A 55,219-nucleotide genomic window follows, 5' to 3' on the forward strand; every position below is an offset into this window, starting at 1 on the left:
CTTCGCCTTCCGCGACGCTTGCCGGGACCTGGGTATCAAGCACATCCGCACCAAGCCATATACGCCGAGAACAAATGGCAAGGCCGAGCGCTTCATTCAGACAGCGCTTCGGGAATGGGCCTATGCCCGAGCCTATCCGACCTCAGATCGGCGCGCCCAGGAGCTGCCAATCTGGCTGCATCAATACAACTGGCACCGACCCCATGGGGGTATAAAATCTCAAACACCAATCAGCCGACTCGGTCTAACCGAGGACAACCTCTTGAGGCTCCACAACTAGTGCGGGATGACTTTTGGTTGAATTGGTGTGAGCCCAAGGCGCTGATCACCTCACCCCGCCGGGGAGAGGTGACCCCGGCAGCCGACTGCATTTAATCTCATCGCGCTTCAGCCACCGACGCGGGCCAGACCGCTGCGCGCGGCATCGTCGCGTGGACGTAGCGCGACCGCCTTGGTGTAGGACGCCGCCGCCTTGGCCTTGTCGCCGAGGCGCTCATAGGCGAGCCCCCGCGTGGTCCAGACTTGCGCATTATGCGGATCGGCCTCGGAGGCCTCGTCGAGGTCGGCTGCGGCTTCCTTGACCTTGCCCACCGCGAGATAGCTGATGGCGCGGCCGAGCAGCGGCTCCGGCTTCTGCGGATTGAGCCCGCTCGCTGCGCTGAAATCCGCGATCGCGAACTCGTGCTCGTTGCTCGCCTGATAGATCAGGGCGCGGCCATAGAGCGCGTGCGCATTGTAGGGATCGAGCGCGACCGCGCGGTTGAACTCCTCGAGCGCCGCCGCCGTCTCTCCCGATTTCGCAAGCGCCTGGCCCTTTGCCGTATGGCTCTGGGCCTCAGCGACATTGCCGGCGCTGACCGCGCTTTCGGCGGGCGCAGCAGCAGGCGCGGTAGCAGATTTGGGCGCGTCCTGGGGCTTATCCTTCTCCGGCATCAGCGATCCCAGGTCGAACGAGCAGCCGGACAGTGCGAGCGCGATCAGTGAAAGTGTGACGGAGCGCCGCCACGGTCGGCACGACCGTGCCGGGCTGTGCTCGGGGAGAGGGGAGTCCATCTACGGGTTCGCTCGCGCTGGTGCCGCATCGGTAGTGCCCCGTCCCAGAAAAGGCACCGCTCACAAAACAATAACGCGGGCCCGGGGCCCGCGTCATCGAAAACTCAGTCTTGCAAGAACAGCAAAATCAGCGCGGTCCGCGCGGACCTGCGCCCGGGCCGCCACGGCCGCCAGCGCCACGCTCGCCACCGGGGCCAGCGCCGAACACCGGCTTCGGCTTCATCGGCAGCAGCCCTTCACGCTGCAGCTTCTTGCGGGCCAGCTTGCGCGCGCGGCGCACGGCTTCGGCCTTTTCGCGAGCCTTCTTCTCGGAGGGCTTTTCGTAGTGACCGCGGAGCTTCATCTCGCGGAAAATACCCTCGCGCTGCATCTTCTTCTTCAGCGCCTTGAGGGCTTGATCGACATTGTTATCGCGAACGAGAACCTGCACGCGGCATCCTCTTCAGTGGATCGGATTTGAATTCTGGTAAGTCAAAGGGGATGGCAGAAAGCACAAGCCCTTAACCTTGAGCGCGCGGATGTATCAGACAAAACCTGAGATGTCCATCGTCCAAGCGGCCTTTCGGGCCAAGATAAGCCATTAAATAGGGCAAAAATGCCCCCGTGCGGCCCTGATTTGGGTGATTTGGCGCCAATGACGGGGCCGTTCCCGGAGCTTTGATCCGGAGAACTCGGAAATCAGGGGAGACGTCCATGGAAATGAAGAAATATGCGGCCGAGGCCATCGGTACCTTTTGGCTCACATTCGCAGGGTGCGGGAGCGCGGTGATCGCAGCCGGCTTTCCGCAGGTCGGCATCGGCCTGGTCGGCGTGTCCCTGGCGTTCGGCCTGAGCGTCGTCACCATGGCCTACGCGATCGGCCATATCTCGGGCTGCCACCTCAACCCGGCCGTCACGGTCGGTCTTGCCGCGGGCGGCCGGTTCCCGACCGGACAGATCCTGCCCTATATCGTCGCGCAGGTCATCGGCGCGATTGTCGCGGCAACGCTGCTCTATGTGATTGCCAGCGGCGCCCCGGGCTTCGACGTCACCAAGGGCTTTGCGTCGAACGGCTATGGTGCGCATTCGCCCGGCCAGTACGGCATGGTGGTGTGCTTCATCACAGAAGTGGTGATGACCATGATGTTCCTGTTCATCATCATGGGTGCCACGCATGGAAGGGCGCCTGCGGGCTTCGCGCCACTCGCGATCGGGCTTGCGCTGGTGATGATCCATCTCGTCAGCATTCCCGTCACCAACACGTCGGTGAACCCGGCGCGCAGCACCGGGCCCGCCTTGTTCGTCGGCGGCTGGGCGCTGGCGCAACTGTGGCTGTTCTGGCTTGCGCCGCTGATCGGCGGCGCACTCGGCGGCGTGATCTATCGCTGGCTCAGCGAAGAGCCGGCCGGCGTCGTCGCCGGTGTGAAGACCGCGTGATCGTCGGAGCATGATCCGGACCCGGAGGGCCGCGTTAGCGCAAAGTGTGAAGCGGTTTTTCCTCGCGACAAACGCGGAACGCGTTTGCGCGGAGATCATGCTCAAATAAAAATCTAAAGTGCGACGATGATCGCGCTTTAGGGGGATCGCGCAGCGCCGCGGTCCCCTTACTTGCCGCGGGCGGGCGCGACCTCGGTGACGTGGCCCATCTTGCGGCCCGGCTTGGGTGTGCCCTTCCCGTAGAGGTGTACGGTGGCTCCGGGGACCGTGAGCCACTCTGTGTAGCGGTTGATCTCGTCGCCGATCAGGTTGGTCATGGTGACGACCTCGCCGTGCCGCACGGGCTTGCCGAGCGGCCAGCCGGCGATGGCGCGGATATGCTGCTCGAACTGCGAGACGGACGCGCCGTCGAGCGTCCAGTGCCCGGAATTATGCACGCGCGGCGCAATCTCATTCACCAGCACCTTCGGTCCCGTGCCGTTGGCGAGCACGAACATCTCGACTGCCAGCACGCCGACATAATCGAGCGCGTCGGCGATCTTGCCGGCGACGTTGCGCGCCTCCTCGGCAAGAGCATCCGGAATCGCGGCCGGCGCGCGCGAGATCTTGAGGATGTGATCGCGGTGCTCGTTCTCGGTGACGTCGAAACACTCGACCTGGCCTTCGGCCGAGCGCGCGGCGATCACGGAAATCTCGCGCTCGAACGGCACGAAGGCTTCGAGGATCGCCGACTTGGTGCCGAGGCCGGTCCACACTTTCGCGATGTCGTCGCCCTCGCGGATGATGGCCTGGCCCTTGCCGTCATAGCCGAAGCGGCGCGTCTTCAGCACGGCCGGAAGCCCGATCCTGACGATTGCCTCGCGCAACGATGCGACCGAGGTGACGTCGGCATAGGCAGCGGTGCCGATCCCGAGCCGGGTGATGAAATCCTTCTCGGCCAGCCGGTCCTGGGTGGTCTCGAGGATCTTTCGGTTGGGCAGCACGGGGCGGCGCGCGTCCAGCACCAGCGCGGCCGCGGCCGGCACGTTCTCGAACTCGTAGGTGATGACGTCGACGTCGTTCGCGAACAGCTCGAGCGCCTCGACGTCGGCATATTCCGCGCAGGTCGCGTTGAGCACGACGTCGAAGGCCGGTGAGTCCGGGTCGGGCGAAAACACCTGGCAGCGCAAGCCGAGCCGCGCCGCGGCCATCGCAAGCATCCGTCCCAATTGTCCGCCGCCGAGGATTCCGATGGTGTCGCCGGGCTTCAGCTTCACCCGTTTGGTGCCAGTCACGCCTTGTCCTCCGGGCGCTCGCCCACGGCGTCGGTCTGCGCTTTGCGCCAGGCGACAAGGCGGTCTGAGAGGGCCGGATCGGAAAGGGCCAGCACGGCCGCGGCCAGCAGCGCAGCGTTGATCGCGCCCGCCTTGCCGATGGCGAGCGTGCCGACCGGGATGCCGGCGGGCATCTGCACGATCGAGTGGAGCGAATCGACGCCCCTCAGCGCCTTGGATTCGACGGGGACGCCGAACACCGGCAGTTCCGTCAGCGCCGCCGTCATGCCGGGCAGATGCGCAGCACCGCCGGCGCCGGCGATGATGACCTTGAAGCCTTCGGCCTTGGCGCCCTTGGCAAAGGTGAACAGCCGGTCCGGGGTGCGGTGGGCCGAGACGATGCGGCTTTCGCAGGCGACGCCGAGCGCTGTGAGCGTATCGGCGGCATGCCGCATCGTGTCCCAATCCGACTGGCTTCCCATGATGATGGCGATCGGCGCGGTCATGACGTCAATTGTGCTCGGGAATACAGAAACATAGGCCAGATTATCGGTTCCGGCCGGCGGCTCGCAAGGCGGTGGCAAGGAGAAGGGAATGCACTATCCTGTCTTGGTGAATCCCCGCAAGCCTTCATTGAGCAGGACGCCCATGAAGAAACCAAAAAGGGCGATCGCTGCGAAGGCAAAAAAGGGCCGGAAAAGCAGCGGGAGCCGAGCCAAACCCGCGGCCAGGCGCGCGGCCCGGTCGGCGGGCCAGCCCGCTGTGACCACCGGAGAGGCCAAGAACGCCAAGGCGATCATCCGCAACCTGCGCACCAGGCTCGCCCAGGCCCGGCGGCGCATCGACGAGCTGGAGGCTGCCGCCGACACGGACTTCCTGCTCGGCATCCCGAACCGGCGCGGCTTCGAGCGTGAGCTGCACCGTGCGATTGCCTACATGACGCGCTACGCCGCCCGTGGCGCGCTGATCGTGCTCGACGTCGACCGCCTGAAGCCCATCAACGACTCCTTCGGTCACGCTGCCGGCGACGAGGTGCTCAAGGCGATCGCCGGCACGCTGACGCGGCAGGTCCGCGCCTCCGACGTGGTCGGCCGCCTCGGCGGCGACGAGTTTGCGCTGCTGTTGTGGAACCTCAGCGAGACCGATGCCAGGGCGAAGGCCGCAGCTTTCGAGCAGGCGATCGACGATTTGTCCTTTGTCTTTCGCGACCAGCGCGTGAATGCGGGTGCCTCCGCCGGCGTCGCGCTGCTAGGATCTCACGCCGAGGCAGGCCGCGCCCTGGAGGAAGCCGATGCGGCCATGTATGTGCGCAAGGCCCAGCGGCGGCATGAGCCGCGGATCAGATTGATCAGTAGTTAGGGGTTGAATCGATTGGGCCGCAGGCTCGCTCAACTCTCCCGCTTGCGGGGGAGGTCGAGCGAAGCGCCGGGTGGGGGCTCTCTCTACGTTGGGAGTATCGATTGCGGAGACACCCCCACCCCAGCCCTCCCCCGCAAGCGGGAGAGGGAGCGCACCTTTTGTGTGGCAGCGATCGAACGTAAAGCGATTGCGCTTCAAAGCGCGCTGAGGTCTTCCGGCACGTTGCCGAACTTGCGCAGCAGCTTGGCGTCGCCGAACTCGCCAGTCATGGGATCGCCGCTGCGGCTGAACGCGATCGCGCCGATATGGCCGGCGCCGTGCGCCAGGATCTCGGCGCGCCGCAGCGCGGCGGCCGAGGTCTGACATTCCTCCGCGGCGCCCGCGACCGGCGATCCATCTTTGTCGGTGAGGAAAGGCAGTGCGACATAGTAGGTGACATCGGACATGGTCGGCTCCGAGTGCTCGTTGGCTACGCGGCGCTGGAGGTGCTCCGCATCTTGTTGCGCGACGTCTCGGGAATGCAGCCGGCCGAAATTGCCGCCTGCAATTCCTCGAGCTCCGCTTCCAGATATTCGTTGGCCATGATCAGCGCCTTGATGGTGCTGCGCAGATTGCCGTCACACATCGCGATCGCCTGATTGCAGGCTTGTTCATAATGGCTGTTGTCGAAGGCGGCTGCGGACATGGCATTTCCCCGGAAGCTGGTTGAGGCTCGAATGTTCTTCTTTTGTTCTTTTTGAGTCAAGTGGAATCCGATGCGCGGAAAACGCATCGGGCGCACCGGCTGGGATCAGGCGATGATGTCGGGCGTGATCTGGTCTTCGATGAAGGCGATACGGTCGCGCAACAACAGCTTGCGTTTCTTCAGACGCTGTAACCGCAACAGGTCGGGGGCGGGCGATTGATGCAATGCATCGATCGCCGCATCGAGATCTCGGTGTTCCTGCTGCAACCGGGCGAGCTCGGCTTCGAGTTCGCGCTCGTGTTCATTGGTCATGATGTGCGGTAGCCGGAAAACCCGATGAGGTTGCGAAAGCCTGTGGAAGGCCTGTGGAAAGTATCGTCCTTGCGCGACGTGATCGCAAGCGATCTGGGTCCCCTATCAACGGTGTCTCGCAAAGATATTTCAGTGGATCGCGCCGCCAGCGCGCAGGCGCATTGAAATCATGGATGATTCCTGCGGTGGTTCCTTACTCACTGTTCATTACATATGAATTTTCAAAAATGACAGTGGGACTACGGATACTTATCGACAGAACGAATCGGTGATGTACACTTCTTCGTCCGGATCGAATCCTGAGGTTCAACCCTACCGAGGAGGTTTCGAATGACAATTCAGGCACATCTTGTTGAATTGGAGCGGAAGCACAAACTTCTCGAAAACGAATTGCACGAAGCTCTCGTGCACCTTTCAACAGACGACCTGCAAATTGTTGAGTTGAAGCGCCGGAAGTTGATGGTCAAGGACCAGATCGAGCGGTTGAGGCACGGCGCCGACGACACGCTCCACTAGCAACCCCCGTACACAAGTAGGCCTGGTCTCGCCCCCCTTCACGCAGGGATGAGAGCTGTTGCGCTCATCCCTGCGTCGAGGTGCGAAGCCTCGTGCGATTGGTTTCGTGCGATGCTTAAAGCGCGATGAGATGAATCGTCATCGCGCTTCAGGTTGTTGTTTGAGCATGATCTCCGCGCAAACGCGTTCCGCGTTTGTCGCGAGGGAAGACCGCTTCGCACTTTGCGCTAACGCGGCCCACCGGGTCCGGATCATGCTCTAGATGTTTGCGAGCTCGGCGACGTGGTCGGCGATCGCGAGCGATGACGTCAGGCCGGGCGACTCGATCCCGAAGAGATTGATCACGCCATCCACGCCGTGATCGCGCGGGCCCTGCATCAGGAAATCCTGCATGGCCACCGCCGGCGGGACGATCTTCGGCCGTATGCCCGAATAGCTCGGCATCAACGCGCCATCAGGCAGGTCCGGCCAGTATTTGCGGATTGCCGGATAGAATCGCTCCGCGCGTGCGGGGTCGACGGCATAGTCGATCGTTTCGATCCACTCCACGTCGGGACCGAAGCGCGCCTGGCCTGCCATGTCCAGCGTCAGGTGCACGCCGAGTCCGCCGGGCTCGGGCACGGGATAGATCAGCCGTGAGAACGGCGCCTTGGTGCTGCAGCTGAAATAGTTGCCCTTGGCGAGATAGATCGGCGGAATCCGGTCGAGCGGCATGCCATCAATGTTGCGCGCCACCGTCGTCGCTGAAAGACCTGCCGCGTTGACCAGCAGGCTGCATTGCAGCGTCATCGGCGCCTCGCCGCCGGCATCGATTTCGACGACGCCGCCTGACGCCTTGGCGCGGATCAGCGGCGTGTGAAACGCGAACGCGGCTCCCGCCGCTTCGGCCTCGCCGCGCAGCGAGAGCATGTAGGCGTGGCTGTCGATGATGCCGGTCGAGGGCGAGAGCAACGCGGCATCGCAGGCGAGCGCCGGCTCCAGCGCGCGCGCGGCGTCGCCTGCGAGCATCTGCATATCGAGCACGCCATTGGCCTCGGCATGTGCCTTGATCGATTGCAGCTTCTCGGTCTCTTTCGGATTGGTCGCGACGATCAGCTTGCCGCAATTTTTGTGCGGAATGTTGCGCTCGGCGCAGTAGCGGTAGAGCGCATGCTTGCCGCTGACGCACAGCCGCGCCATCCAGCTCCCGGCCCGGTAGTAGATCCCGGCATGGATCACCTCGCTGTTGCGCGAGGAGGTGACGGTGCCGATGGCCTCCGCCGCTTCGAGCACGATCACCTCGCGCCCGGCCTGGGCGAGCTTTCGGGCGACCGCGAGCCCGACCACGCCCGCTCCGATGACGACGCAGTCAACTCTATCCATGGTGGGACGGCAGGTCCGTGAGTGGCGGGGCCAAGGAGTTCAACAAGGGGCTCAACGAGAGGCTTAAGAAACCGCACCCAAGGCGGCTCTCCATTAAGGAAGAATTTATCATGTCAGGGCAATTGCCGTATCTGGCGCCACATTTTTCTGTCGTGCTGACAGGCGTTTACCCGATCCCAACCCGTGAGGCCAGACAATCCCGAGTTGAAATCGCGGGTGGCTGATGGCTGACAAGAACTGGCACGCGAGCGGCGCGTTTCTGACGCCTGTGCAGGCCCTGGCATGCCTGGCCTGCACGGTTGCGCCCGCGCGCGCCTTTGCGCTGTCCGACAATTTCGCCCCGCAGAGCTACCTGGGCAGGCTCGATCCCAATTCGGTCTGGGAGGCGCTGCTTGGCGGCATCGCGGTGTGCTCGTTCCTGGCGGCCATCGTGCTGTGGATCCACTCGGCGTTGCGACGGGTAAGGCGCACGCAGCTCAGGCGCAATGCCTTCGTCTCGTCCGCGCTGAACAATCTGAACCAGGGCGTCGTAATGACCGACGCGCAAGCGCGGATCATCTTCTGCAACGACCGCTATCTCGAGATCTATGGGCTGGCGCGGGCGGATCTCTGGACCGACATGACCAGGGCCGACATCCTCAGGCTGCGTCGTGAGCGCGGCGTGCTCGGCGTGACCGACGACGAGTACTACGAGAAGGCCGCCAGCTCGAACGGCCTGATCACCGAGCTGCCCGACGGGCGCGCCATTCTGGCGAAATATTTCGTGCTGCCGAATGGCGGCTCGGTTGCGACGCATCTCGACGTCAGCGAGCAGCGCACCCTGTCGCGGCAGCTTGCGTCCACCAAGCAGTTTCTGGAAACGGTGCTGAACAACGTGCCAGCCTGCGTGGCCGCCAAGACCATCGAGGACGGCCGCTATATCTTCGCGAACAGCGCCTATGAGCGGTTCTGGGGTTTCTCGCGGGACCATGTCGTCGGCAAGAACGCGCGAGAGCTGTTTGCACCTGCCTCGGCTGCCAGCATCGAGGCGGCCGATCGGGCGGCGCTCGATGCGCCCGACGGGCAGTTCCGCAACCAGTTCGAGGTCGAGCGCGGCTCGGGGGGGCGCATGGTTGCCTCGATCCGGATCGTGGTTCGAAACGAGAAGAATCAGCCGGAATTTCTGCTGCTGGTGTTCGAAGACGTTACCGATCGACGCTCGTTGTCGCGGGAGCTGGAGAGCACCAAGAAATTCCTCGAACTCGTGGTCGACAATATCCCGGTGGCGCTGATCGTGGAGCAGGTCAACGATGGCCGTTATCTGCTCGCCAATCGCAGCGCCGAAACCATCCTCAACCGCAAGCGCGAGGAAGCCACGGGACTGACCGCCGCCGATATCTTCAATGCCAAAGAGGCCAAGCTGATCATCGCGCGCGACGAGGCCGCGATCAGGAAGCGGGGAATGATCACCGAAGAGCATCCTATCTCGACCAAGGATGGCTTGCGGCTGTTCCTCACCCGCCGCGCCACCGTGCTCAACGATGCTGGCGAGCCGGAATATCTGATCAAGACCCACGAGGACGTCACCGACCGCCGCCAGACCGAGTCGCGCATGGCGCACATGGCCTATCACGACGGCCTGACCGACCTGCCCAATCGCGCCGCCTTCCTCCAGGCGCTGACGCAGATGATCGAAGCCTGCGAGGGCACCAGTGAGGAGTTCGCCGTGCTCTGCGTCGACCTCGACGGGCTGAAGGAGGTCAACGACGTCTTCGGCCATGCGCTCGGCGACAAGCTCCTCGTCGAGGTCGCCCAGCGGCTCCAGGACGCCGCCCGTGGCGGCGTGGTCGCGCGCCTGTCCGGCGACGAATTCGGCCTCATCATCGATGGCAAGCAGCCCGACACGGGTCTGGCGCTGGCCCGCCAGCTTGGTGAAGCCCTGTCCCAGGAATTCCAGATCGACGGCCGCGCGGTGCGCGCCGGGGTCACCACCGGCATATCGGTCTTCCCGCACAACGGCGCGGACGCCGCCTCGCTGCTCGCCAATGCCGGGGCAGCGCTGTTCCGCGCCAAGCAGAAGTCGCGCGGCACGATCAGCCTCTACCAGCCCGAGATGGACCAGCAGATCCGCGACCGCCGCGTGCTGCACCAGGACCTGTCGAAGGCGATCAAGAACGGCGAGCTCTCGCTCGCGTTCCAGCCGCAGGGCGTCGCCGGCCACACCGTCGCCGAGAGCGAGATCATCGGCTTCGAGGCGCTGGCGCGCTGGCAGCACCCGGTCCGCGGCCAGGTCTCGCCGGCCGAGTTCATTCCGATCGCGGAGGAGAGCGGTCTGATCGTCGAGATGGGCGAATGGATCCTGCGCCAGGCCTGCCGCGAGGCGGCCTCCTGGGCCAAGCCGCTCCAGGTCGCGGTCAACCTCTCGCCGGCGCAGTTTGCCCATGGCGACGTGGTCGGCCTCGTTCACTCGATCTTGCTGGAGACCGGGCTTTCACCCGGCCGGCTCGAGCTCGAAATCACCGAGGGCGTGCTGATCGAGGATTTCGATCGCGGCCTCGCGTTGCTGCGCCGCCTGAAGGCGCTGGGTGTGCGCATCTCGATGGACGATTTCGGCAGCGGCTATTCCTCGCTGAGCTATCTCCAGGCGTTCCCGTTCGACAAGATCAAGATCGACCGCGCCTTCGTGATCAATCTCGGCCGTAATCCGCAATCGGCAGCGATCGTGCGTGCCGTGATCGATCTCGGTCATGGCCTGGAAATGTCGATCATCGCCGAAGGCGTCGAGACGATCGAGCAGCTCGCCTTCCTCGCCAAGGAGGGCTGCGACGGCGTGCAGGGCTATCTGCTCGGCAAGCCCTTGCCGATCGGGCAATATGGCCGCCTCATCGGCCGCGCCGAGACGATGGAGCTTGTGCTCAAGACCGGCTAGTGCGCGGGTCGCGCTCTGGCCATCCGTTTGTGCATGATTTCCGCGCAAACGCGTTCCGCGTTTGTCGCGAGGAAAAACCGCTACACACTTTTCCGGATCATGCGCTAGTGATAGCGAAGTCCTCGCTTCGTTCGTTCACGACGGATTCATGGCGGATTACGACCTCGCGATCATCGGCGGTGGCCTGAACGGCGTCAGCATCGCGCGCGACGCCGCCGGGCGCGGCCTTCGCGTCATTCTGTTGGAGCAGGGCGATCTCGGTGGCGCGGCCTCGTCGGCGACGCCGCATTTGATCCACGGCGATCTCTCGGTGCTGGAGCGTCGCGGCTTCCGTCGCGTGCGCCGGGCGCTGGCCGAGCGCAAGGTGTGGCTCGCGATCGCCCCGCATCTGGTTCGTCCGATGCGCTTCGTCATCCCTGCGCATTCCGAGGAACGTCCACCCTGGTTGCTGCGCACCGGTCTCCTGCTCTACGACCGCCTTGCAGGGCGCGGCGGCTTGCCGCCGTCCTCGACCATCGACATCACGCATCATCCGGTTGGCAACGCGTTGAGGCGGCCGTTCGGCACCGCCTTTGAATATTCGGATTGCGTCGTCGATGATTCCAGGCTCGTTGTCTTGACCGCGCTGGACGCGGCGGAGCGCGGCGCAGTGATCCGCACCGGCGCGCGCTGCGTGCGGGCCGATCGCGCCGATACCTGGCGGCTCGCCGTCGTCGATCGCGGCCACCGCAGGGTCATCACGACCCGCGCGCTCGCGAACACCAGCGGCGGATGGAGCGTGAGCGTCGCCGAGACCGTGCTCCGACAGCCGCCACCGCGCGCGGGCGCAGTCGTGCAGATCAGCCAGATCGTCGTGCCGCGGCTGTTCGAACCCGACAATGTCTACGTCTTCCAGAACAGCGATGGCCGCCTGATCTTCGCAAGCCCGTTCGAGCGTGATTTCACCCTGATCGGCACCGTGACGCATGACTTCAGGGGCGATCCGGCGATCGTCGCCATGCCGGCCGCTGATGTGAGCTATCTCTGCGAGGCCGCCAGTCGCTATTTCCGCGAGCCTGTCGTGCCGGTCGATGTGGTGCGGACGATGTCGGGCGTCAATCTGGCGCCTGCCGCCGGGCGCCGGCGTGATGGTGCGCTCGCATTCGATGCGCGGCGGCGCAAGGCGCCGCTGATCACGATGTTCGGCGGCGACGTCACGACGGCGCGGTGGCGCGCCGAGCGGGCGGTGACCAGGCTGACGCCGTTCTATCCGATGTCGCGGCCCTGGACGGCGGCGGTGTCGCTTCCGGGCGGGGACTTTCCCTGGCAGAGCTTCGAGGCGGAAGTCGACGCCGCGCGCGACCGCTGGCGCTTTCTCTCCGAGGCGCAGGCGCAACGCCTGGTGGGTGCCTATGGCTCGCGGCTGTCGGCCGTGCTGGGGGAGGCGACGAGTCGCGCCGAACTGGGGCCGGCTTTCGGTCCCGAACTGACGGGAGCCGAGGTGCGCTACCTCATGCAAACCGAATGGGCCCGCTTCCCCGACGACGTCCTGCGGCGCCGCTCCAAGCTCGGACTGACCATGCCGCCCGCCGATCACGACGCACTGGCTGCGTTCATGGCGAATGCGGTGTGAATGATCAGCATCGAACCGGTTGAGCCGACGGCGTTCCACCGCTAGCGTGCGGCTGCATTGGGGCCGGCAGGGAACATGGCTGACGAACTCGAGGGGATCAAGGCGGCCGACGCGGCCAGGCCGGGCGCGCATCCGGCGACGGGTCGGCCGCTGCTGCGCATTGACGGCGTGGTGAAGAATTTCGGCGCGTTCCGCGCGGTCGACGGCGTGTCGCTCGACATCGGGGCGGGCGAGTTCTTTGCGCTGCTCGGTCCCTCCGGCTGCGGCAAGACCACGCTATTGCGCATGCTGGCCGGTTTCGAGGCGCCGGACGCGGGGCGCATCCTGCTTGGCGGCAGCGACATCGCGCAGGCGCTGCCGCACGAGCGGCCCGTCAACATGATGTTCCAGAGCTACGCGCTGTTTCCGCATCTTTCGGTGCGCGACAACATCGCTTTCGGCCTGAAGCGCGCCGGCATGGCGCGCGCCGATATCGCCACGCGCGTGGCCGAGATGGTTGCGCTGGTGAAGCTGGACGGGATGGAGAAGCGCAAGCCGGACCAGCTCTCCGGCGGTCAGCGGCAGCGCGTCGCGCTGGCGCGTGCGTTGGCGCGCCGCCCGCAACTGCTGCTGCTCGACGAGCCGCTGGCGGCGCTCGACAAGAAACTGCGTGAAAGTACGCAAGGAGAGCTGATGGAGCTGCAGCGCCGGCTCGGCATGACCTTCATCATCGTCACCCACGATCAGGAGGAGGCGATGACGATGGCGACGAGAATCGGCGTGATGGACGCCGGCAAGCTCGTGCAGGTCGCATCGCCGCGCGAGCTCTATGAGGCGCCGCGCTCGCGATGGATCGCGCAGTTCGTTGGCGACATCAACCTGTTCGAGGGCGAGCTGCAATCGCGTGAAGCCCATCGCGTGACCATTGCCACCCGCGATGCCGGAACGCTCGTCGTGGCCGAGCCGCGCGCGCCGGTCGGCAAGACGACAGTGTCGGTGGCGATCCGCCCCGAGAAGGTCAAGCTTTCGCGCCGTGCGCTCGATGGTGATGCGGACCAGGGGCCTGCGATCAATCGGCTAGAAGGCACCGTCAGCGACGTCTGCTATCTTGGCGGCAGCACCGCCTACAAGGTGAAGCTCGATGCAGGTGGCACGGTGCGGTCCGCGATCGCGAATACCGCGCGCCGCGACAGCGATGCGTACAGCGTGAACCAACGCGTGGTGGTTTGGTTCACGTCAAATGATTGCGTGGTGCTGGAGCAATGAGCGCGCGCCGCATCTTTGCCAGGCCCGCGCGCTTTGCCGCGATCGCGCCTTACCTCTGGATGGCGCTGTTCTTCCTGGTGCCGTTCGGCTTCGTGCTGAAGATCAGCCTGTCGCAGACGGCGATCGCGCAGCCGCCTTACGAGCCGGTGTTCGACTTCACCGCGGGATGGGCGGCGATCAAGGCCGCGTTCGGCGCGCTGTCGATCGAGAACTTCAAGCTGCTCGTCTCCGACGACCTGTACGTGTTTGCCTATGTCAGAAGCCTCACCGTCGCGATCACGGCCACCGCGATCCTGCTCCTGATCGGCTATCCCATCGCCTATGGCATGGCGCGGCTGCCGGCGCGCTGGCAGGCGGTGGCGATGGTGCTGGTCATCGTGCCGTTCTGGACCTCGTTCCTGATCCGCATCTACGCCTGGATCAACATCCTGCAGCATGACGGCCTGCTCAACCAGATCCTGCTCGCCTTGCATCTCGTCAGCCAGCCGGTGGTGTGGCTCTCCACCGACAGCGCGATGTATCTCGGCATCGTCTATTCCTACCTGCCGTTCATGATCCTGCCGCTCTATGCGACGCTCGCCAAGATGGAGCCGGCGCTGGAGGAGGCCGCCGCCGATCTCGGCGCGCCGCCGGGGGCGGTGTTCTGGCTGGTCACCTTTCCGCTGTCGCTGCCCGGCGTCGGCGCCGGCGTGTTGCTCTGCTTCATTCCGATCGTCGGCGAGTTCGTGATCCCGGATCTGCTTGCTGGCTCCAACTCGCTGATGATTGGCCAGACGCTGTGGCTGGAATTCTTCACCAACAAGGACTGGCCAGTCGCATCCGCAGCAGCCATCATTCTGCTGATCGTGCTGCTCGCACCGCTGCTGCTCTACGAACGGGTCCAGCGGCGGCAATTGGAGGAGCGGTGAGATGGGCAAGGTCTCCCGCCTCTCCCGCTTCAACGTCGCCTCGCTCGCGCTGGGGCTGGCGTTCCTTTATCTGCCGATCCTCATCCTCGTCATCTATTCCTTCAATGCCTCGCGGCTGGTGACGGTGTGGGGCGGCTGGTCGCTGCGCTGGTATCGCGAGTTCTTCAACGACCGCGCCATGATCGAGGCGGCCTGGATGAGCCTGCGCGTCGCGGTCGCTTCGGCCAGCATGGCGACCGTGCTCGGAACGCTGGCCGCGATGGCGCTGTCGCGCGGCGAGGGATTTCGCGGCCGCACGCTGTTCTCGGGGATGCTCTATGCGCCGCTGGTGATGCCGGAGGTGATCACCGGCCTGTCGCTCTTGCTGCTGTTCGTCGCCTTGAACGCCGAGCGCGGCTTCTGGACGGTGACGATCGCGCACACCACGCTGACGATGTGCTTCGTCGCCGTCGTGGTGCAGTCGCGCCTCGGCTCGCTCGACCGCTCGCTCGAGGAGGCCGCCATGGATCTCGGCTGCGCCCCCGTCCGTGCCTTCCTTTTGGTCACGCTGCCGCTGATCGCGCCGGCGATCGTGGCCGGCTGGATGCTGGCCTTCACGCTGTCGCTCGACGATCTCGTGATCGCGAGCTTCACCACCGGCCCCGGCTCGGCGACGCTGCCGATCCGGATCTATTCCGAGGTGCGGCTCGGGGTGAAGCCCGAGATCAACGCCATCTGCACGCTGGTGATCGGCCTGATTGCCATCGTCATCGTCATTGCCTCGCTCGCCTCGAAACTGTCGAGCTCGCAGGGCGAGAGCGCGGCGCCGCTTTGAGCAGGGAGCAATCATGACCTTTGCCTATCAGATCCTGATCCACACCCCGGTCTGGGTGTTCGCGCTGCTCGCCTTTCTGGTGTGGCAGGGCATCAAGGCCATGCAGCCGCGCACGACGCCGATCTGGCGCGCTCTGATCGTGCCGGTCGTGTTCATCGTCTGGGGCGTCTCGCGGATCGGCTTCGGCCATCAGGATAGCGCGTGGCCGTTCGTTGCCTGGATCGCGGCGGCTCTGGCGCTGCTGCCGCTCGGTATCCTGACGCCGCGCCCGTTCGAGATGGATCACAAGAGCGGCGAGATCATCCGTCCCGGCAGCGCGTTTCCGCTGATCCGCAACCTCATCGTGTTCGGCCTGCAATATAGCGTGGGCGTGATCTCGGCGATCGATGCGAGCGACCGCGCGCTCGCGATCATCGTCGGCCGCGCCGTCTCGGGCGCGACCGCCGGCTATTTCATCGGCTCGACCATCGCGCTGCTGGTCGCCTATCGCAGGAAGCGCGTCGTGGAGTGATCGGCTCGACCGCGGCGCCCGTTTGAGGCTTCCCTGCCCGTAGAATGCGACCGAGTCGCGAAAAGCCGCGGTCGATGGCAGCAGGTCGATGCGAACCTATCTCGACCGAGACCGATCCTTGGGCCCGCTTGGTATCTAGGTTAACCGTTCGTATAGCTTGTCTGGTTATCGTCGCGTCGCTTGGGGAAGGGTGGGCGATGAAGCAGCTCCATATTGGCGTGGTCAGCGCAGCTCTGGCCTTATTCTGTCTCGCTGTTCGGCCGTCGGCCGGCGCGACGCAGATGGTGTCGCTACTGTACAATGGCTCGCCGCAGTCGCCGCAGCAGATTGGCTCGGACGAATTTCGCCGCAAGCTCGTCGAGATCGCGCAAGGCCGTATCATCCTCGACGAACGTGGTGGCATCACGTTGGGCAGCGAGACCGCGATCCTTGCCGCAATGCGCAGTGGTGTGGTCGATATGGCGACCCTGTCTGGCTCCGTCGTCAGTTCCGCCGTCCCTGAATTCGGCGTATTCGACGTGCCGTTCCTGTTCCGCGATGCTGCGCAAGCCAAGGCGGTCGCGGAGGGGCCGGTCGGCGCTCTATTCGCCAAGCATTTCGTCGACAAGGGATTGGTGCTGCTCGCGATCGGCAAGCAGGGCTTTCGCAACGTCACCAATTCGAAGCGGCCGATTCATTCTCCCGCAGACCTCCAAGGGCTGAAGATTCGCGTTCTGCCGAACGAGGTCTATCAGATGACCTTCAAAGCGCTGGGCGCCGAGGTCGTGCCGATGGAGTTCACGCAGGTGTACTCCGCATTGAAGGACGGCCGCATCGATGGGCAGGAGAACCCGGTCATGACGATTGCGACCAGCCATCTCGAGGAAGTGCAAAAATATGCCAGCCTGACAGGGCATTTCTTCGCGCCCATCGCCTTCGTCGCCAATCGCGATGTGTTCCAGGCCCTGAAGCCGGCCGACCAGGCCGCGATCATTGCCGCTGCCAAGGCCGGTGCGGAGGCGACCTGGCAGAGCGGCGTCGCGGAGGAGACGAAGAAGCTCGAGGAGCTGCGCAAAGCTGGCATGGAGATCATCGAAAAGGTCGATCGCCAGCCGTTCATCGATGCCGTGAAGCCCCTGGAGCCCGAATTCGAGAAGCGCTTCGGCAAGGATCTGCTCGCCCGGATCCGGGCTACGCCGTAATTCCCCGGGAAATGTTATGAAACTTTCATTGCTCCTGTCGCGCATCGGCATCCGCCCACGCATCTTCGGCGGCTTCGCACTGGTGCTGGGTTTCCTCTGCGTGTTGGCGCTGCTCGCCGTCTTGCGGCTGTCCGAGATCGGCGGCACTGTCGGAGATCTCGTCACCAGCGCTGATGGTGATGCCGGCATGGCGAGGGTGCATGCCGCGCTGCTCTCGGCGAACGTCACCGTCGAGAAATTCATCCGTACGCGCAATATCGGCGACCGCGATAGCGCCATGAAGGCGATCGACGGCTTTGGCCAGACGTTTGATCAGGTCGACCAGCAATTCGCTCGCCTGCCGGCGATTGCCGCGGGCCGAAGCGCGTTGGTGGGTGCGCTTGGCGCTTATCGAAATTCCTTCACGGCGGTAGCTGGCGCCGTCGATCGTCTGCGCAACGCGAGCACCAGGGGCGAGGCGCTCGGCGCCTCAGCAGGCCTCGACGTCAGCGCGATCAATGTGACGCTCGCCAACCAGCCCGACCGTCTGCTCCAGCCGCTGCGTCTGGCCGGCACGGTGGATGCGATGCGCGTGGCAGTGCTGCGTTTCACCATCACCCAGGCTCAGGTCGACGCCGATGATGCTTCGCTGACGATCGGCTATGCACTGACCGCGGTTGCCGATAGCGAGGCAGAAATCGCCGATATCGAGGCGCCACGACTGAAGAGCCTGATCGCAGCTCTGAAGAAGGCTCTTGCCGATCAATCGGCGACACTGACCGAGCTTTCTGCCGCGATAGGCGAGCTGCGCAAGGCGCAAGCCGATCTCGTCAAATCCAGCAGCACGATCGACGCCAAGACAGCCGAGATCAACCGGGCCCTCGGCGCTACGCGCACCGAGCAGAGCCGGCTGACGGCAGAGTCGGTCGATCATACGCGCAATCTCGTGTTCACGGTCGCCGCGTCCGCGCTCGTCTTGGGTGCACTGCTGGCCTGGCTGATCGGACGCAGCGTGTCGCGTCCAATCGGCCAGATGACCTTGCGCATGCAGAGCCTTGCAGCGGGCGAGCTCGATGAGGCGATCCCGGGTGGCGGGCGCGGCGACGAGATTGGTCATATGGCTGGAGCGGTCGAAGTGTTCCGCCAGAATGCGCAGACCGTCCGGCGCATGGAGCAGGAGGCCGCAGCGCAGCGTGCCGCAGCCGAGACAGAACGTGCGTCGATGATGGCTCAGCTTGCCGATCGCTTCGATAGCGGCATGGAGGGCGTCATTGGCGGCGTCTCAAGCCGCGCCGAGGAGATGGGACAGAGCGCCGAAAGTCTCGCCCGCGTCGCCGAGCGCGGTCGCTCGCTCGCCGAGCAGGTCGCCGCGACGTCGGCCCAAGCTTCCTCGAATGTGCAGACCGTTGCGGCCGCAACGCATCAACTTGCCGCCTCGATCAAGGAGATCTCGAGCCAGGTCGCACGCTCCGTATCGGTGTCGGACCAGGCCAAGGTTGAGGCGTCCCGTACCGAGGCGCTGATGCGCGCGCTGTCGGATTCCGCCGAGCGGATTGGTACGGTGGTCCAACTCATCCAGGCGATCGCGAGCCAGACCAATCTCCTGGCCCTCAATGCCACGATTGAGTCGGCGCGAGCCGGTGATGCAGGCAAGGGCTTTGCCGTGGTCGCAAACGAAGTGAAGAGCCTTGCAACTCAGACCGCGCGCGCCACCGGGGAGATCGCAGGGCTCGTCGCGGAGATCCAGGGCTCGACCGGACAGTCCGTCGCCGCGATCGGCCAGATCGGCAAAACCATCGCTGAGATGACGGAGATCGCGACTACGATTGCCTCCGCCGTCGAGGAGCAGGGTGCGGCAACCAGCGAGATCGCCCGCAATGTCGAGCAGGCCGCAAACGGCACGGCGGCCGTGACCGACCAGGTCGGCGCAGTCCGCACCGTGGCTGGAGAGACCGACGCCGGCGCCGAAGCTGCACTCACGGCGGCTTCGGCATTGCAAGATCAAGCACGGGCGCTCAAGAAAGACGTCGCAGAATTCTTACAGACTGTGCGCAAGGCGGGGTGAGGGCATCTGCGCGGCGCCGTCCTTCTTCGGCGTATCGTGGCGACCTGGCTGGCCGCGCCATCTCGGGCGCGACCGCGGGTCATTTCATCGGCACGACCATCGCGCTGCTGGTCGCCTATCGCAGGAAGCGCACTGCTGATAGTTAGGACTTCACCGCACCCGCGGTGAGGCCGCCCACCATGTAGCGGCGGAAGGCGTAGTAGATCGCGGCCGGCGGCAGCGCGTAGATGAAGCCGGTCGTCATCAACAGCTCCCACGGCGAGTCGTCGGCGGCGAGGAAGTTGCCGAGCGCGACGGGGAGGGTGATCTCGCGGTCGTTCGACAGCAGCAGGAACGCGTAGAGATATTCGTTCCAGGCCAGCAGCACCGCATAGGTGCCGATCGCGACCAGCGAGGGCATCATCAGGGGCAGATAGACCAGGCGGAAGATCTGCAGCGTGGTGGCGCCGTCCATCACCGCGGCTTCATCGAGCTCGACCGGCAGCTTGTCGGAGGCCTGCTTCAACACCCAGATCGCGTAGGGCGAGGCGATCGTCACCATCGCAAGGATCAGCGACCAGTGATTGTTGAGGAGGCCGTAATTGCCCATGGTCCGGTACATCGGCACGGCGAGGAACGCCGCCGGAATGAAATAAGTGAAGAGCGCGAGATTCATCACCACGCGCCCGCCGGGCACGCGCAGCCGCGAGATCGAGAACGCCGCCGCGGTCGCGATGAACAGCGTCAGCGCGCCGACGGACGCCGCGATCACCACGGAATTCCAGAACTGGACGTAGAAGTCGCGCAGGAAATAGTGCTGCTGGTTGAACACGATCGAGAAGTTGTGCAGCGTCGGATGGTCCGGCCACAGTTTTCCGGAGAACGCGTCTTCCTTCGGGGAGATCGCGAACAGGAACATGTGATAGATCGGCACCATCGTCCAGATGAATACCGGGATTCCGATCAGCAGCAACTTCGCTTCGGTCGCGACTTCGCGCAGGGTGGGGAGCTTCATCGCGACAACCGTTTCATCATGAAATACACGAGCGGCAGGACGAACGGCATCGCGCAGACGATGGAGGCCATCGCGAGCGAGAGCTGGTCGAGCCGGAGATAGCGGATGCCGAGCGTCGACAGCACATGCGTGAGGTCGGCCGGGCCGCCGCCGGTCAGGAGGTAGACGCTGTTGAAGTCGCCGAGCGTCCAGATCATCGAGAGCAGCGTGCAGGTCACGTAGAGCGTCTGCATCGACGGCCAGGTGATGTAGCGGAATTTCTGCCACCAGCTCGCGCCGTCGACCTCGGCGGCCTCGAACAGATCGTGCGAGATCGCAAGGCGTCCGGTGATCAGGATCAGCGTCCAGAATGGCAGCGATTTCCAGATGTGCACGCCGATCGCCATGGTCAGCGCGACAGTCGGATCGTTCAGCCAGTTCGGGCCGTCATCGCCGGTGAGGCTGAAGATGAAGTGGTTGACCATGCCCCATTCGGGATTGAGCATGAAGCGCACCGACAGGATGGTCGGGATCGACGGCACCGCCCAGGGCAGGATGAAGATCACCGAAAGCCATTTGATCCAGGTGCGCTGCTGCGCGAAGAAGCCGGACAGGAACAGCGCGATCAGCATCTTGATGTTGATGCCGATGACCAGGAAGATCAGGGTGTTGACCGCGGCGCGCGCGAAGATCGGGTCGTTGTAGAGGGCGACATAGCTCTCGGGATGGCGCGCCAGCCACAAGCCGTAACAGACGGGGTAGACGACGAAGGCCAGGAAGACCAGGAAATAGGGTGCAAGCAACACGATGCCCCAGACCTGCGCCGGGGTCAGCCGCGCCGACAGGGGCGGCGATGCTACCGCTTGATCGCCAGAGAGCGTGATCGCCATTCTTTTCGAACTCTCTTTTCGAACTCTTCAAACGAGCTGCCGGCCGCAAAATGCGGCCGGTGTTGTTTTACACCTCTCCCCGCAAAGCGGGGAGAGGCAGGATGACTTAACCCACGACCTGCTTGATGCGGGCGATGAGCTCGTCGACGGCCTTGTCGACCGGGACCTTCTCGCTCACCACCCGGTTCATCGCCTTGGCCCAGACGTTCTCGTTGTTCAGGATGGTGAACTTCCAGTTCTTGGTGAAGTCGAACGGCGCGGTGCCGCCGGTGAACTGGTTGTAGACCGCCTTGCGATGCCGGTCAGCCTGCCAGAACGGGCTCGCCTGGCTTTCCTTCGTCACCGGGAACCAGCGGCCGAGCGCGCCCTCGATGTAAGGACGGACGTTCTCTTCCTGGAGCAGGAAGCTGATGAACTGCTTGGCCTCGGCCTTGTTCTTGGCCGCGGTGAAGATCAGCCCGGTCTTGACGTCGGAACGGTAGCGGATGGTCGAACCATCGGGCGCCTTCGGGAAGGACGCGGTGATGATATCCTGCTCATAGGCCTTCTTGCCGGCTTCGCGCTGCTCCGGCGTCAGGTTCTGGTTGGTGGAGTCCTCGAACCACTTCGCCGCGATCGAGATCGTGAAGTTGTGGGTCATCACGATGGTCTTGTTGTGGAAGGCGACGTTGTTGTCCGGATCCTTCCAGGTCGTTGAGGAGGGCGGCGTGCAGCCCTTGATGTAGGTGTCGGTGTAGTCCTTCATCGCCTTGATCAGACCGTCGCGGACCTTGGGGTCGTCGACCAGGAGCTTGCCGTCGTCGTCGACGAGCTTGACGTGGTAGGCGTCCATGAAGGTGTAGAACGACTGGAAGCTATCGGTGGATTCCACGCCCATCGGCTGGCCCACGGCATAGATGCGCTGGCCGGTCGCCTTGCGGATCGCCGGCTGCACCTTGTCGCACCAGAACGACCAGTAGCCTACCCAGTCGTTCGGGATGTCGCTCTGCTTGAAGCCGGCCTTCTCCAGCATGTCGCCCCAGATCTGGACGTGCATGCTCTGCTGCTTCAGCGGGAAGCCGTAATAAGACCTCTTTTTAGCGACGTCGTTGTAGAGCTTCGAGGCCTCCAGCGTGTTCGGCACGAACCTGTCCTGGATTGGCTCCATGACGTCGGACAGGTCCTCGAGCTTGCCCTCATAGGCCCATTTGCCCTGTGCCTGCACGTTGTAGGTTTCGGCAAAGGCGACGTCGGGCACGGTGCCGGCATCGAGCGCGGCCACCGTCTTCGGAATCATGTCCTGGATCGCGTATTGCGACAATTCGACCTTGATTCCGGTCTTGGCTTCGAACTTCTTGGCAACGTCGATCAGCGCGTCGTCTTCGGCCCTGTAGAAGCCCTTGGCCCACCAAACCGTAATGGTCTTCTGCTGGGCAAACGCGGGTGCAGTGGCGGCGAACAGCCCGACCGCAGCTACCGCGAGTGAAAATGCGCCAATAACCTTAGATTTCACGTTTTTCTCCCTCAAGTCGCCGGTGTTTTAACCGGTCGGGAAAAACACTAGCGCATGGGCGGGAGCCGATCTAGCGGCATCTTGTCAGACCTAGGTCGAGGGGGATTTGGTCGCGAACAGTCTTAACGTCGCGCCATCGATCCAATCGACGCATCAATTCACGGCAATCAATTCGCGCTGCGTTGGTTGCGCGCCGCTAGTCTTGCTGCGTCACAAGACCCTGATGGTGGGGAGCCGGAGCGCGTCTCCGGACGATGCTCCGCATCGCCGGGCGAACCATGATGGCCCGGATCTCACGCGCGGCCATCCTTCGAGACGCGCGTTGCGCGCTCCTCAGGATGAGGAAAGGAATGCTTGTGACGTAGTAGCGCTAGTTGGATTTCGCGCCGTCCTTGACGCTTTCCTTCGCGTTCTCCGCGGTCGGTGCCGCCGCGGCATCGGGGGCGGCGGGCTTGGCGCCGGTGAAGCGCTCGAGCACCGAGCGCACGGCGTCGCGCGTCTTGGGATTGCGCACGGATTCGAGCAACGGCGCGGACGCCGGCGAGCGGCGGATCAGGCTTTCCGGATCGGGGAAGATCAGCGGATCGTCCCAGGGCCCCTGCACGACGAAGGGCAGCTCGAAGCCGGACGCGCCGTTCAGGCTCGCCACGCCCTTCATGTCGTATTCGCGCGTCGGCACCGAGGCGGTGCCGGTCAGCGTGATCTTCGCCGTCGGTCCCTCGATGTGGATGTCGTCGGCGGTGGCGATGCCGTCGGCGAATTTCACCGACAACGTCATGTTGTTGTAGGGCGTCGAGCCGCTGCGGAAATTGCCGCCGCCCGACAGCGGCCGCCGCTCCAGCCGCTTCAGCAGCTGCTCGGCATTGAAGCCGGAGATCGCGCCGTCGTGCCCGGTCACCGAGGCAGTACCGTCGAGCGATTGCACGAGGCCGAACGGGCTCGAGCCGGAAGCGACCAGGGACACGTTGATGTTGCCGCGGCCGGACAGCTTGTTGATGCCGAACAGCTCGGAGGTGCAGGCCTGCAGATCGACGTCGGTGAACTGGAATTGCGCCTTGACGTCGGCGACCGTGTCGGAGCGCGCGATCCCGAACGAGCCCCTGGCGATGCCGCCATAGACCTGCGCCTCGCCAACCGAGAGCGCCAGCGTGCCGTTGCGCAAATTCGCGCCGATCGCGGTGCGGCCGAGTTTCGACGGTCCGACCGTCAGCCGCGCCGCCGACAGGCGCATGTCGAGATCTGTGGTCGACAGGCCGTTGAGGTCGAACAGCTGCCTGTTCCAGTCGCGCGCGCCGCTTGCCAGCAGGCGGAAGGTGGAGATGTAGGGCGTGAAGTCGAGCGCGTCGGCTGCGAGCGTTGCCTGGAGCGTCTGCCGGCCGTTGTTGGCGTAGGTCATGACGCCCTCGGCGACGTTGCCGTCGAGCTCGACATTGACGTTGGTGAGCGCGATCGAGGCGCCCACCACGTTGGCGCGCGCCTTGAGCGCGAAGCGGCCGAAGCCGCCGCTGCCCGGCTGCGGCTGGCCGGTCCAGCGTAGCGCGTTGCGCAGGGACGGACTGTCGATGGTGAGCGTGCCTTCCATCATCGCGCTGGTGCGGTTGGCGACGCTGCCGTCGAAGGCGAGCTTGAGCGGCGGGCTGGTGATCCGCGCCTTCAGGCCCGAGCGGTCGCCGGAGAGCGCTGCGACGAAATCGGAGAAGCTGATCGAGCCGTCGACGCGCTCGCCGCGCCAGTCGAACTGCCCGGTCGCGGCAAAGGAGCGCGAGATCGAGGGCCAGGCCAGCGAAAGGTCGATGTCCTCGAGCTTTTCGGTGCTGTGGCCGGCGACGTCCTCGTAGTCGAGCACGCCGTCCTGGACCCGGATCTCGGAGAACGACACCTGATTGTCGGCGCCCGGCGTCATGGTGCGCGCGATGGTCTGGATGAAGGGGGTCCAGTTGCTGTCGCCATTGGCCTCGAGGCTGACGTGGATCTGCGGCCGCAGCAGCATCAGGTCGGCGATCTCGAAGCGCTGGAGGAGGAGCGGCAGCAGGCGCAAATTCGCGGTGAGCACGTCGACATGCAGAGCCGGATCGCTGTGCCCGCCGGGGCCCTTCAGGCTGACGTCATGGAAGGAGACGTAGCTCGCCGGCAGCACTGAGATGTCGATGGCGCCAGCGACATTGAGCTCGAGCCCGGTGACGGCGCGGATCTGGCCCTCCACCGCCTTGCGCAGCGCGTCGCGGTTGATAAGCCAGGAGGTCGCGACCAGGGCGATCAGCACGATGCCGAGCAGCGCCGCAATCGGCGTCCCCAGGCGCTTCATTCCTTGGGCCATCGTCAATGGCATGTCCTGATCGGGTCGTGTTGTCGGGTGCTCAACTGGCCGAGTCGGGAGCCCAACACGCTCCGCGCGCAAGTCCTTAACGTCAAGTCCCGTAACTTGATGGGTTTTCTTGTCGCTTTCAAGGCCGCGGAGGCGGTTATGCCCACGGCGTGGGCAGCCTCTACCACCGCAGCCGGGCGCGTAAAACCCCGTATCATTGACGGCTCAAGATCATTTCGCCTAATAATCCCGGCCAACAACGGGCTTAACGCCTCACACCCAAGGTTTCCCGGCATGAACAAGGTCTATCCCGACGCCAAGTCGGCTCTCGATGGCATTCTCAAGGACGACATGATGATCATGTCGGGCGGTTTCGGCCTCTGCGGTATCGCCGAGGCGCTCTCGGACGCGATCCGCGACTCCGGCGTCAAGGGCCTGACGGTGGTCTCCAACAATGCCGGCGTCGACGGCATCGGGCTCAGCCGCCTGCTGGAAACCCGGCAGATCAAGAAGATGATCTCGTCCTATGTCGGCGAGAACAAGCTGTTCGCCCAGCAGTACCTCGCGGGCGAGCTGGAACTCGAATTCAACCCGCAAGGCACGCTGGCCGAGCGCATCCGCGCCGGCGGTGCGGGCATCCCGGCCTTCTACACCAAGACCGGCGTCGGCACGCTGATCGCCGAGGGCAAGGAAGTGAAGGAGTTCGACGGCCAGAAGTACCTGATGGAGCGCGGCCTGTTCGCCGACCTCGCCATCGTCCACGCCTGGAAAGGCGACACTGCCGGCAACCTCATCTACCGCAAGACCGCGCGCAACTTTAACCCGATGATGGCGACCGCCGCGAAGATCACGGTGGCCGAGGTCGAGCATCTGGTTCCGGCCGGTGAACTCAATCCCGACCACATCCATACGCCTGGTCTTTTCGTGAAGCGCATCGTCGAGGTCGGCACGGCCAAGAAGCGCATCGAATTCCGCAACACCCGCCCGCGCCCGGCAGCTTGAGCGCATGATCCGGAAAAGTGGAGACCGGTTTTCCGGCAAGATCACGCGCAACTAAGGACTACAGGAGAATAAGATGGCCTGGACCCGTGAACAGATGGCCGCGCGCGCCGCGAAGGAATTGCGTGACGGCTACTACGTCAACCTCGGCATCGGCATCCCGACGCTGGTGTCGAACTACATCCCCGACGGCATGGACGTCAGCCTGCAGAGCGAGAACGGCATGCTCGGCATGGGACCTTTCCCGTATGAGGGCGAGGAAGACGCCGACCTCATCAACGCCGGCAAGCAGACCGTTAGCGAGCTGCCGTCGACCAGCTATTTCTCGAGCGCGGATTCCTTCGGCATGATCCGCGGCGGCCACATGGACCTGTCGATCCTCGGCGCCATGCAGGTGGCCCAGAACGGCGACCTCGCCAACTGGATGATCCCCGGCAAGATGGTCAAGGGCATGGGCGGCGCAATGGACCTCGTCGCCGGCGTCAAGCGTGTCGTGGTGGTGATGGAGCATTCCGCCAAGGACGGCGCGAAGCTCCTGAAGAGCTGCACCCTGCCGCTGACCGGCGAGCGCGTCGTCGACATGGTCGTCACTGATCTCGCTGTCTTCACCATCGACAAGCACGGCGACGGCGGCATGGCCCTGATCGAGCTCGCAGACGGCGTCACGCTCGACGAGGTCAAGTCCAAGACCGAAGCCGAGTTTCGTGTCGCGCTGAAGAACACGTAAGCTGCGAATTTGATCGTTGCCGATGTGGCCGGGCTCGTCCCGGCCATTTTCGTTTGCGGGGTAGTTCCCTCGACGGCGCGTTGTTGACGCCGCGCGCCTTCCGCATTTGACGCTGTCATGCCCCGCGAAGGCGGGGCATCCAGTACGCCGCGGCCTATCGATTCTAGCATGACCGTCTCGGAGTACTGGATCGCCCGATCAAGTCGGGCGATGACACCGAGGGTGGGGCACGCATGCGCTTGCAACAACGGAGTGCCGCTACGACCTCACGGCCCAAACCCTGCCCCACCGCGCCGACACGCTCGCCACCCACGACGTCTCCTCGCGAACCAGGCGGAAGCCGAGATTGGCGGGCGGGACGCCTTGGGCGCAGCCGCCGGCGCGGGCGTCGCGGATGAAGTCGGTGACGTAGGCACGGTGGGCGCCCTCGGCGACGCGTACGCCGCAATTGATGGTCTGACGGCCCGCATTGCCGTTCTCGTCCACCCGGTCGCGCACGAAGCAGGTCGAGGTCCATTCCCAGACATTGCCGGCGAAATCCAAGATCCCATGCTCGTTCGGGCCGAACTTGCCGAACGGATAGGTTGCGGCGTCCGACCGGTCGCGTTCGGATTCGCGCTCGTAGCGGCTGATCCATCGTTTTGAGGGATCGGCGGCGTCGACCGGGGAGCTGTCATCCCTGAACTTGCTGCCGGCAGCGAATGCCCATTCCTCATCGCTCGGCAGGCGCCAGCTCTTGCCGGTCTTGCGCGACAGCCAGCCGGCATAGGCCTGCGCATCGTGCCAGCTCACCTGCACCGCGGGGCGATCGGGTGCGACCACGACGTCGCGGTCGAGCGCGCGGCACGCGCCGTCGTGCACGCAGAGCTGATAATCGGCGGAGGACACCTGCTGCTGCATGATCGCAAGCGGCTTTGCAAAGCGTAACTTGCGCAGCGGCGCTTCCGCCTGTTGGCCCGCACGGGTGAAATCGCCTGCGGCACGATAGGCGAAACTGCCGGCGGCGATCTCGACGATCGCCGGCTCGCTTGCCGCGCCGCGCGTTGTGACATCGGTCATCAAAGGCGCAACGGCAAGCGGCGTTGCAAATCCGGCGACGCAGGCGAGCGCCAGCTTGAGCTTGAATGCGATCAGCATGGGAGTCCCCCGAAAGAAGAAGGGGCCGGTTCATCACCGGCCCCTCGTACGCGCTAGTTGGTCGGGGCCGAAATGTCCGCAGGCGCCTTCACCTGGGTCATCAGATCGTCGTTCCACTTGCCTTCGATCTTGAAGTGCGCGGTGGCACCGAGGTCGGCGGCCTCGATCAAATTATGCGTGACATAGGCGTAGATGCCGGGCTGCAGGAACTTGTACAGCGCTGCGCCCGCCGAGCCGCCACGGATGAACCAGGTCTCGAGCCCGGTCTCCGGCGCGTTACTGAACTTGCCGGTTTCCCAGACATAATCGCCGTGGCCGCCGATCAGATGCGGGCGACTGTCGCGATTGGCCTGCGAGTGCACGATCAGCACGTTCTCGCCGACATTGGCGGTCAGGGCGTTCTTGCCGGTGAGTGCGCCGACCTTGCCGTTGAATACGACGTGGGAGGGAACGAGCTTCTTCATTACCTCCTCGGTGTCGGTGTAGGCCTCGCCCGGCGAGTCATAGGACTTGAAGTTGCCCTTCTCGTCGCGCGGCACATACATGTCCTGCTCGCCGATGTAGTAGACCTTGTCGTATTTCAGCGCGTGGCCCTTGCCGTCGTTCAGCCCGTCACGCGGCAGCACCATCACAGCGCCGTTCATGCCGGAGACGACGTGCCAGGGGATCATCGCGCCGCCCGGCGCGCAGTGATAGACGAACACGCCGGTCTTGGTGGCCTTCCAGCGCAGCACGACCTGCTCGCCGGGATTGATCAGCGTGAGGGCGCCGCCGCCGAGCGCACCGGTCGCGGAGTGGAAGTCGATGTTGTGCGGCATGGTGTTGGTGGCGGGGTTGACCAGCGTCACTTCGACATAGTCGCCTTCATGCACCACCATCAGCGGGCCCGGCATCGAGCCGTTGAAGGTCATCGCCTGGAAGGTGGTGCCCTTCTCGTCGATGACGACCTTCTTCTCCTGGATCGTGAGCGTGAACTCCATGATCTTGGGCGCCTGCTTGGTGGCCTGCTCGTGCGCATGCACGAAGGGCGGTGCGACCAGCTCGACCCTCTGCCGCGGCAATTTGAGATCGTCGGCGGCAAGAGCGGGGGTCGCCAGCATCAGGGCGGTCGCGGCGGCGCTGATCAATGCGGCTCTGCGGGTTAGCATCGGAAGCATCCTTCATCTGAAAAGGTTTTGATGACGGGACCCACTCTGCGCTTCCTGGTGCAAGAGAGTTTGCGCTGCAACAACCTTTCGCCTGATTTGCCTCCCGAGCAGTACTTAGGTCGTTTACCGAAGCAGGATCGGTGAGACGACGTTAACCGCATCCGACGGCGTGATGTGGATGTCGAGGCCGAGCGACCAGCGTCCGGACAGTGGCGCCGACATCGTTACGCGCCATTGATCGTGACCGACGCGTTCTGCATTCGCAGTGACAGGCGCAACGCCATGCTCGATATTGCCGAGTGTGACCGAGACGGAGCTCGCTGCGAGCGGCAACTCATTCGCATCTTCAAGCTGAATCGCGATCTCGACCGGACCGGCGCGACCCGGCGAGACCGTGACGTTGGCCATCGCCTTCTCGGCATGCAGATGGGTGAAGAAGCTTTCGTCCGCTTCGCTGGCGGCTGGCGCGGGCGCAGCCGTTATGGCTTCCGTGCGATTTGCAGACGCCGCCGCTTGCGCGTTGTTTGTCTGCTCCGGCGCTTGCGCGGCGTTTGACTGCTCGGGCGCTTGCGCGCCGATGGCCTGCACGTCGAGCGTCACCTTCACCTCGCCGGCGTGCTCGAATGATAATGTGACCGGCACCTGATCGCCGTGGTGCAGCGGCGCCTTGAGGCCCTCGAACATCAGATGTCCGCCGCCCGGCGCGAGCTGGACGGATTGTCCCGGCGCGATCGCAAGGCCGGAGTGGAGCGGCCGCATGGTCATGACGCCGTTGTTGATCGCCATCTCGTGGATTTCTGTCTTGGCGGCGAGCGTCGTCGATGCCGCCTTCAGCCGCTCCGGCGCAGCTCCCTTGTTCTCGATGGTGAGATAGCCGCCGGCGACCTTGGCGCCGCCGGGCGTTGCGCGGCTCCAGGCTTTGCTGATGACGAGATCGCCATGCCTCGCATCACCGGCCAGCGCCGGTTGCGACCAAAGGCACGACAGCGCGGCCGCGCAGGCGAATGCGCGCTTGGAATGTTTCATGACGGATGTTTCCCTTGGTTCGAGACGCGCAGCTAGCGCCGAAACCGCCGTACGCGCTTTGCGCGAGCGCAAAGTTCCGACGTTCCAATTCCGCGGCACTTTGAGCGAGCGCAAGGTGGAACGGCCAAATCCGGGGTAGCAGAAGCACTTGCGGGGCGCGTCCCATTAAGACCTCAACATCAGGAATGGATCAGGACATGAGAGCGGATCTGGCGGCGAGCTATGGCGACGAACGTCTGCCGCGCTATACGAGCTACCCGACCGCTCCGCATTTCTCGCCCGCGGTCAAGGCCGAGGCCTACGGCCAATGGCTCGCCGAGCTTCCCACCAATGTCAGCGCCTCGCTCTATCTGCACGTGCCGTTCTGCCGCAAGATGTGCTGGTACTGCGGCTGTCATACCCAGATCGCCCGCCGCGACGATCTGATCGCCGCCTATCAGCGGACGCTGCGTCGCGAGGTCGACCTGGTGGCCGACACCATCGGCCGCCGCATCAAGGTCGCACACATCCATTTCGGCGGCGGTACGCCGACGATCATGGCGCCGGAGGCCTTCACCGAATTGATGGCGGCGATCCGGCAGGCGTACTTCGTGCTGCCGTCGGCCGAGATCGCGATCGAGATCGATCCGCGGACGCTGACGCAAGAGATGACCGACGCGCTGGCGCTTGCCGGCGTCAACCGCGCCAGCCTCGGCGTACAGAGCTTCGATCCGCGCGTGCAGCTTGCGATCAACCGCGTGCAGAGCTTCGAGCAGACCGCTGCCGTCACGCAGAACTTGCGACGCGCCGGCATCAAGGGCGTCAATTTCGACCTGATCTACGGGCTGCCGCTTCAGACCATCGCCTCCTGTCTCGAGACCGTGCGGCGCAGCCTCGAGCTTAAGCCCGACCGCTTCTCGGTGTTCGGCTATGCCCATGTGCCGACCTTCAAGAAGCACCAGCGCAAGATCGACGAAGCGGTCCTGCCCGACGGCCCGGCACGCCACGACCAGGCCTGCGCGATCGCCAGCGCGCTGAAGGAGGCCGGCTATGTGCAGATCGGGCTCGACCATTTCGCGCGGCCCGACGACGCCATGGCGCTGGCCTTCGAGAGCAAGACCCTGCGCCGCAATTTCCAGGGCTACACGACCGATGTGAGCGACGTGCTGCTCGGCTTCGGCGCCAGCGCGATCGGCCATTTGCCACAGGGCTATGTCCAGAACGAGGTGTCGATCGTCGCCTATGCGAAGGCCATCGAGGCCGGCCGTCTCGCAACCGTCAAGGGCTACGCGCTGACCGGCGACGACAGGCTGCGCGCCGACATCATCGAGCGCATCATGTGCGACTACGGCGCCGATCTCGGCGCGATCTGCGCCCGGCATGGCGCGAGGGCCGACGCGATGCTGCAATCCACGCCGCGGCTGAAGACGCTGATCTCCGACGGCGTGGTCAGGCTCGACGGCAACCAGCTCGCGGTCGCCAGGGATTCCCGCTTCCTCGTCCGCAGCGTCGCCGCCGCCTTCGACGCGCATCTGGACGCCGCCAAGCAGCTGCACAGCCGGGCGGTGTAGGTTCCCTCCCACTGTCATTCCAGGGCGCGCGACAGCGCGAGCCCGGAATGACGGGCGGAGGAACTGGCGCCAGCTTGCGCTTCAACAAAGAGGTTGCTGGGAGGGCCGCTATCGTCCCATCGGAACGGAGTTGCCCATGCCCTTCCGATCTGACGATCTCGTCGACGACATCATGCGCTCGGCGCCGCACACGATCCGCGTGTTCCTGGAATTCCGGATGGCGTGCGTCGGCTGTCCGATCGCCTGCTTCCACACCGTCGACGACGCCTGCCGCGAGCATGGCATCGATCGCGCAAAGTTCCTGGCAGCGCTCTGCGAGAGCGTGCCGGCGTAGTCAGCGTTCGCCGTTTGCGCTCTGCTCGGCCAGCACGACGATTTTGTGCGGCTCGCGCAGGATGATGCGCTGGCGGCCGCTTTCGACGAGGCCCTGGCTCTCCCAGCCGCTGAGGATGCGGCTCACGGTGTGCAGCGTGGTGCCGGTCATCTGCGCGATGTCCTGGCGGCTGATCGGAAAATCGATCTCGATGCCGTGGTCGAGCTTCTTGCCGGATTGCTTGGCAAGCCGCAGCAGCGCATGCGCGACGCGCTGCTCGACCTGCTGGGTCGACATCTCCAGCACGCGGGTGTGGCTCTCCTGCAAGCGCGTGCCGACGGTCTGCAGCGTGTTGGTCGCGAGCGGAGGGAACCTCTCGACCAGCCGCGGCCAGGCGCCGGTCGGCCAGGCCAGCACGACGCTGTCATCCACCGCGGTCGCGGTTGCCGGATATTGCGTGAGCCCGATCGCCATTGCGAGCCCGAAGGTCTCGCCGGGCGCCACATAGCGCACCACGATCTGCTCGCCGGTCGGCGTGGTCTTGGCGGCGCGGACATGGCCGTGCAGCAACAGGAAGAAGGAATGCGCGTCCTCGCCTTGCGCGAAGACCGCACTGTTCTTCGGATGACGTGACGAGTGCGCCTCGCGCAGGATCTCCTCGAGCTCATCGTTCGTGAAGCCGGCAAACAGCGGCAAATGCGCAACCAGTGACGGGTCGACCTTGGCCATTCTGCCTCCATGGCGCGGGCGTTCAGGACTTTGTGATTGCACGCCATTCGGCCGGCAATTTGCGTTAGCGCAAAACTGGCCGGTCCAGCGCCGGTATTTTTGTGTGCAAAGCCCGATTGAGCCGGAGTTTACCGATATGGCTGGCGCCCGTACCCGCAACCACCAAGGCTGGCCGCTGCTGGCGCACAGCTTTCGCCCGTTCTTCCTGCTTGCCGCGATCCAGGCGGCAGTTTCGATCCTGGTCTGGCTGCCGCTGTTCTACGGCGAGCTGTCGCTGAGTTCCGCGTTCGCGCCGCGCGACTGGCATGTGCACGAGATGCTCTATGGCTTCCTGCCGGCCGTGATCACGGGATTCCTGTTCACGGCGATCCCGAACTGGACCGGGCGGCTGCCGATCCAGGGCACGCCGCTCGCGGCCCTGGTCATCGTATGGCTTGCGGGCCGCATCGCGGTGACGTGCTCGGCCGGGCTCGGCTGGGCCGTTGCGCTCGCGGTCGATGCTGCGTTCCTCGCGCTGGTCGTCGCCGCCGCCCTGCGCGAGATCGCCGCTGGAAAAAACTGGCGCAACTTGCCGGTGGTGCTGCTGGTGGCGTTGCTGCTCGCCGGCAACGTCGCGTTCCATCTGGAGGCGCATATCGCGGGCGCCGCGGACTACAGCATCCGCATCGGCATCAGTGTGGTCGTGCTGCTGTTACAGCTGATCGGCGGCCGCATCATCCCGAGCTTTACGCGGAACTGGCTGGTCAAGATGAATCCGGGCCGCCTGCCGGTGCCGTTCGGCCGCTTCGACGGCGGCGTGATCGCCTTGAGCGCGCTGGCGCTCGTGTGCTGGATCGCGAGCCCGCTGAGTGCGCTCACGGGCGTTGCAATGGCGCTGGCCGGCGTGCTGCACATCGTGCGTCTTGCGCGTTGGGCCGGCGATCGCACCACGGGCGAGCGGCTGCTGCTGGTCCTGCATATCGGCTACGCCTTCGTGCCGCTCGGCTTCCTGCTGCACGCGGCGGCCGCCTTCGGCGCGCTGCCGCCAAGCGCGGGCATTCACGCCTGGATGGCGGGGGCGGCCGGCACCATGACGCTTGCGGTGATGACGCGTGCAACCCTCGGCCATACCGGTCAGGCGCTGACGGCCTCCGTCGCGACGCAAGCGATCTATGCCGCGATCGTCGTGGCGGCGCTGGCGCGGGTCTGCGCGGTGGTCCAGCCTGCGCATAGCGAGGTGCTGCTGCATGTCGCAGCATTCGGCTGGGCCGCGGCGTTCGCGGGCTTTGCGATCGCCTTCGGCCCGCTGCTCGTCGGCAGCAAACGCCGCGCGCTGGCGATTCCGCGCGCCGCGGTGCCCGCGCGCTAAGCCCTCGCCAGCGACGGAGCGAACACCACCTCGATCAACGTGCCGGTATTCGCCGCGCTCTTGATGTTGAACCGGGCGCGGTTGGCTTCGACCAGCGCCCTGATCAGGGACAGGCTGAGGCCGGCGCTTTCCGAGGCATCCAGCGGAGGCGGGGTTCGGAACGGCTCCATCGCGGCGGCGACTTCCTTCTCGGAAAGGCCATGGCCGGTGTCGCGGATGCGAAGTGCGACTTCGCCGCGGTCGGTGAGTGCCGTCGAGACGATGACCTGGCCGCCGGCGCTGGCGAGCCGGATCGAATTGCCGACCAGGTTCATGGTGATCTGCCGCAGCGCGCGGGCATCGGCCGAAACCTGCGGCAGCGCATGCGCGAGCGAGGTGCGGATGATGATGCGCTCGCGGTTGGCCTGCGGCTGCATCACCACGACACAGGCCTCGACGAGATCGTTGAGGTTGAGATTGCCGAAGGTGAGATCGAGCTTGCCGGTCTCGATCCGCGAAAGCTCCGAGAGATCGTCGATGATGGCGATCACGCGCTCGCCGGAGGCGCGGATGTCCTTCATATAGTCGCCGTAGCGCTCGTTGCCGAGCGCGCCGAAACGCTCGGAGATCATCACCTCGGCAAAGCCGATGATCGCGTTGAGCGGCGTGCGGATCTCGTGGCTGATGCGCGCCAGCATGTCGGCCTTGGCGTTCGCCGCGCCGTCGGCGAGGCGCTGCGCCTGCTTCAATTCGCTCTCGCCCTTCTTGCTCTGGGAGAGATCGCGGAACACGGCGAAGAAGTTCGGGCCGTCCGGCTGGGTGCGGCCCATGATCATGGCGAGCGGAATGACGCCGCCCTTGCGCTCGCGTCCCAGCACCTCGCGGCCATGGTCGAGCAGGCTGGCGATGTTGCCGCTCCTGATGCTGTCGAGATAGTCGATGACGAGGCGCTGGCTTTCCGGCGCGAACAGCGTCGTGAGGTTCTGCTGCAGCAGCGTCTCGCCGTCATAGCCGAACAGCGCCTCGGCGCTGCGGTTGCAGGCATGGATGTTGCCTTCGGCATCGAACATGATGATGCCCTCGGCCGTGGTGTCGAGGATCGCGGCGAGATCTTCCGCATTGGCTTGGCCGGGTTCGAGCTCCGGCTCGGGTTCGTACTCGGGCTCCGGCTCGGGCTCTTCCGCAGCAGTGACGGCTTGGGCAACGACGGGCGCGGCTGGCGGCAGCGCGCAGATCAGCGCATGCGCGGTGTCGCCGTCCCAGTCGATGGTGTGCAGATGGGCCTCGGTCGCGTCAGACCCGTCGGTCGCGCTGATCGTCACCGGCGTGCCGGCCTCCGACGTGCTGCTTTCGGATGACACGCCCGGCGCGACGTAGAGCGCATCCAGACCGCCGGCTTCCTCCAGCGCACCCAGGTTGGGATGGCCGACGCGCGCAAGGAACGCGGGGTTGGCGTAGAGCAGGCGGTCGAGCCGGTAGATCAGGATGCCGGTCGGCACGAGATCGAGCAGCGTGCGGTCGCGCAAGGACTCGCCGCGCGGCGGCGGCTCGGGCTCGGTCACCAGCCACTCGGCCAGTTCGCGCGGCCTCTCCTCCGCAGGCGGGGCAGGCGGCTCCTCGACGGTGGCTTGCGTCGTCTCTTGCGGTTCGACGATTGCGGTGGCCGCGTCCCTCTCGCGCTCGAGCCGCTCGGACAATTGCCGGGCGAGCTCGTTGAAGGCGGAGTTTTCGACCGGTGTCAGCATCGGCGATTTGTTGTCGCCGAGCGGGCGGAATGGCACGACGTTGGGGGGCGTTTCCACTTGCTTATCCAAATCGGCTTGTTGTGAATTCGCGTCGATGAAGGGTTCAGGCAGTTCGGCAATGGGCTCTGGTATCTCTGATACGACCGGCGGTTCGGGCTCCGGCTCCGTGGCTGGCTCGATGGTGTCGGCCGATACGCGCTGCGGCGAAGGCGGATCGGTGAACAGCTCGAAGCGCCTCAGCGCATCGAGCCGGTTGAGGCCGTCGAGATCGCGGCAGACGCCAAAGCCCTTGAAGCCCGCGAAGTTGCGCAGCCGGTCATAGATCGGCAGGCCGGCGAGCTCGACCAGTAGCCGCTCGCCGCCATCGACCGGCCAGTTCACGGTGATGCCGGCCCAGGTGTCGCGGGTGGCGAGAGCCCTGGCGACGCGCCCCTCGGGGTCGAGCGCAAACTCCTCTGAGATCTCCGACCACAGCCGGCCGAAGCCGGCGGCGGTGCGCGCGCCCATCAGGCGGATGAAGTCGTCCGACCCGAGCACGAAGCGCCCCACAGCATCCATCTGCCACACGAAGCGCATGGGCTGATTGCGTGGCGTGGCAGGCGCGTCCGCAGCTGGGGGCGGCTGGTCCATCGCCGCACTGATCGGCTCGGCTTTGGGCGAGACAATGTCTTCGGCCGGGTTATCAACCGCTTGTTCGCTCGCAGCAGTTGCGGCTGCGGGCGGCTCTGGCGCCGCTTCGCCCCTTGCCTCCGCTTCGAGCGGCTCGGCGAAAGCGTCGAACAGCGCGAACTCGGCCGGGGCCTCGTTCGCCAGCGCCGGCTGCTCGTAGTCGGGCAACGCGGGCGTTGCCGGCAGCCCGGATTGAACGGGCGCGGCGGCCGGCGGCTCGGAATTCGTCTCCGGCGCGACATCGCGCGGCATCTGGGCGGCCTCAAATGCGCCTCGCTTGTACAGCGCGACGAGGCCGGTATCGGCACCGAAGCCAACCCGTTGCAGCACCAGGTGGCCGATGCCGAGCGGCGTCCTGGCCCGCCCTTGCGCGAGTGCATCGCAGCGCGCCTGCGCGAGACCTGCCGCGTTGAGATCGGGAAAGCCGAGCAGGGTGCGCGCGGTCTCGCTCGCGCCGATGAACAGGCCGTCCGGTGCGAAGGCCGCCATCGGCACGTCAGCGCCTTCGACGAGGCGCTGCAGCCGTTCCACCAGCGGCATGACGCGGCCGCTCGACGACATCGCGGCGACCAGCACACTGCTGCTGCCGTCGGGAAATTCGAGCCGCGCGCAGGCGCAGGTCATCAGCGTGCCGAGCGAGGCGCCGAAACCGCGCAGCCGCTCGAGCCGCACCGCGCCGCCGGCCGCCAGGCGCCGGCCGAGCTGCGCGACCTGGCGGCGGTGCGGATCGGCCGGCCCGAAGGTCTTTTTGGCGAGCTCGGTGGCATTGGCCGCGCCGAACAGCTTTGCGCCGACCGGATTGGCCCAGACCACCCGCGCGCCGTCGATCGACCACAGCCAAGCCGGCAGGGGGGAGGTCGCATGCACGGCCAGCCGCGGATCGTCCACGCCTCGCAACTGGAAATCCGAGCTATTCATCCAACCGGCTTGTCTTGGTGGTCATGCAACTCTTGATCGCAAGGCCGTCGCAGGAATGGCAGCCTTAAGAAAGGGTTAGTATCGCCTGCGCCCGCAAGCAGGTCCACGGCCGCTGGCCCCGGAAAGCGACCATAAGCCGCGATAACCTTAATCTAGCTGAACCCGCAAGCCCGCCAGCGCGTTGGATGTGGGTAAGGGCTGTGGGTTCTACGGAAGCCGGCCATCGCGCGGTGTCATACCGGCCAGGCCATACGCCGCTAAGCTGGTGGAGCTTCCAAAACAACGGCCAGCCCAGAAGGGCGGACAAGGCCGAGACCAAAACAACAGGAGTGGCAGCATGAGCGAACCAGCCCGTGAACATTTCGAGATTCCCCAGGAGATGCGCTCCATGGCGGAGACGAGCTTCAAGCAGGCGCGTGATGCCTTCGAGAAATTCCTCAGCGGCGCCCAGGCCGCGGCCGGCTCGATCGAGGAGCGCGGCGAAACCATGCGCGCCGGCGCCAAGGACCTCAACGCCCGCGCGCTGGGCTTTGCCGAGAGGAACGTGCAGGCCTCGCTCGACTACGCCCAGTCGCTGATCCACGCCAAGGACCTGTCCGAGATCATGCGGCTGCACAGCGAATATGTGCAGGCGCAGATGAAGGCGCTGGCCGAGCAGGCCAGCGAAATGGGCCAGGCCGTCAGCCGCGCCGCCATCGACGCGACCAAGCCGAAGCACTGAGGCCGCTTGGGAGATGTCATTCCGCGGCGATGCGAAGCATCGAGCCCGGAATGCATTTATCCACGTGCGCTGAGGCCCGATGGATTCCGCTCCGCTCTGGCCGCGGCCTCGCTGCACCTCTCCCGCAAGCGAAGCGGCAGAGGGAGCGCATTTCCTTCGTGGCAATAATGCACTGCGGCCCGATGGATTCCGGGCTCTCGCTTCGCGAGCCCCGGAATGACGGAAGAATTTACCGCGCAACCCCAGGGTTCCCCGGCTAGGAACTACCTCCTGGCCGGGATTAAATTGCGGCGTTGCACCTCATGTCGCATTGCGACGCACAATGTTGACATGATATCCGTAGATAAACGGAGGCGCTGGGCGAGCCATCTCGTTTTTAGCGTTTCCACCTCTATCGTACCCGCCATCTTGGGAGGGCGGGCGCCAGACGGCTCACTCATTCTTTGACCATTGTGAGGGATAACCATGACAGGTGCGACTGATCCATTCTCCGCCTCGATCATTCCGTTCGAGGTCCCCGAGCAGATGCGTGCGTTCGCTGAAAAGGGCGTGTCGCAGGCCCGCGAAAACTACGCCAAGTTCAAGGATGCTGCCGAGAGCCAGAACGGCACCATCGAGGCGGTGTTTGCCTCCGCCAACAAGGGCTTTGGCGAGTACACCGCCAAGCTGATGGAATTCACGAAGGCCAACACCAGCGCGCATCTGGACTTCGCCCAGGAGCTGCTCGGCCTGAAGTCGCCGTCGGAAGCGATGGAGCTGTGGAACACCCACACCAGGAAGCAGCTCGAGACCTTCCAGGCCCAGGCCAAGGAGCTCGCCGAGCTCGGCCAGCGCGTCGCTACCGAGACCGTCGAGCCCATCAAGGCCAGCGCCTCGAAGTTCTACAAGCCCGCCGCCTGATCCGATCGGCACGTTTTAATTAAGAAACCCGGGCCCACGGCCCGGGTTTTGTTTTGGAATAAGGTGATTTGGGCCGGATTTTAGCTTAGCTGCGGCCTTGCCAAACAGGGCGGTTGCACCTAGTTTCCGGCCCGTTCAGCCCCCCTCGGTGCTCCAAGCCTTTCAGGCAGCCTCAAGGGCGGCTCGCGCGAAAATGCAGTTGTAGCTCAGTTGGTTAGAGCGCCTGTCTGTGGAACAGGAGGTCGGTGGTTCGAGCCCACCCAACTGTACCAGCGTATCCCGATAGCTTGGCCTGACATCACGGACTGTTCTCCGGAAAGCGAAGCGCCCTTTGTCCTTGCCGGCATTTCCCACGTTTCGATAGCAGCAGCCGCGTCCGCCACCCTAGGCGATCACGGCTTTGATCTGCGCAGTATCCGCAAATTCAGTTAGCTCAATGATCTTGCCATCCTGAAATCTGAACAGGTCCAGGACCTCGGTCGTGAAGGTTTTCCCGGTGGGGTGATATCGGACGACGAGGCGGGAGTGCACTGCGGCGCGCTGCCCCTCAACCAACTCGCTCAGGATTTGCCGCTCTACGAACTCGAAATTGGCGATGAATTGACCGAAGGCCTCTCGCAAGGTTGGGTGCCCCTGAGCACTTCCGGTCAGTTCGAGCGCGCTATTGTCGCCCACCAGGGTGAACACACCCGCGGGATCAAAAGCTCCCACGAGGCCGTCTACGTCGCCGCTACCGCGCGCAGCATAAGCGCTTCTGATGACTTCGAGCATATCTTCGCGTTGTCCCATATCCGCCTCCTGCAACACGCCTCATGGCAGGGTAGCTACCTTCGCGTGCAAAGGCAAAATCAATAACGCTGGGCGCAATGAGCCCGGTGTGTCGCCTCGTTCACTATGGCGAACACGCGGCCGTTGTTGGTGCCGCACAGCGGCTGCGTCCCGCTCGGCACACGTTAACCGTTCATTTACCAAAACCTCTCACGCTACGCCGCAGTATCCGCGACGGGGCTTGAACTGCATGACGCAGCGCAATTCCACGGCGTCAGTTGGAAGAGACGAGAGCGTCTTGTCCTTCTCTCGACCGTCGGCACGAGACAGAGGCGCAACGGCTCTTGATCTGGTGTATCAAGCCGCTGATGTATTTCGCGATATGGAAGAGCATGCCCGCGAGGCCGAAGCCCGCGCGCAGGAACTCTGCAGGGGCGCCATGGAAAAGCTGCGGCTCGCCGAAATGCGAGCTGAGGCCGCCGAGCGGGCGCAACGTGAACTCGTGATCACCGCCGAACACAAGCTGCAGGATGCGTGCAGAGCACTAGAACAAGCCAAGTCGCGTATAGAAGCTCAAGAAGACAAGCTGACGGCCGCAGAGCTTCGCGCCCAAGCGGCTGAAGCCGACGCAAGAGAAGCCAAGAAAGCGCTCGCACTCGTTGAAGAGGCCATCCGCAAGCGTCTGCTTTGCGCAAACCCGGATGTCGATAGCAGGTTGGCAGCGGCAGGCTGATCGCAACCTTGGAGCATCGGCGCTCGGCGGCCGGGGCAGGAAAAGGTCCTGATCGCAATCGGTGGCCTAGCAGACAGCACGGGCCGATCCCCGGAAAGTGAAGCATTCGCTTCCGTCGGCACACGCCTCGTCTCCCAACGTCAAGTTCGAGCGGAAGATTTCAAAAAAATCAGAAAAACGATTGCGCAAACGTTTTCGTATGCCATAGTCCTGCAGAACTTGGATCACCCAACAAGATCCAGGCATGGGAGGGGATGTGGCGACCATCGCCGATGTGGCCCGCAAAGCGGGCGTTTCGGTTTCGACCGTTTCGCATGTCGTGAACGGCACGCGGCGGGTTTCGCCGGACACGGCGCGCGCCGTGGAAGCGGCGATCACGTCCTTGAGCTACCGTCCCAACATCATGGCGCGGAGCCTGAAGGCCGCTTCGACCCGTTCGGTCGGCATCGCCATCTCCTCGATTTCCAATCCCTATTTCAGCGACATCATCTGTGCGATCGAAACCGAGTGCGCGCGCCTCGGCATGATGGTGTTTCTGTCCGACACCGAGGATGACCCGGGCCGCGAGCTCGACGTCGTCATGGCGCTGCATCAGCGTCGCGTCGACGGCATCATTCTCGCGCCCAGCCCCGATCCCGGCCGTCGCGCGCTCGCCTATCTGCGCGACGTCGGGCTGCCCTGCGTGCTTGTCGATCGCATGCCCGATCCCGCCTTCGACCAGGTCGGCATCAACAACCGCGAGGCGATGCGCAATCTCGTCGAGCGGGTCGCCGCGCACGGTCATCGCCGTATCGGCTATGTCGGCGGCAATCCCGGATTTGCGACCACGCTCGAGCGTATTGCCGGCTATCGCGAGAGTCTGGCCGGCGCCGGCGGCGTGATCGACGAACGCCTTCTCGTCACCGGCAGTGCGACAACGAACAGCGCGATGCAGGCCGCGGAGCGGCTTCTTGATCTCGATCAGCCGCCGACCGCACTGGTCGGCGGTAACAATCTCGCGACGATCGGCATCATGAAAGCGATCCACAGGCGCGGATTGCGGGTGCCGAAAGACATCTCGGTCGTCGGCTTCGACGATTTCGAATGGGCCGACTGCTTCGAGCCGCGCCTGACGCTGGTCGCGCAGCCCTGCGCAGAGATCGGCCGGCGTGCCGCCTTCCTGCTCATGGAGCGGATTGCCGCTCCGCAAGGGGCGCGGCGCACCATTCAACTCGACGCTGACATCATCGAGCGCGAATCCTGCGGGAGGCCGAAATGAATACGGGCGCTCAGACCCCGCTGCTCGCCATGCGTGGCATCGTCAAGCGCTTTGGCGGTGCGCAGGCGCTGCGCGGCGTCGATTTTGATCTCAAGAGCGGGGAAATCCACGCGCTGCTTGGCGAGAACGGCGCGGGCAAGTCGACCCTGATGAATGTTCTCTCCGGCGTCATCGAGCCGGATCAGGGCGAGATCCGCATCGACGGGGCCGCCGTCCGCTTCACCGATCCGCGCGTCGCGCAGGCCGCGGGCGTCGCGACGATCTTTCAGGAGCTCGATCTCGTTCCGAGCCTCGATGTGACGGCCAACCTGTTCCTCGGCCGGGAATTGACGCGAGCCGGCGTGCTCGATGGCGGCGCGATGCGCCGCGCGGCGCGGGCGAGGCTTGGCGAACTCGGCTTCGATGTGGATGTCGATCAACCGGTTGGTGAATTGTCGGTCGGTCGGCGACAGATCGTCGCGATCGCCAAGGCCCTGACCTACGCGTCGCGAATTCTCGTGATGGACGAGCCGACGGCCGCGTTGACCGCCGCAGAAGTGCAGCGGCTGTTTCATGTGATGCGCGACATCGCGAGGCGCGGTGTCGGCATCGTCTACATCTCGCATCGGCTCGAAGAGGTTCCGCGCGTCGCCGACCGCGTGACGGTTCTGCGCGATGGCAGGATCGCAGGGACGGCGCCGCCGGCTGCGCCGCAATCCGATCTCGTGGCGTTGCTCGTCGGACGGCCGTTGACGGAACTCTATCCGCGCCGGAGCGGCGCACTCGGCCGCCGCGTGCTGCATCTGGAGCGAGCCGTCTATCGCCCGCGCCGGCACCGGGCCGGATGGCGTGCGCCGCGCGAGGTCTCGCTCGAGGTGCGCGCGGGCGAGGTCGTCGGCCTCGCCGGCATCATGGGAGCGGGACGGAGCGAGCTGCTCGCTACGCTCTATGGCGCGGGCGGCTCCGGCGCCTGGTCGGGCCGTGTCGAGGTCGAGGACCGGCCGGCGAGGCTGACCTCGATTCCGGAGGCTCGCCGCGCCGGCGTTGCCTTTGTCAGCGACGATCGCCGGGGCGCCGGTCTGATGCTGCGCGACAGCGTCGAACGCAATCTCGTCGCCTCGGTGCTGCGGCGCGTGTCGCCGTTCTTTCTGATGTCGCAAGCGCGCCAGGCCAGGCTTGCCGGTCAAGCGATCAAGGCATTCGACGTTCGACCGCCGCGGCCGGAGCTCGCGGTCGGCGCCCTCTCCGGAGGCAACCAGCAGAAAGTCGCGCTTGCCAAGGAGGTGCTTGGTGAGCCGCGCCTGCTTCTGCTCGACGAGCCGACGCGGGGTGTGGATGTCGGCGCGAAGGGCGAAATCTACGCCAGGATTCGTGACCTCGCCGCGCAAGGCGTCGGCATTCTCGTCGCCTCCAGTGAAATGCCGGAACTGATCGGCCTCTGCGATCGCATCGTCGTGCTGAGGGGCGGGCGTACGGTTGCAGAGTTTCCCGCCGGCGCCGCGGAGGACGACATCCTCGCCGTGGCCGAAGCCAGTCAGGATGACAGCGATGAATGACGCCGCAACACTCGTGAAATCCACGCCCGTGCAGCCCGCACGGGCACGCCGTCTCGACTTCTTCGCCATCGCGGTCCGCTTTCAGAGCGTCATTGGCCTCATCCTTGTTGCGATCGGTGGCGTCATCTTCTCGCCGCGGCGGCACGGCTCCATCCTGTTCCTGGCGCCGGACAACATCGCGAACATCGTACGGGCGATTTCCGAGACGGGCATCATCGCCGTCGGCATGACCTTCGTCATCATCACCGCGGGGATCGATCTGTCGGTCGGCGCGCTGCTCAGTCTGTGCAGCGTGCTCACCGCCACGATCATGACAACCTGGGGCTGGGGACTCGTTCCGACCCTTTTGTTCGTGATGACCTGCGGCGCCTTGTTCGGTTGCACGCAAGGCGCGATCTCGACCCGCTTCCGCCTTGAGGCTTTCATCGTGACGCTGGCGGGCCTGCAGGTCGCGCGCGGCCTGGCGCTGGTGATCTCCAACAACCAGTACATCAACATCTCCTACGGCAATGGTCCGGGTCTTGCGCCGCCGATTTTCTCGGTGCTGGGCGATAGGCTCTTCGACAACACGGTTCCGGTCGCGACACTGGTGTTTCTCGTCGTCGCGATCGTGGCCACCTTCGTGCTGAACTTCACGCGCTTTGGCCGCTACGTCTTCGCGGTCGGCGGCAACGAGCGGGCGGCACGGCTCTCCGGCGTGCCGGTCACGCTGGTCAAGATCTCGGTCTACGCGATCACGGGCCTCGTGTCGGCCATCGCCGGCATCGTCCACGCCGGCCAGTTCAATTTCGGCAGCGCCAACGACGGCACGGGCTATGAATTGACCGCGATCGCGGCGGTGGTCATCGGCGGCACCAGCCTGTTCGGCGGCGCAGGCTCGATGATCGGTACGATCGCCGGCGCGATCATGCTCGGCGCATTGGCCAACATCCTTCAGCTCAACAACATCAATGCGGCCCTGCAACTGCTAGCAACCGGCGCGATCATCGTCGTGGCCGCGGTTCTTCAATCTCTCGTTCGTCGCCGCGAGGGATTGGGTCGTTGACCCCAATGGCGACGTAAAGGCCTGGCGGCGGCCAGCCCGCCGGAAAGAGACCGCTCGTCAGTGGCGGAGTGTTCCAAGCAAACAGGGGAGTGAAATCATGCGACGCGCATCTACGAAGGCAAGGTTCTGGTCCAATCTGGTGCTGGGCGCCGGCACGGCGACGCTCGTCGCTGGTGCAGCGCAGGCGGCGCCGCTGGTCAAGGAGTGCAGCAAGACCGGGGAGTTTGTCATTGGCTTCTCGCAGGCCAACAATGCCGAGCCCTACCGCCAGCACGTCAACGACCAGCTGACCGCTGCGGCGAAGAAAGTGCCGCAATTCAAGCTGCAGATTGCCGACGGCGCCGGCAACGTGAACACGCAGACCTCGCAGATGGACAATTTCATCACCCAGAAGGTCGACCTGATCCTGATCTCACCGTTCGAGGCCGCGCCTCTCACGCCGGTCGTCGCGCGGGCCATGAAGGCCGGCATTCCCGTCATCGAGCTCGACCGCAAGACGGTCGGCGAGGCCGGCAAAGAATATACAGCCTTCATCGGCGGGGATAATTTCAAGATCGCCGAGGAGGCGGGCAAATACGTCGCTGGCAAGCTCCTCCCGCAAGGCGGCGAAGTGGCGGTGCTCCAGGGCCTGCCGAGCTCGACGCCCGCCGTCGAACGGCTCAACGGCTTCAAGTCCGGCGTGAAGGAGAATCCAAAGGTCCAGGTCGTCGCCGAGCAGGCCGCCGACTGGCTGCCGGACAAGGCGCAGACCGCGTTCGCCGCGATGCTCCAGGCCCATCCGAACATCAAGGCGGTTTATGCGAGCAACGACATGATGGCCGCCGGTGCGCGTCTCGCGGCGAAGGGCGCCGGTAAACTCGATCAAGTGAAGATCCTCGGGACTGATGGCTTGCCCGGGCCTGCCGGCGGCATCCGCGCGGTTGCGGAAGGCGAGTGGGCGGCAACCTTCACCTATCCGACCGGAGGCCCGGAGGCGATCGAGATGGCGAAGTCGATTCTGCTCGATTGCGCCGAGAAGGTGCAGACCGTGGTGACCGTGCCGACCACCGCGATCACGCCCGACAACGCGAAGCAGCTGATGCAGAACTGAACCAAGTTCTGGGTGTGGCGGGCGCGGCCTGATTCGGCCGCGCCCGCTACTCGCTGCTAGCCAGACATCACGAACCGATCCCGGGAAGGTGAAGCCCCGGCTTCTGTCGGCACGCATCTCCGATCCCCACGTCAAGCTCGAGCACGACCCGGTGGATGGGCCGACAGCTCGGTGAATGTGCATGGAGATCCTGTTCGACCTTATCCTCGATGATCTGGCCGGCCCCATCTTCGAACTGCTCCTTGAACTCATTTTCCGGCTGGTCGAAGCGGTCTTTCACCTGATCGGCTGGCTGTTTGAGCGCTTTCGGCGCTGGCTGGATTTGCAGCCCAATATCGATCCCTCGCAGTTGTCGATGCTGCACAGGTTTGGCCGGCTGTCGCTCGGCATCGGCCTGAGCCTCTGCATCCTGGCGCCGCTGCTCTGGCTGGTCTGGCGTTGACCAGCCTGTTGTCCGGAGCGCGGGCTTCATACCGCCTCCGCTCGCGCGTGCGTGGCAACGCTTCTCTTCAGGTTTCAAAACGCCCGGCGCTTGCGATGAGCGGCTAGTTCTTTGCGACTAGTCGTTTCTCTCTAGCTCTCATGTCCGGCTTGGCGTTGGCGACGCGCAATGGGATCGTTCGGTTGTTCATCCTTGGCGCGATCGTATTTGCAGCGCCTCAGCAGGAGCCGACGACAATGACTTTCCGAGCGTTGTGTCTTTCATTCATTGCCGTAAGCGCGTTGGCCGGCGTCGCGCATGCCGACACTAACGCCGCGAACAACACTTTGCCGATCATCATCGGTCCACTTCCTCCGATGCACGTTGGCCCTCCGCCGTTGCCTTGGCCGTTACCGTGGCCGCTGCCGCCGCATATCCCTGTCGATCCGGTGCCGCCGCTGCCGCCGGTTCCGGCGCCACATCCGATTATTCCTGGTCAGGGTTGCGCTCCAGCACCGGGCATGGCTTGCCCGCTCTGAGGCAGACGAACGGCCGGCTGCGCCTGCCATTTTCGACGGATTTGGCAGGCGTGGTCGGGAACGTCGTCGTCGGGCCGCAACGCGCTACGACAAGCTTGCTGCGAACTACCTCGCGTTCGTTCGGCTTGCATCCATCTGGCTAAGACCGGCTACGCGCCAATGGGTCCGCGCCCTTACTTCAGCCCCGCCACCAGCACCACCACGGCCGGCAGCGTCACCGCCGCCAGCAGTGTGCCCAGCGCGACGGCGCCCGACACCGGGTTCACCAGCCGCTGATACTGAACCGCAAAAATATAGGCGTTCGCGCCGGTCGGCATCGCCGCGAACAGCACGACCACGCCGGCCGCTAGCGGCGGCAGGCCCAGCAGCTTTGCCAGCAGGAAGGCGGCCGCCGGCATCACCAGCAGCTTGAGCGCGCTCATCACGACGATGCCGAGCTTCTCGCCTTTGACCTCGAAGCGGAACAGGTTGATGCCGAGCGCGATCAGCGCCGCCGGCGATCCCGCCTGCGCCAAAAGCTCGATCGTCTTGTCGACGACCGGATGCAGGCCAAGGCCCGTGAAGCGCCAGATGAGGCCGAAGCCGATCGCCAGCATGATCGGGTTGCGCGCAAGATCAAGAATGACCGGCAGGATGATCGACAGGGCCGAGCCCTTCTGCTTGCGGCCGACCAGCTCCATCTGCAGCGTGCCGCAGAGCCAGAGCAGCGGCGTGTTCACCGACAGGATGAGGGCCATCGGACCAGCGGCCTCGTTTCCCAGCGCCGAGAGCGTCAGGGGAATGCCGAGCATGACGATGTTGCCGTAGACCGAGCCGATCGCGAACACGACGCCGTCCTCGCGGTCCTCGCGCCGTTCGCGCAGCAGGGCCGATAGCGCCAGCGCCGCGATCCAGGTGATCGCCAAGGCGCCGTAATAGGCGCCCCACATCCGAAAGGCGCTCAGCTGCGGGAATTCCGACACGACGATGGTGCGGAAGAGCAGGGCGGGGATGGCGATGCTGAAGGCGAATTCGGAGATGCCCTTGTGCGCGCTCTCGGAGACGAAGCGAAACAGCACCGCCGCATAGCCGGCCGCGATCAGGGCAAACACCGGCGCAACGATCAACACGGTAGCCATGCGGCCCTCACCTCACGGGGATATCCGCTGACCATCCAAGCGCCCTCGATGATGGCATCATGCCCCTGATTTGTCCGACGTGTCAAATGGACTTCGTAAAATCCGCAAATGCCGTGCTGGTCTTGCCGGCTACTTTGCATGGGGTTGTTTTCGAGCTTTTTGTTTGAGGGAGGTGGCGCTCCCTCTCCCGCTTGCGGGAGAGGGTCGGGGAGAGGGTATCTCCGCGATGGGACACTCCCAACGTGAAAAGAGCCCCCTCCCGGCGCTTCGCGCCGACCTCCCCCGCAAGCGGGTGAGGTTGAACGAGCCCGTGGCCCACATCGATCCAATCTGGTCGTGCCCCTGGCCTGGCTGGTCTGGGGCTGACCCTTCTGTTGCCCGGAGCGCACAGCTCCCGGGTTTCGCTTCGCGGCTCGGTTGCCAACGCGGAAGGCTTCACCCACTATTCCCTCCGACTCGACGATTGGGGGGATCATGCTGGCGTTTTGCTCTACGAGGTTCCTGGCTGCCGCGATCTCCGCGATCGCCCTGGCCATCATCGTCCAGCCCCGCGCAAGCTTCGCCTACACGCCGGAACAGCAGCAGGCCTGCACGCCCGACGCGATGCGGCTGTGCGGCGAGTTCGTGCCGAACGTCGACGCCATCACCGCCTGCATGATCCAGAAGAAGTCGCAGCTCTCGCCGCAGTGCGCGGTGTTCTTCCGTCAGGGGCCGGAACGGGGCGAGGCAGCCGGCCAGCCCGTCAACATCAAGCCGGTGGCGAGGAAGAAGACCTCGAGCAAGCCGGCCGCGAAGAAGACCACGGCGAGCAGCAAGTCCGGCAAGAAGAAGCCGAAGGCTGACGATACCTGAGCTTTCGGCCCGGACTGGATTCAAACCGTAGCCACGTTGAACGCTGCGCTCCCTCTCCCGCTTGCGGGAGAGGTTATCGAGACTACGGCTCGCACCTCCAAGGTGACCGGCTGAGTAAAAATGACTCAGTGATGTTGTGTGACGTGAGCTGAAGGACTCCTTTTGTTCACGTGTCCCCGCGAAGCCGTGAAGCAATTCCGCCTTCGCCCGACGGAAAAGAGCCGGAAATAGATTTGCTCGGGCAGGTTGCGTTTCGCTGTTTCTCGAACAACTGCTCAAAAAACGCACGATTTACCATCGCGAACGGCCATTCACTACGATTCATGTCCGCAGCGCCGCATGCAGTGTGACTCAAAAGCCAACACGCCTTTTATTTCGTGTCTCCAACGCAACTCCCGGTAAATTTTTCTTTCACGAATCAGCGCGCTGATTCATTTTCGGTACCTGGGGTCAATCTGGAGGCCAAGGGTATGAACGTTATTGTTTTTGCATCGCGTAAAGGCGGCTCGGGCAAAAGTACCCTTGCTGCACATCTCGCCGCGCAGATCAAGGCGACCAAGCCTGTTCTGCTCGTCGATGCGGATCCGCAGGGCTCGCTCACGCTGTGGCACAAGCTGCGTGGCACCAACGAGCCGCAGATCAAGGCCGCCGTGAATTCGGTCAGCGGCATCGTCTCCGCGGCCAAGCGCGACGGTTATGAATGGGTGTTGATCGACACGCCGCCGAACCTGTCGGCCGTTGTCGACGACGCGATCAAGAACGCAACCATGGTGGTCATTCCGGCGCGGCCTGGCGTGTTCGACGTCAACGCGGTGCAGGAAACCATCCAGATGTGCCGCGCGGCGCGCAAGCCCTACGCGGTCGTGCTCAACGGCGCACCCGCGCGCCGCGACGAAGCCGAAAGCCCGATCGTCACCATCGCCCGCGAGGCGCTCGCCAAGTTCCGCGCGCCGGTCTGGGGCGGCCAAATCACCAACCGCTCGGATCTGCTGATGGCGCTGAGCCACGGCGAGGGCGCACGGGAATATCAGGCGGAGAGCCGCGCCGCGCAGGAGATCGCAAGGCTGTGGGCTGCGATCGAGCGTTCGGTCAAGGCGATCCGTGGCACGGCGTCGGCATCCGGCGCAATGCACAAGCAGGCAGCGTAGTTTTTTTTATTCATTTCCTGGGCAACGAAAAACGCGCGGTTGGCCCGCGCGTTTTGCGTTTCAGGAGCTGAGTGGAAGCTCTTTAGGTGAGCATGATCTGGTCGGAAAACCGGTACCCACTTTTCCGGATCATGCTCTACGCCACCATCAGCATGTAGAACACGATCACCGGCGACATCGTCAGGATCACCGACCAGATGCCGGCGGCCCAGAGGATGTCCTCGGTGGTAAAGCCCTGCTGCTCGGCGGCCTGATAACCAGGCGCCATATCATTTTGAGTATTCACTAAACGCCCCCGCGAGTTCTTCGCTTGTGGCGTCAAGTAATACTAGAAACGTTTTAACATCCGCCTCGCTGGTTCCCGCACGATTTGAACACCGACGCTACCGCGGATTAACTATCTTCGCCTCAGCCCGCGAGCCAGACGCGAAACAGCAGCACCGGCATCAGGCCAAGCATCACGGCCCAGAAGCCGAACGACGAGATCACTAGAAGTCCTTGCATGAGATCGGCGGGCGCGAAGTCTTCCGCGGCCGTCGGCCGTGTACGATGTCCCATGGTTTCCCCCTACGGAAAGTTCCTTGGCGGAAACGATAGGGCGCGATGCGTAAACGAGCCGTGGATGCGCCATGCGGCGCCTGCGAAGGCCGTTGAGGCGCGGTTAACCACGGTTTTTCTTTCCCTCTCCCCTTGCGGGAGAGGGGCCGCGCGAAGCGCGGCGGGTGAGGGGTCTCTCTCCGCGAGTTCATCTGCTGCAGTGAGCGCGCGGATGCGACCCCTCATCCGGCGCTTCGCGCCACCTTCTCCCGCAAGGGGAGAAGGGACGACAGTGTGCGCGGGGAGAGGCGAAGAGCTATAGCCATCCGCTGTGTCTCCGCCTGATGTGGTCAAGCCGCTCCAATGCCGATCTCACGACGTCTTCGGTCAGGCCGATATCGCGGCGCAGCCAATCGGACATCGGATAGGTCTCGACCCGTCCGAACTCAGGTCTGCATGAAAGGCGCTGCCATGTGGCCGTCAGGGCGTGGAGCCACCGACGATTCCTCACGTGCGGATTTTTCCAACCTCCGCGCCAGCTCGCGATCGAGCGTGGCGGCGAGCTCGCTTCCGATCTCGACCATCGGCAGGCGCACCTCCGGGCTGTCGATGAGGCCGCATCGCCACAGCCAGTACTTCGCCGGCGCCGGGCTCGGCTCGGCGAACAACAGCCGCGTCAACTCCGAAACCTCCTGCCAGCGCGCGAGCGCGGTGTCAGCATTGCCGCGCTTCAGCTCGGTTTGGATCGCAGCAAAGGTTGCGGTCTCGATGTGGGCAGAGAGCAGGATGGCGCCGTCGGCGCCGTCACTCAGCGCCTCATGCGTGTGCGCGTCCTCGCCGGTCAGCACGCGAAAGTGATCCGGCTTGTCGCGGAGCAGCGCGATCGATTGCTCGCGGTTCGCGCTGCAATCCTTCAGGCCGACGATGTTGGGATGATCGGCGAGGCGGAGCAGCGTCTGGTTGGTGAGATTGACGCCAGTGCGATAGGGAATGTTGTAGAGCACGATCGGCCAGGCGGCGTGTTCGGCGAGCGCCTCGAAATGCGCCAGGAGGCCGCGCTGCGATGGCCGCAGGTAGTAGGGGCTCGCGATCAGATAGCCGTCGATCGGCCAGTCCGCGGTCTCGTCCAGGCTTTCCTTCAGCCGCGCGGTGTCCGCTCCGGAGAGGCCAAGCACGATCGGAATGTTGCGGCGGCACGCGGCGAGCTCTTCGCGCACGGCTGCGACGAGGCGCTCGAGCTCGGCGCCCTTCAGCGTCATGCCTTCGCCGGAGGTCGCGCCCAGGATGAAGCCGTCGACGGCCTCGCGCGCGTAGTGCCGCGTCAGCTGCCGCAGCGAGCGCTCGTCGAGACGGCCGTCGCGAAACGGCGTCACCAGAGGCAGCCAGAGGCCCTGCAGTTGTTGTCTCAGGTCGGTCATGTTCCATCTCCTTCAGTTGAGGTCTGAGACGGAGGGCACATGAAAAAACCCCGTCCAGACGGCGGGGTTTTCGGGATCGCGACGATGACGAAGGTCTAGCGCGCGCAAACATCCCTTGGCCCCGGATGGGGGCCTTTTTTCTTCGAGGCGATTGCCTTCGACAGGATTGCGCACGAATTCGTGATCATAGTGTTCAAATGATGCGGGGGATATATGGAACTGTCAATACACGCGGAAAGCGAAGGCCAAATTGGCAGAAAAAAAGCCGGGCCCGAAAGAGCCCGGCTTAGGTATTGGCCACGTGAGGCCGACACAATCACCTTCCAAGAGGGATTACTGAACTCCCGCGCCACTGGAGGAGGGGGACAAATGCGCAACGCGAAGGCTCAGCGTGCAAACAGTATGGGCTTCTCCAGCGCCATGCAGCAACAGCCGAGGTCGCATGTCAGTCATGCGGAAATCAGGACGGCCAGCGTTGCGCCTTGCTCACCACGAAGTCGCGGAACACCTGCACGCGTGCGACCGTCTTCAACTCCTCGGGATAGACGAAATACGTATCGAGTTGAATCGAGTCCGATTCGCCGAACAGCTGCACGAGGCGGCTGTTCTCTTCGACGAGATAATCCGGCAGCGCCGCAATCCCGAGGCCCTGCTGACAGGCGCGCACGAGACCGAGGATGTTGTTGACCTTGAAGTAAGCCTCGCGCGGACCCGAGCCGTTGCGTGCAGCTTCGACCAGCCAGTTGCGGTTCTGCAAATGCGGCGCGAAATTGCCATCGGCGAGCGTGATGATGCGGTGAGCATCGAGCTCCTCCAGCGTCCGCGGCGTGCCGAAACGCTTGATGTATTCCGGCGAGCAATAGGCATGGAAGCCCATCGCGAAGAGCTTGCGCTGGATGAGATCCGGCTGCGTCGGCTTGCGGGTGCGGATCGCGACATCCGCCTCGCGCATCGACAGGTCGAGCTCCTCGTCGGTCACGATCAGCGAAATGCGGATCTCCGGGTACAGGGCCGTGAACTCGCCGAGCCGCGGGATCAGCCAGTTGATGCCGACGCCGGGCGTGGTGGTGATCTTGAGGTCGCCGCTCGGCCGCTCGCGGCTGTCGGTCAATTTCGCGCGCGCCGCCTGGAGCTGCATGAACACATCATGCGCGGTGCGGAACAACAGGTCGCCCTGCTCGGTGAGGATCAGGCCGCGGGCATGGCGGTGGAACAGCGAGACCGAGAGCTCCTGCTCCAGCGCCGAGACCTGGCGTGACACGGCCGACTGCGACAGGCCGAGCTGTTCGCCCGCATGCGTGAAGCTGCCCGCTTCCGCCGCCGCGTGAAACACCTTCAGCTTGTCCCAGTCCATATCGGTAAATCCGTCGCGTGTTCGAGGCATGATCGTTATTCCGCTGCCGCGCGCTCGCTGGCGCGCAGGGCCAAGAAACGTTCGGCTTCGAGTGCGGCCATGCAGCCGAGGCCTGCGGCCGTGACGGCCTGGCGATAGGTTTCATCGGCGACGTCGCCGGCCGCGAACAGGCCGGGCACCGAGGTTGCGGTCGAGTTCGGGGCGACCTCGACATAGCCCGACGGTTTGAGTTTCACCTGACCCTTCACGAGCTCGGTCGCCGGCGCGTGCCCGATGGCAATGAAGACGCCGTCGGCCTTCACGTTGGTGTGTGCGCTGGTCTTGACGTTCTTCAGGCGGACATGCGTGACCTTGCTGGGGTTCGCCTCGCCGCAGACCTCGTCGATGGCGCTGTCCCAGACCACCTTGATCTTGGGGTTCTTGAACAGGCGGTCCTGGAGGATGCGCTCGGCGCGGAAATGATCGCGGCGGTGCACGATCGTGACCTGGCTCGCGAAATTGGTCAGGAACAGCGCTTCCTCGACCGCGGTGTTGCCGCCGCCGACCACGATGACTTCCTTGCCGCGGTAGAAGAAGCCGTCACAGGTGGCGCAGGCCGAGACGCCAAAGCCCTTGAAGGTCTCTTCCGAGGGGATGCCGAGCCAGCGCGCCTGCGCACCGGTCGCCAGGATCACGGTGTCGGCGAGATAGACGTCGCCGCTGTCGCAGGTGAGGCGGAACGGCCGCTGCGCGGTCTCGAGCTTGGTGACCAGATCGGTCTTGATCTGGGTGCCCATGTGCAGCGCCTGCTTCTCCATCTGCTCCATCAGCCAGGGACCCTGGATCACGTCGGCAAAGCCCGGATAGTTCTCGACGTCGGTGGTGATGGTGAGCTGGCCGCCCGGCTGGATGCCCTGGATCAGGATCGGCTCGAGCATCGCACGCGCGGCGTAGATCGCCGCGGTGTAGCCGGCAGGGCCGGAGCCGATGATGACGACCTTGGCATGGATGGGCGCGCGCATGTGGACCGGTGCCTCTCTCTTGGGGGAGTTGCAGCGCGGGCGCGGACAGTGCCTGGGAAGGCGCCGCGGAGGCGCTGAAATGTCAGTTGCTAATCTAAGCCTTCTGGCGAGCTATGCAAGAATTGCAGCCCATATCGGCGGATTTTTCCCCCCGGGAACAAAAGACCGTTGCGCTGCACGCGCAATAAAATTGCGCATCTTGGCTGGACTGGTTATGAGGATTGCGACGAACCCACCCGATACCGCAGATAAGGCCAGGAGTTCCAATCACGTGTCGCGGAACCTAGACGAGATCGACCTCAAAATTCTCGCCGAAATCCAGGCCGACGGACGAATCACCAATGTCGAGCTGGCAAAGCGTGTCGGCATTTCGCCGCCGCCCTGCCTGCGCCGCGTCCGGGCGCTCGAGGAGGAGGGCTATATCCACGGCTATCGCGGGTTGCTCGACTCGCGAAAGCTCGGCTTCGACGTCACGGTGTTCGCCGCCGTTCATCTGTCGAGCCAGGCGGAGGCTGACTTACGCGCCTTCGAGCAGTTCGTGCGCGCCGAACCGCTGGTGCGCGAATGCTGGATGCTGTCGGGCGAGGTCGATTTCATCCTGAAATGCGTCGCGCCGGACATGGCGACGTTCCAGGATTTCGTCACCCATCTCACCGCGGCACCGCACGTGCGCAATGTCCGGACCTCATTGGTGCTGCACAATTCGAAATACGAAGCCGCCGTGCCGCTCGAGGTGAAGGGGCGGCGGTAGGAACCCATCGCTTCTGCCGTCGTGATGCAGGTGCGCTCCCTCTCCCGCCTGCGGGAGAGGTGCATCGAGTTTGCGGCCTCACTTTACGTTCACATCGTCGACCCGCGCCGCATCGCGTCCACGCTGATCGGCCCGCTGCCGGCTGATGCAAGATAAAGACAGGCAAAGCAGAACAGGATCGCCAGCGTTCCCTCATTGACGAGCGGGAAGAAGCTGTTCGGCAGATGTTCGATGAAATAGGCGAACGCCATCTCGCCCGACAGGATGAAAGCGACGAGGCGTGTGAACAGGCCCAGCATCAACAGGCCGCCGAACACCAGCTCGATCATGCCGGCGATGCCCCAGAGCGACAGCGGCGTGACGTCGGCGAACATCTCGACGGGCGGAAACTTGAACAGTTTTGCCACGCCGAACTGGAACAGCAGAAGTCCGGTGATGAAGCGGAACAGGCTGAGCAGATAGGGCTGGCTCTGCGCGGCGATACGATCGACGTCCATCGTGTCCTCCCTTGATGCAGCCAAGAGAGCATGGCCGAGGACGTCGTCGTTCACAATCGCGGCCGCTCACGATCGCGCAACGACCGAGAAACAAAAAAGCCGCGCTGGCCGCGCGGCTTTTCCATTCGGTACCGCGGCAAGGATTACCGCCACTCGACCTTGGTGATCTCGTAGGCCTTGGCGCCGCCGGGCGTATTGACCTCGACGGAGGCACCCTTCTTCTTGCCGATCAGCGCGCGGGCGAGCGGCGAGGTGATGGAGATGCGGCCCTTCTTGGCATCGGCCTCGACCTCGCCGACGATCTGCCACACCGTCTTCTTCTCGGTGTCCTCATCGACCAGCGTCACGGTGGCGCCGAACTTGATGGTGTCGCCGGACAGTTTCGAGATGTCGATGATGTCGGCGC

At 64.5% G+C, this 55,219-nt stretch carries 53 protein-coding genes, 1 tRNA gene and 1 pseudogene (1 of these 55 cut by a window edge); 29 read left to right on the forward strand and 26 right to left on the reverse strand.

The window, feature by feature from the left end; translation table 11 throughout:
• On the forward strand, positions 1–280 hold a 280-nt coding region (locus YUU_RS51820; protein WP_035663456.1), incomplete at its 5' end, for an IS481 family transposase.
• A 107-nt stretch (positions 281–387) separates the two neighbouring features.
• On the opposite strand, the gene YUU_RS0126875 is transcribed toward YUU_RS51820, so the two are convergent.
• Together YUU_RS0126875 and rpsU are read right to left on the reverse strand one after the other, a co-directional pair.
• Positions 388–1,053, reverse strand: coding sequence for a tetratricopeptide repeat protein (locus YUU_RS0126875; protein WP_027525170.1), 666 nt, complete (start codon positions 1,051–1,053; stop codon positions 388–390).
• 127 nt (positions 1,054–1,180) lie between these two features.
• Complete coding sequence (gene rpsU, locus YUU_RS0126880; RefSeq protein ID WP_027525171.1) at positions 1,181–1,483, reverse strand: 30S ribosomal protein S21; 303 nt, start codon at positions 1,481–1,483, stop codon at positions 1,181–1,183.
• 263 nt (positions 1,484–1,746) lie between these two features.
• On the opposite strand from rpsU, the gene aqpZ reads away from it, so the two are divergent.
• Positions 1,747–2,469, forward strand: a complete 723-nt coding sequence (gene aqpZ, locus YUU_RS0126885) for an aquaporin Z (protein ID WP_027525172.1) — start codon at positions 1,747–1,749, stop codon at positions 2,467–2,469.
• Between the two features lie 167 nt (positions 2,470–2,636).
• Here the strand turns inward: aqpZ and YUU_RS0126895 are convergent, their stop codons facing one another.
• Both YUU_RS0126895 and purE read right to left on the reverse strand, forming a co-directional pair.
• Positions 2,637–3,743: a 5-(carboxyamino)imidazole ribonucleotide synthase gene (locus YUU_RS0126895; protein ID WP_027525173.1), complete on the reverse strand. Its 1,107-nt coding sequence runs from the start codon at positions 3,741–3,743 to the stop codon at positions 2,637–2,639.
• Positions 3,740–4,228 (reverse strand): 5-(carboxyamino)imidazole ribonucleotide mutase, encoded by a 489-nt coding sequence (gene purE / locus YUU_RS0126900; RefSeq protein ID WP_027525174.1) that lies wholly within the window; start codon positions 4,226–4,228, stop codon positions 3,740–3,742. Before purE ends, YUU_RS0126895 begins: the two co-directional genes overlap by 4 nt.
• A 142-nt stretch (positions 4,229–4,370) precedes the next feature.
• Here purE and YUU_RS0126905 point away from each other — a divergent pair, with 142 nt between their 5' ends.
• Positions 4,371–5,081: a GGDEF domain-containing protein gene (locus YUU_RS0126905; RefSeq protein ID WP_027525175.1), complete on the forward strand. Its 711-nt coding sequence runs from the start codon at positions 4,371–4,373 to the stop codon at positions 5,079–5,081.
• 194 nt (positions 5,082–5,275) lie between these two features.
• On the opposite strand, the gene YUU_RS0126910 is transcribed toward YUU_RS0126905, so the two are convergent.
• The 3 genes from YUU_RS0126910 to YUU_RS0126920 all read right to left on the reverse strand — a co-directional run bounded on the left by YUU_RS0126910 (position 5,276) and on the right by YUU_RS0126920 (position 6,078).
• Complete coding sequence (locus YUU_RS0126910) at positions 5,276–5,527, reverse strand: hypothetical protein (protein ID WP_027525176.1); 252 nt, start codon at positions 5,525–5,527, stop codon at positions 5,276–5,278.
• A gap of 23 nt (positions 5,528–5,550) precedes the next feature.
• Positions 5,551–5,766 carry a hypothetical protein gene (locus YUU_RS0126915; RefSeq protein ID WP_027525177.1) on the reverse strand — a complete coding sequence of 72 codons (216 nt, stop codon included), beginning with the start codon at positions 5,764–5,766 and terminating at the stop codon, positions 5,551–5,553.
• Positions 5,767–5,871: 105 nt separating this feature from the next.
• Complete coding sequence (locus YUU_RS0126920; RefSeq protein WP_027525178.1) at positions 5,872–6,078, reverse strand: YdcH family protein; 207 nt, start codon at positions 6,076–6,078, stop codon at positions 5,872–5,874.
• Positions 6,079–6,408: 330 nt separating this feature from the next.
• Between YUU_RS0126920 and YUU_RS0126925 the strand changes: the two genes are divergently transcribed.
• Positions 6,409–6,594, forward strand: a complete 186-nt coding sequence (locus YUU_RS0126925) for a YdcH family protein (RefSeq protein ID WP_027525179.1) — start codon at positions 6,409–6,411, stop codon at positions 6,592–6,594.
• A gap of 258 nt (positions 6,595–6,852) precedes the next feature.
• Here the strand turns inward: YUU_RS0126925 and YUU_RS0126930 are convergent, their stop codons facing one another.
• Entirely contained in the window at positions 6,853–7,956 is a 1,104-nt protein-coding gene (locus YUU_RS0126930) for an NAD(P)/FAD-dependent oxidoreductase (protein ID WP_027525180.1), read from the reverse strand.
• Positions 7,957–8,179: 223 nt separating this feature from the next.
• Here YUU_RS0126930 and YUU_RS0126935 point away from each other — a divergent pair, with 223 nt between their 5' ends.
• The 8 genes from YUU_RS0126935 (at position 8,180) to YUU_RS0126970 (ending at position 19,179) form a co-directional block, all read left to right on the forward strand.
• Entirely contained in the window at positions 8,180–10,864 is a 2,685-nt protein-coding gene (locus YUU_RS0126935; protein WP_027525181.1) for an EAL domain-containing protein, read from the forward strand.
• A gap of 148 nt (positions 10,865–11,012) precedes the next feature.
• Complete coding sequence (locus tag YUU_RS0126940; RefSeq protein WP_027525182.1) at positions 11,013–12,476, forward strand: glycerol-3-phosphate dehydrogenase; 1,464 nt, start codon at positions 11,013–11,015, stop codon at positions 12,474–12,476.
• Between the two features lie 75 nt (positions 12,477–12,551).
• Positions 12,552–13,721, forward strand: coding sequence for an ABC transporter ATP-binding protein (locus tag YUU_RS0126945; RefSeq protein WP_027525183.1), 1,170 nt, complete (start codon positions 12,552–12,554; stop codon positions 13,719–13,721).
• Complete coding sequence (locus tag YUU_RS0126950; protein ID WP_027525184.1) at positions 13,718–14,629, forward strand: ABC transporter permease; 912 nt, start codon at positions 13,718–13,720, stop codon at positions 14,627–14,629. The genes YUU_RS0126945 and YUU_RS0126950 overlap by 4 nt, the downstream gene beginning before the upstream one ends.
• A 1-nt stretch (position 14,630) precedes the next feature.
• A complete protein-coding gene (locus tag YUU_RS0126955; RefSeq protein WP_027525185.1) occupies positions 14,631–15,443 on the forward strand; it encodes an ABC transporter permease in 813 nt (270 codons plus the stop codon).
• A 13-nt stretch (positions 15,444–15,456) separates the two neighbouring features.
• Entirely contained in the window at positions 15,457–15,954 is a 498-nt protein-coding gene (locus tag YUU_RS0126960) for a DUF6622 family protein (RefSeq protein ID WP_027525186.1), read from the forward strand.
• A gap of 197 nt (positions 15,955–16,151) precedes the next feature.
• Positions 16,152–17,135, forward strand: coding sequence for a TRAP transporter substrate-binding protein (locus tag YUU_RS0126965; RefSeq protein WP_027525187.1), 984 nt, complete (start codon positions 16,152–16,154; stop codon positions 17,133–17,135).
• Between the two features lie 16 nt (positions 17,136–17,151).
• Positions 17,152–19,179, forward strand: coding sequence for a methyl-accepting chemotaxis protein (locus tag YUU_RS0126970; protein ID WP_027525188.1), 2,028 nt, complete (start codon positions 17,152–17,154; stop codon positions 19,177–19,179).
• Positions 19,180–19,321: 142 nt separating this feature from the next.
• Here the strand turns inward: YUU_RS0126970 and YUU_RS0126980 are convergent, their stop codons facing one another.
• The 4 genes from YUU_RS0126980 to YUU_RS0126995 all read right to left on the reverse strand — a co-directional run bounded on the left by YUU_RS0126980 (position 19,322) and on the right by YUU_RS0126995 (position 24,851).
• The gene (locus tag YUU_RS0126980; protein ID WP_027525189.1) at positions 19,322–20,173 is read right to left on the reverse strand and encodes a carbohydrate ABC transporter permease; all 852 of its coding nucleotides are present in this window, start codon (positions 20,171–20,173) and stop codon (positions 19,322–19,324) included.
• On the reverse strand, positions 20,170–21,042 hold the full coding sequence (locus tag YUU_RS0126985) for a carbohydrate ABC transporter permease (RefSeq protein ID WP_027525190.1): 873 nt from the start codon (positions 21,040–21,042) through the stop codon (positions 20,170–20,172). The genes YUU_RS0126980 and YUU_RS0126985 overlap by 4 nt, the downstream gene beginning before the upstream one ends.
• Before the next feature lie 106 nt (positions 21,043–21,148).
• Positions 21,149–22,534, reverse strand: coding sequence for an ABC transporter substrate-binding protein (locus YUU_RS0126990; RefSeq protein WP_027525191.1), 1,386 nt, complete (start codon positions 22,532–22,534; stop codon positions 21,149–21,151).
• Positions 22,535–22,904: 370 nt separating this feature from the next.
• Complete coding sequence (locus tag YUU_RS0126995; RefSeq protein WP_027525192.1) at positions 22,905–24,851, reverse strand: AsmA family protein; 1,947 nt, start codon at positions 24,849–24,851, stop codon at positions 22,905–22,907.
• Positions 24,852–25,133: 282 nt separating this feature from the next.
• On the opposite strand from YUU_RS0126995, the gene YUU_RS0127000 reads away from it, so the two are divergent.
• Entirely contained in the window at positions 25,134–25,841 is a 708-nt protein-coding gene (locus YUU_RS0127000) for a CoA transferase subunit A (RefSeq protein ID WP_027525193.1), read from the forward strand.
• Between the two features lie 73 nt (positions 25,842–25,914).
• Entirely contained in the window at positions 25,915–26,565 is a 651-nt protein-coding gene (locus YUU_RS0127005; RefSeq protein WP_027525194.1) for a CoA transferase subunit B, read from the forward strand.
• A gap of 258 nt (positions 26,566–26,823) precedes the next feature.
• Here YUU_RS0127005 and YUU_RS0127010 read toward each other — a convergent pair whose 3' ends face one another.
• The 3 genes and pseudogenes from YUU_RS0127010 to YUU_RS61370 all read right to left on the reverse strand — a co-directional run.
• Entirely contained in the window at positions 26,824–27,702 is an 879-nt protein-coding gene (locus YUU_RS0127010) for an SUMF1/EgtB/PvdO family nonheme iron enzyme (RefSeq protein ID WP_027525195.1), read from the reverse strand.
• A 53-nt stretch (positions 27,703–27,755) separates the two neighbouring features.
• Entirely contained in the window at positions 27,756–28,850 is a 1,095-nt protein-coding gene (nirK, locus tag YUU_RS0127015) for a copper-containing nitrite reductase (protein WP_027525196.1), read from the reverse strand.
• A 561-nt stretch (positions 28,851–29,411) separates the two neighbouring features.
• Positions 29,412–29,876: pseudogene (locus YUU_RS61370) on the reverse strand (copper chaperone PCu(A)C); the annotation flags it as partial.
• Positions 29,877–30,073: 197 nt separating this feature from the next.
• Between YUU_RS61370 and hemN the strand changes: the two are divergent.
• Positions 30,074–31,426: an oxygen-independent coproporphyrinogen III oxidase gene (gene hemN / locus YUU_RS0127025; RefSeq protein WP_027525197.1), complete on the forward strand. Its 1,353-nt coding sequence runs from the start codon at positions 30,074–30,076 to the stop codon at positions 31,424–31,426.
• A 136-nt stretch (positions 31,427–31,562) separates the two neighbouring features.
• Positions 31,563–31,760, forward strand: coding sequence for a DUF1858 domain-containing protein (locus YUU_RS0127030; RefSeq protein ID WP_027525198.1), 198 nt, complete (start codon positions 31,563–31,565; stop codon positions 31,758–31,760).
• Here YUU_RS0127030 and YUU_RS0127035 read toward each other — a convergent pair whose 3' ends face one another.
• The gene (locus YUU_RS0127035) at positions 31,761–32,468 is read right to left on the reverse strand and encodes a Crp/Fnr family transcriptional regulator (protein WP_027525199.1); all 708 of its coding nucleotides are present in this window, start codon (positions 32,466–32,468) and stop codon (positions 31,761–31,763) included.
• 136 nt (positions 32,469–32,604) lie between these two features.
• On the opposite strand from YUU_RS0127035, the gene YUU_RS0127040 reads away from it, so the two are divergent.
• Positions 32,605–33,816: an NnrS family protein gene (locus tag YUU_RS0127040; RefSeq protein WP_027525200.1), complete on the forward strand. Its 1,212-nt coding sequence runs from the start codon at positions 32,605–32,607 to the stop codon at positions 33,814–33,816.
• Here YUU_RS0127040 and YUU_RS0127045 read toward each other — a convergent pair.
• Entirely contained in the window at positions 33,813–37,127 is a 3,315-nt protein-coding gene (locus YUU_RS0127045; protein ID WP_027525201.1) for a PAS domain-containing protein, read from the reverse strand. The two genes, YUU_RS0127040 and YUU_RS0127045, sit on opposite strands and share 4 nt — an antisense overlap.
• Positions 37,128–37,464: 337 nt before the next feature.
• Between YUU_RS0127045 and YUU_RS0127050 the strand changes: the two genes are divergently transcribed.
• The 3 genes from YUU_RS0127050 to YUU_RS0127060 all read left to right on the forward strand — a co-directional run bounded on the left by YUU_RS0127050 (position 37,465) and on the right by YUU_RS0127060 (position 39,020).
• Positions 37,465–37,848, forward strand: a complete 384-nt coding sequence (locus YUU_RS0127050) for a phasin family protein (RefSeq protein ID WP_027525202.1) — start codon at positions 37,465–37,467, stop codon at positions 37,846–37,848.
• Between the two features lie 465 nt (positions 37,849–38,313).
• Positions 38,314–38,748 carry a phasin gene (locus YUU_RS0127055; RefSeq protein WP_027525203.1) on the forward strand — a complete coding sequence of 145 codons (435 nt, stop codon included), beginning with the start codon at positions 38,314–38,316 and terminating at the stop codon, positions 38,746–38,748.
• A gap of 195 nt (positions 38,749–38,943) precedes the next feature.
• A tRNA-His gene (locus tag YUU_RS0127060) sits at positions 38,944–39,020 on the forward strand.
• A gap of 112 nt (positions 39,021–39,132) precedes the next feature.
• On the opposite strand, the gene YUU_RS0127065 is transcribed toward YUU_RS0127060, so the two are convergent.
• Positions 39,133–39,537: a nuclear transport factor 2 family protein gene (locus YUU_RS0127065; RefSeq protein ID WP_027525204.1), complete on the reverse strand. Its 405-nt coding sequence runs from the start codon at positions 39,535–39,537 to the stop codon at positions 39,133–39,135.
• A 229-nt stretch (positions 39,538–39,766) separates the two neighbouring features.
• Between YUU_RS0127065 and YUU_RS0127070 the strand changes: the two genes are divergently transcribed.
• The 6 genes from YUU_RS0127070 to YUU_RS0127095 all read left to right on the forward strand — a co-directional run bounded on the left by YUU_RS0127070 (position 39,767) and on the right by YUU_RS0127095 (position 45,619).
• Positions 39,767–40,249, forward strand: coding sequence for a hypothetical protein (locus YUU_RS0127070; RefSeq protein WP_027525205.1), 483 nt, complete (start codon positions 39,767–39,769; stop codon positions 40,247–40,249).
• A gap of 256 nt (positions 40,250–40,505) precedes the next feature.
• Positions 40,506–41,507 (forward strand): LacI family DNA-binding transcriptional regulator, encoded by a 1,002-nt coding sequence (locus tag YUU_RS0127075; protein ID WP_027525206.1) that lies wholly within the window; start codon positions 40,506–40,508, stop codon positions 41,505–41,507.
• Complete coding sequence (locus YUU_RS0127080) at positions 41,504–43,042, forward strand: sugar ABC transporter ATP-binding protein (RefSeq protein WP_027525207.1); 1,539 nt, start codon at positions 41,504–41,506, stop codon at positions 43,040–43,042. The genes YUU_RS0127075 and YUU_RS0127080 overlap by 4 nt, the downstream gene beginning before the upstream one ends.
• Entirely contained in the window at positions 43,035–44,087 is a 1,053-nt protein-coding gene (locus tag YUU_RS0127085; protein WP_035663462.1) for an ABC transporter permease, read from the forward strand. Before YUU_RS0127080 ends, YUU_RS0127085 begins: the two co-directional genes overlap by 8 nt.
• 97 nt (positions 44,088–44,184) lie before the next feature.
• The gene (locus YUU_RS0127090) at positions 44,185–45,177 is read left to right on the forward strand and encodes a substrate-binding domain-containing protein (protein WP_027525209.1); all 993 of its coding nucleotides are present in this window, start codon (positions 44,185–44,187) and stop codon (positions 45,175–45,177) included.
• Positions 45,178–45,358: 181 nt separating this feature from the next.
• The gene (locus tag YUU_RS0127095) at positions 45,359–45,619 is read left to right on the forward strand and encodes a hypothetical protein (RefSeq protein WP_027525210.1); all 261 of its coding nucleotides are present in this window, start codon (positions 45,359–45,361) and stop codon (positions 45,617–45,619) included.
• Between the two features lie 691 nt (positions 45,620–46,310).
• Here the strand turns inward: YUU_RS0127095 and YUU_RS0127100 are convergent.
• The gene (locus YUU_RS0127100) at positions 46,311–47,255 is read right to left on the reverse strand and encodes an AEC family transporter (RefSeq protein WP_027525211.1); all 945 of its coding nucleotides are present in this window, start codon (positions 47,253–47,255) and stop codon (positions 46,311–46,313) included.
• Between the two features lie 474 nt (positions 47,256–47,729).
• On the opposite strand from YUU_RS0127100, the gene YUU_RS0127105 reads away from it, so the two are divergent.
• On the forward strand, positions 47,730–48,107 hold the full coding sequence (locus tag YUU_RS0127105) for a hypothetical protein (protein WP_027525212.1): 378 nt from the start codon (positions 47,730–47,732) through the stop codon (positions 48,105–48,107).
• Between the two features lie 470 nt (positions 48,108–48,577).
• A complete protein-coding gene (locus tag YUU_RS0127110) occupies positions 48,578–49,255 on the forward strand; it encodes a ParA family protein (RefSeq protein ID WP_027525213.1) in 678 nt (225 codons plus the stop codon).
• A 136-nt stretch (positions 49,256–49,391) separates the two neighbouring features.
• Here the strand turns inward: YUU_RS0127110 and YUU_RS58950 are convergent, their stop codons facing one another.
• The 5 genes from YUU_RS58950 to trxB form a co-directional block, all read right to left on the reverse strand.
• Positions 49,392–49,541, reverse strand: coding sequence for a hypothetical protein (locus YUU_RS58950; protein ID WP_156944532.1), 150 nt, complete (start codon positions 49,539–49,541; stop codon positions 49,392–49,394).
• Positions 49,542–49,663: 122 nt separating this feature from the next.
• Positions 49,664–49,813: a hypothetical protein gene (locus YUU_RS60360; RefSeq protein ID WP_198031829.1), complete on the reverse strand. Its 150-nt coding sequence runs from the start codon at positions 49,811–49,813 to the stop codon at positions 49,664–49,666.
• A gap of 425 nt (positions 49,814–50,238) precedes the next feature.
• Positions 50,239–51,210 carry a 4-hydroxy-tetrahydrodipicolinate synthase gene (gene dapA / locus YUU_RS51835; RefSeq protein ID WP_051389908.1) on the reverse strand — a complete coding sequence of 324 codons (972 nt, stop codon included), beginning with the start codon at positions 51,208–51,210 and terminating at the stop codon, positions 50,239–50,241.
• 460 nt (positions 51,211–51,670) lie between these two features.
• Complete coding sequence (locus YUU_RS0127130) at positions 51,671–52,594, reverse strand: LysR family transcriptional regulator (RefSeq protein ID WP_027525214.1); 924 nt, start codon at positions 52,592–52,594, stop codon at positions 51,671–51,673.
• Positions 52,595–52,599: 5 nt separating this feature from the next.
• The gene (trxB, locus tag YUU_RS0127135; RefSeq protein ID WP_027525215.1) at positions 52,600–53,565 is read right to left on the reverse strand and encodes a thioredoxin-disulfide reductase; all 966 of its coding nucleotides are present in this window, start codon (positions 53,563–53,565) and stop codon (positions 52,600–52,602) included.
• Positions 53,566–53,836: 271 nt separating this feature from the next.
• Here trxB and YUU_RS0127140 point away from each other — a divergent pair, with 271 nt between their 5' ends.
• Positions 53,837–54,316 (forward strand): Lrp/AsnC family transcriptional regulator, encoded by a 480-nt coding sequence (locus YUU_RS0127140; protein ID WP_027525216.1) that lies wholly within the window; start codon positions 53,837–53,839, stop codon positions 54,314–54,316.
• An 89-nt stretch (positions 54,317–54,405) separates the two neighbouring features.
• On the opposite strand, the gene YUU_RS0127145 is transcribed toward YUU_RS0127140, so the two are convergent.
• Both YUU_RS0127145 and greA read right to left on the reverse strand, forming a co-directional pair.
• Positions 54,406–54,813, reverse strand: a complete 408-nt coding sequence (locus YUU_RS0127145; protein WP_027525217.1) for a DoxX family protein — start codon at positions 54,811–54,813, stop codon at positions 54,406–54,408.
• Between the two features lie 143 nt (positions 54,814–54,956).
• Positions 54,957–55,219 carry the 3' portion of a transcription elongation factor GreA gene (gene greA, locus YUU_RS0127150; protein ID WP_027525218.1) on the reverse strand. 211 nt of this gene lie beyond the right edge of the window, so the window shows 263 of its 474 coding nt (coding positions 212–474); its start codon lies beyond the right edge, outside the window — the gene reads right to left on this strand; its stop codon occupies positions 54,957–54,959.

Origin of the sequence: Bradyrhizobium sp. Ec3.3 (genome assembly GCF_000472925.1) — a bacterium.
In the GTDB taxonomy this organism is placed as follows: domain Bacteria; phylum Pseudomonadota; class Alphaproteobacteria; order Rhizobiales; family Xanthobacteraceae; genus Bradyrhizobium.

What these genes read in the sequence shown, in the direction of transcription:
- YUU_RS0126875 (WP_027525170.1), bottom strand. Translation starts at nt 1,053, where the DNA reads ATGGACTCCCCTCTCCCCGAGCACAGCCCGGCACGGTCGTGCCGACCG.
- aqpZ (WP_027525172.1), top strand. Translation starts at nt 1,747, where the DNA reads ATGGAAATGAAGAAATATGCGGCCGAGGCCATCGGTACCTTTTGGCTC.
- purE (WP_027525174.1), bottom strand. Translation starts at nt 4,228, where the DNA reads ATGACCGCGCCGATCGCCATCATCATGGGAAGCCAGTCGGATTGGGAC.
- YUU_RS0126905 (WP_027525175.1), top strand. Translation starts at nt 4,371, where the DNA reads ATGAAGAAACCAAAAAGGGCGATCGCTGCGAAGGCAAAAAAGGGCCGG.
- YUU_RS0126910 (WP_027525176.1), bottom strand. Translation starts at nt 5,527, where the DNA reads ATGTCCGATGTCACCTACTATGTCGCACTGCCTTTCCTCACCGACAAA.
- YUU_RS0126915 (WP_027525177.1), bottom strand. Translation starts at nt 5,766, where the DNA reads ATGTCCGCAGCCGCCTTCGACAACAGCCATTATGAACAAGCCTGCAAT.
- YUU_RS0126920 (WP_027525178.1), bottom strand. Translation starts at nt 6,078, where the DNA reads ATGACCAATGAACACGAGCGCGAACTCGAAGCCGAGCTCGCCCGGTTG.
- YUU_RS0126925 (WP_027525179.1), top strand. Translation starts at nt 6,409, where the DNA reads ATGACAATTCAGGCACATCTTGTTGAATTGGAGCGGAAGCACAAACTT.
- YUU_RS0126930 (WP_027525180.1), bottom strand. Translation starts at nt 7,956, where the DNA reads ATGGATAGAGTTGACTGCGTCGTCATCGGAGCGGGCGTGGTCGGGCTC.
- YUU_RS0126935 (WP_027525181.1), top strand. Translation starts at nt 8,180, where the DNA reads ATGGCTGACAAGAACTGGCACGCGAGCGGCGCGTTTCTGACGCCTGTG.
- YUU_RS0126940 (WP_027525182.1), top strand. Translation starts at nt 11,013, where the DNA reads ATGGCGGATTACGACCTCGCGATCATCGGCGGTGGCCTGAACGGCGTC.
- YUU_RS0126945 (WP_027525183.1), top strand. Translation starts at nt 12,552, where the DNA reads ATGGCTGACGAACTCGAGGGGATCAAGGCGGCCGACGCGGCCAGGCCG.
- YUU_RS0126950 (WP_027525184.1), top strand. Translation starts at nt 13,718, where the DNA reads ATGAGCGCGCGCCGCATCTTTGCCAGGCCCGCGCGCTTTGCCGCGATC.
- YUU_RS0126955 (WP_027525185.1), top strand. Translation starts at nt 14,631, where the DNA reads ATGGGCAAGGTCTCCCGCCTCTCCCGCTTCAACGTCGCCTCGCTCGCG.
- YUU_RS0126960 (WP_027525186.1), top strand. Translation starts at nt 15,457, where the DNA reads ATGACCTTTGCCTATCAGATCCTGATCCACACCCCGGTCTGGGTGTTC.
- YUU_RS0126965 (WP_027525187.1), top strand. Translation starts at nt 16,152, where the DNA reads ATGAAGCAGCTCCATATTGGCGTGGTCAGCGCAGCTCTGGCCTTATTC.
- YUU_RS0126970 (WP_027525188.1), top strand. Translation starts at nt 17,152, where the DNA reads ATGAAACTTTCATTGCTCCTGTCGCGCATCGGCATCCGCCCACGCATC.
- YUU_RS0126980 (WP_027525189.1), bottom strand. Translation starts at nt 20,173, where the DNA reads ATGAAGCTCCCCACCCTGCGCGAAGTCGCGACCGAAGCGAAGTTGCTG.
- YUU_RS0126985 (WP_027525190.1), bottom strand. Translation starts at nt 21,042, where the DNA reads ATGGCGATCACGCTCTCTGGCGATCAAGCGGTAGCATCGCCGCCCCTG.
- YUU_RS0126995 (WP_027525192.1), bottom strand. Translation starts at nt 24,851, where the DNA reads ATGGCCCAAGGAATGAAGCGCCTGGGGACGCCGATTGCGGCGCTGCTC.
- YUU_RS0127000 (WP_027525193.1), top strand. Translation starts at nt 25,134, where the DNA reads ATGAACAAGGTCTATCCCGACGCCAAGTCGGCTCTCGATGGCATTCTC.
- YUU_RS0127005 (WP_027525194.1), top strand. Translation starts at nt 25,915, where the DNA reads ATGGCCTGGACCCGTGAACAGATGGCCGCGCGCGCCGCGAAGGAATTG.
- YUU_RS0127010 (WP_027525195.1), bottom strand. Translation starts at nt 27,702, where the DNA reads ATGCTGATCGCATTCAAGCTCAAGCTGGCGCTCGCCTGCGTCGCCGGA.
- nirK (WP_027525196.1), bottom strand. Translation starts at nt 28,850, where the DNA reads ATGCTAACCCGCAGAGCCGCATTGATCAGCGCCGCCGCGACCGCCCTG.
- hemN (WP_027525197.1), top strand. Translation starts at nt 30,074, where the DNA reads ATGAGAGCGGATCTGGCGGCGAGCTATGGCGACGAACGTCTGCCGCGC.
- YUU_RS0127030 (WP_027525198.1), top strand. Translation starts at nt 31,563, where the DNA reads ATGCCCTTCCGATCTGACGATCTCGTCGACGACATCATGCGCTCGGCG.
- YUU_RS0127035 (WP_027525199.1), bottom strand. Translation starts at nt 32,468, where the DNA reads ATGGCCAAGGTCGACCCGTCACTGGTTGCGCATTTGCCGCTGTTTGCC.
- YUU_RS0127040 (WP_027525200.1), top strand. Translation starts at nt 32,605, where the DNA reads ATGGCTGGCGCCCGTACCCGCAACCACCAAGGCTGGCCGCTGCTGGCG.
- YUU_RS0127045 (WP_027525201.1), bottom strand. Translation starts at nt 37,127, where the DNA reads ATGAATAGCTCGGATTTCCAGTTGCGAGGCGTGGACGATCCGCGGCTG.
- YUU_RS0127050 (WP_027525202.1), top strand. Translation starts at nt 37,465, where the DNA reads ATGAGCGAACCAGCCCGTGAACATTTCGAGATTCCCCAGGAGATGCGC.
- YUU_RS0127055 (WP_027525203.1), top strand. Translation starts at nt 38,314, where the DNA reads ATGACAGGTGCGACTGATCCATTCTCCGCCTCGATCATTCCGTTCGAG.
- YUU_RS0127065 (WP_027525204.1), bottom strand. Translation starts at nt 39,537, where the DNA reads ATGGGACAACGCGAAGATATGCTCGAAGTCATCAGAAGCGCTTATGCT.
- YUU_RS0127070 (WP_027525205.1), top strand. Translation starts at nt 39,767, where the DNA reads ATGACGCAGCGCAATTCCACGGCGTCAGTTGGAAGAGACGAGAGCGTC.
- YUU_RS0127080 (WP_027525207.1), top strand. Translation starts at nt 41,504, where the DNA reads ATGAATACGGGCGCTCAGACCCCGCTGCTCGCCATGCGTGGCATCGTC.
- YUU_RS0127085 (WP_035663462.1), top strand. Translation starts at nt 43,035, where the DNA reads ATGAATGACGCCGCAACACTCGTGAAATCCACGCCCGTGCAGCCCGCA.
- YUU_RS0127090 (WP_027525209.1), top strand. Translation starts at nt 44,185, where the DNA reads ATGCGACGCGCATCTACGAAGGCAAGGTTCTGGTCCAATCTGGTGCTG.
- YUU_RS0127095 (WP_027525210.1), top strand. Translation starts at nt 45,359, where the DNA reads ATGGAGATCCTGTTCGACCTTATCCTCGATGATCTGGCCGGCCCCATC.
- YUU_RS0127100 (WP_027525211.1), bottom strand. Translation starts at nt 47,255, where the DNA reads ATGGCTACCGTGTTGATCGTTGCGCCGGTGTTTGCCCTGATCGCGGCC.
- YUU_RS0127105 (WP_027525212.1), top strand. Translation starts at nt 47,730, where the DNA reads ATGCTGGCGTTTTGCTCTACGAGGTTCCTGGCTGCCGCGATCTCCGCG.
- YUU_RS0127110 (WP_027525213.1), top strand. Translation starts at nt 48,578, where the DNA reads ATGAACGTTATTGTTTTTGCATCGCGTAAAGGCGGCTCGGGCAAAAGT.
- YUU_RS60360 (WP_198031829.1), bottom strand. Translation starts at nt 49,813, where the DNA reads ATGGGACATCGTACACGGCCGACGGCCGCGGAAGACTTCGCGCCCGCC.
- dapA (WP_051389908.1), bottom strand. Translation starts at nt 51,210, where the DNA reads ATGACCGACCTGAGACAACAACTGCAGGGCCTCTGGCTGCCTCTGGTG.
- YUU_RS0127130 (WP_027525214.1), bottom strand. Translation starts at nt 52,594, where the DNA reads ATGCCTCGAACACGCGACGGATTTACCGATATGGACTGGGACAAGCTG.
- trxB (WP_027525215.1), bottom strand. Translation starts at nt 53,565, where the DNA reads ATGCGCGCGCCCATCCATGCCAAGGTCGTCATCATCGGCTCCGGCCCT.
- YUU_RS0127145 (WP_027525217.1), bottom strand. Translation starts at nt 54,813, where the DNA reads ATGGACGTCGATCGTATCGCCGCGCAGAGCCAGCCCTATCTGCTCAGC.